At 40.6% G+C, this 46167-nt stretch carries 35 protein-coding genes and 1 pseudogene; 11 read left to right on the top strand and 25 right to left on the bottom strand.

Features of this window, described 5'->3' with window-relative positions; translation table 11 throughout:
• Nucleotides 1-218 precede the first annotated feature (218 nt).
• Both V7137_RS00555 and ybaK read right to left on the bottom strand, forming a co-directional pair.
• On the bottom strand, nucleotides 219-1322 hold the full coding sequence (locus tag V7137_RS00555; protein WP_335455602.1) for a PRK06851 family protein: 1104 nt from the start codon (nucleotides 1320-1322) through the stop codon (nucleotides 219-221).
• A 152-nt stretch (nucleotides 1323-1474) separates the two neighbouring features.
• Nucleotides 1475-1951, bottom strand: coding sequence for a Cys-tRNA(Pro) deacylase (gene ybaK, locus V7137_RS00550; RefSeq protein WP_335455599.1), 477 nt, complete (start codon nucleotides 1949-1951; stop codon nucleotides 1475-1477).
• Between the two features lie 254 nt (nucleotides 1952-2205).
• On the opposite strand from ybaK, the gene V7137_RS00545 reads away from it, so the two are divergent.
• Nucleotides 2206-4014 carry a TIGR04190 family B12-binding domain/radical SAM domain protein gene (locus V7137_RS00545; protein ID WP_335455596.1) on the top strand — a complete coding sequence of 603 codons (1809 nt, stop codon included), beginning with the start codon at nucleotides 2206-2208 and terminating at the stop codon, nucleotides 4012-4014.
• 44 nt (nucleotides 4015-4058) lie between these two features.
• Here the strand turns inward: V7137_RS00545 and V7137_RS00540 are convergent, their stop codons facing one another.
• From V7137_RS00540 to V7137_RS00490, 11 genes are all read right to left on the bottom strand, one after another.
• Nucleotides 4059-4766, bottom strand: a complete 708-nt coding sequence (locus tag V7137_RS00540) for an ABC transporter ATP-binding protein (protein WP_218346952.1) — start codon at nucleotides 4764-4766, stop codon at nucleotides 4059-4061.
• On the bottom strand, nucleotides 4766-5545 hold the full coding sequence (locus V7137_RS00535; RefSeq protein WP_335455593.1) for an ABC transporter ATP-binding protein: 780 nt from the start codon (nucleotides 5543-5545) through the stop codon (nucleotides 4766-4768). Before V7137_RS00535 ends, V7137_RS00540 begins: the two co-directional genes overlap by 1 nt.
• The gene (locus V7137_RS00530; RefSeq protein ID WP_335455590.1) at nucleotides 5520-6494 is read right to left on the bottom strand and encodes a branched-chain amino acid ABC transporter permease; all 975 of its coding nucleotides are present in this window, start codon (nucleotides 6492-6494) and stop codon (nucleotides 5520-5522) included. Before V7137_RS00530 ends, V7137_RS00535 begins: the two co-directional genes overlap by 26 nt.
• A 15-nt stretch (nucleotides 6495-6509) precedes the next feature.
• Nucleotides 6510-7388 carry a branched-chain amino acid ABC transporter permease gene (locus V7137_RS00525; protein WP_335455588.1) on the bottom strand — a complete coding sequence of 293 codons (879 nt, stop codon included), beginning with the start codon at nucleotides 7386-7388 and terminating at the stop codon, nucleotides 6510-6512.
• Nucleotides 7389-7756: 368 nt separating this feature from the next.
• The gene (locus tag V7137_RS00520) at nucleotides 7757-8929 is read right to left on the bottom strand and encodes an ABC transporter substrate-binding protein (RefSeq protein WP_218346948.1); all 1173 of its coding nucleotides are present in this window, start codon (nucleotides 8927-8929) and stop codon (nucleotides 7757-7759) included.
• Between the two features lie 313 nt (nucleotides 8930-9242).
• Entirely contained in the window at nucleotides 9243-10448 is a 1206-nt protein-coding gene (locus V7137_RS00515; RefSeq protein WP_335455585.1) for an MFS transporter, read from the bottom strand.
• A 333-nt stretch (nucleotides 10449-10781) separates the two neighbouring features.
• Entirely contained in the window at nucleotides 10782-12644 is a 1863-nt protein-coding gene (locus V7137_RS00510) for an ABC transporter ATP-binding protein (RefSeq protein WP_335696393.1), read from the bottom strand.
• Nucleotides 12644-14374, bottom strand: a complete 1731-nt coding sequence (locus tag V7137_RS00505; RefSeq protein WP_335455582.1) for an ABC transporter ATP-binding protein — start codon at nucleotides 14372-14374, stop codon at nucleotides 12644-12646. The genes V7137_RS00510 and V7137_RS00505 overlap by 1 nt, the downstream gene beginning before the upstream one ends.
• Nucleotides 14375-14519: 145 nt before the next feature.
• The gene (locus V7137_RS00500) at nucleotides 14520-14870 is read right to left on the bottom strand and encodes an ASCH domain-containing protein (protein ID WP_335455579.1); all 351 of its coding nucleotides are present in this window, start codon (nucleotides 14868-14870) and stop codon (nucleotides 14520-14522) included.
• A 75-nt stretch (nucleotides 14871-14945) separates the two neighbouring features.
• The gene (locus V7137_RS00495; protein ID WP_335455576.1) at nucleotides 14946-16661 is read right to left on the bottom strand and encodes a GMC family oxidoreductase; all 1716 of its coding nucleotides are present in this window, start codon (nucleotides 16659-16661) and stop codon (nucleotides 14946-14948) included.
• A 101-nt stretch (nucleotides 16662-16762) separates the two neighbouring features.
• Nucleotides 16763-17503, bottom strand: a complete 741-nt coding sequence (locus V7137_RS00490; protein WP_335455574.1) for a gluconate 2-dehydrogenase subunit 3 family protein — start codon at nucleotides 17501-17503, stop codon at nucleotides 16763-16765.
• 135 nt (nucleotides 17504-17638) lie between these two features.
• Here V7137_RS00490 and V7137_RS00485 point away from each other — a divergent pair, with 135 nt between their 5' ends.
• Nucleotides 17639-18349: a hypothetical protein gene (locus V7137_RS00485; protein ID WP_335455572.1), complete on the top strand. Its 711-nt coding sequence runs from the start codon at nucleotides 17639-17641 to the stop codon at nucleotides 18347-18349.
• A gap of 52 nt (nucleotides 18350-18401) precedes the next feature.
• Here the strand turns inward: V7137_RS00485 and V7137_RS00480 are convergent, their stop codons facing one another.
• The 6 genes from V7137_RS00480 to V7137_RS00455 form a co-directional block, all read right to left on the bottom strand.
• Nucleotides 18402-22979: a S8 family serine peptidase gene (locus V7137_RS00480; protein ID WP_335455569.1), complete on the bottom strand. Its 4578-nt coding sequence runs from the start codon at nucleotides 22977-22979 to the stop codon at nucleotides 18402-18404.
• A gap of 246 nt (nucleotides 22980-23225) precedes the next feature.
• Entirely contained in the window at nucleotides 23226-26792 is a 3567-nt protein-coding gene (locus tag V7137_RS00475; protein WP_335455566.1) for an immune inhibitor A domain-containing protein, read from the bottom strand.
• A 236-nt stretch (nucleotides 26793-27028) separates the two neighbouring features.
• Complete coding sequence (locus V7137_RS00470) at nucleotides 27029-27829, bottom strand: ABC transporter permease subunit (RefSeq protein ID WP_335455564.1); 801 nt, start codon at nucleotides 27827-27829, stop codon at nucleotides 27029-27031.
• A 22-nt stretch (nucleotides 27830-27851) separates the two neighbouring features.
• The gene (locus V7137_RS00465; protein WP_335455561.1) at nucleotides 27852-28649 is read right to left on the bottom strand and encodes an ABC transporter permease subunit; all 798 of its coding nucleotides are present in this window, start codon (nucleotides 28647-28649) and stop codon (nucleotides 27852-27854) included.
• A gap of 6 nt (nucleotides 28650-28655) precedes the next feature.
• Nucleotides 28656-29540, bottom strand: a complete 885-nt coding sequence (locus V7137_RS00460) for an ABC transporter ATP-binding protein (RefSeq protein ID WP_335455558.1) — start codon at nucleotides 29538-29540, stop codon at nucleotides 28656-28658.
• A gap of 54 nt (nucleotides 29541-29594) precedes the next feature.
• On the bottom strand, nucleotides 29595-30218 hold the full coding sequence (locus V7137_RS00455; RefSeq protein ID WP_335455555.1) for a TetR/AcrR family transcriptional regulator: 624 nt from the start codon (nucleotides 30216-30218) through the stop codon (nucleotides 29595-29597).
• 278 nt (nucleotides 30219-30496) lie between these two features.
• Here V7137_RS00455 and V7137_RS00450 point away from each other — a divergent pair, with 278 nt between their 5' ends.
• Together V7137_RS00450 and pepT are read left to right on the top strand one after the other, a co-directional pair.
• On the top strand, nucleotides 30497-31444 hold the full coding sequence (locus tag V7137_RS00450; protein ID WP_335455553.1) for a nuclease-related domain-containing protein: 948 nt from the start codon (nucleotides 30497-30499) through the stop codon (nucleotides 31442-31444).
• Nucleotides 31445-31751: 307 nt separating this feature from the next.
• Entirely contained in the window at nucleotides 31752-32984 is a 1233-nt protein-coding gene (gene pepT, locus V7137_RS00445) for a peptidase T (RefSeq protein WP_335696392.1), read from the top strand.
• Between the two features lie 42 nt (nucleotides 32985-33026).
• On the opposite strand, the gene V7137_RS00440 is transcribed toward pepT, so the two are convergent.
• Nucleotides 33027-33977: a phosphotransferase gene (locus V7137_RS00440; RefSeq protein ID WP_335455550.1), complete on the bottom strand. Its 951-nt coding sequence runs from the start codon at nucleotides 33975-33977 to the stop codon at nucleotides 33027-33029.
• 150 nt (nucleotides 33978-34127) lie between these two features.
• Between V7137_RS00440 and V7137_RS00435 the strand changes: the two genes are divergently transcribed.
• Nucleotides 34128-34253, top strand: coding sequence for a DUF4023 family protein (locus V7137_RS00435; RefSeq protein ID WP_335455547.1), 126 nt, complete (start codon nucleotides 34128-34130; stop codon nucleotides 34251-34253).
• A gap of 61 nt (nucleotides 34254-34314) precedes the next feature.
• On the opposite strand, the gene V7137_RS00430 is transcribed toward V7137_RS00435, so the two are convergent.
• From V7137_RS00430 to V7137_RS00420, 3 genes are all read right to left on the bottom strand, one after another.
• A complete protein-coding gene (locus tag V7137_RS00430) occupies nucleotides 34315-34914 on the bottom strand; it encodes a hypothetical protein (RefSeq protein WP_335455545.1) in 600 nt (199 codons plus the stop codon).
• An 11-nt stretch (nucleotides 34915-34925) separates the two neighbouring features.
• The gene (locus V7137_RS00425; RefSeq protein WP_335455542.1) at nucleotides 34926-36104 is read right to left on the bottom strand and encodes a ParM/StbA family protein; all 1179 of its coding nucleotides are present in this window, start codon (nucleotides 36102-36104) and stop codon (nucleotides 34926-34928) included.
• A gap of 1139 nt (nucleotides 36105-37243) precedes the next feature.
• The gene (locus V7137_RS00420) at nucleotides 37244-38416 is read right to left on the bottom strand and encodes a L,D-transpeptidase family protein (RefSeq protein ID WP_335455539.1); all 1173 of its coding nucleotides are present in this window, start codon (nucleotides 38414-38416) and stop codon (nucleotides 37244-37246) included.
• A gap of 257 nt (nucleotides 38417-38673) precedes the next feature.
• On the opposite strand from V7137_RS00420, the gene rluF reads away from it, so the two are divergent.
• Together rluF and V7137_RS00410 are read left to right on the top strand one after the other, a co-directional pair.
• Nucleotides 38674-39381 carry a 23S rRNA pseudouridine(2604) synthase RluF gene (gene rluF, locus V7137_RS00415; RefSeq protein ID WP_420490068.1) on the top strand — a complete coding sequence of 236 codons (708 nt, stop codon included), beginning with the start codon at nucleotides 38674-38676 and terminating at the stop codon, nucleotides 39379-39381.
• Between the two features lie 40 nt (nucleotides 39382-39421).
• On the top strand, nucleotides 39422-39961 hold the full coding sequence (locus V7137_RS00410; protein ID WP_335455534.1) for a helix-turn-helix domain-containing protein: 540 nt from the start codon (nucleotides 39422-39424) through the stop codon (nucleotides 39959-39961).
• Between the two features lie 128 nt (nucleotides 39962-40089).
• Here the strand turns inward: V7137_RS00410 and V7137_RS00405 are convergent, their stop codons facing one another.
• On the bottom strand, nucleotides 40090-41637 hold the full coding sequence (locus V7137_RS00405) for a flavin monoamine oxidase family protein (RefSeq protein ID WP_335455532.1): 1548 nt from the start codon (nucleotides 41635-41637) through the stop codon (nucleotides 40090-40092).
• Nucleotides 41638-42166: 529 nt separating this feature from the next.
• Here V7137_RS00405 and V7137_RS00400 point away from each other — a divergent pair.
• Nucleotides 42167-43084, top strand: coding sequence for an aldo/keto reductase (locus V7137_RS00400; RefSeq protein ID WP_335455529.1), 918 nt, complete (start codon nucleotides 42167-42169; stop codon nucleotides 43082-43084).
• Nucleotides 43085-43183: 99 nt separating this feature from the next.
• Here V7137_RS00400 and V7137_RS00395 read toward each other — a convergent pair whose 3' ends face one another.
• Entirely contained in the window at nucleotides 43184-43813 is a 630-nt protein-coding gene (locus V7137_RS00395) for an AmiS/UreI family transporter (protein ID WP_335455526.1), read from the bottom strand.
• A 781-nt stretch (nucleotides 43814-44594) separates the two neighbouring features.
• Here V7137_RS00395 and V7137_RS00390 point away from each other — a divergent pair.
• From V7137_RS00390 to V7137_RS00380, 3 genes and pseudogenes are all read left to right on the top strand, one after another.
• Nucleotides 44595-44882 (top strand): annotated as a pseudogene (locus V7137_RS00390) (3D domain-containing protein); the annotation flags it as partial.
• Between the two features lie 201 nt (nucleotides 44883-45083).
• Nucleotides 45084-45683, top strand: coding sequence for an undecaprenyl-diphosphatase (locus V7137_RS00385; RefSeq protein ID WP_335696391.1), 600 nt, complete (start codon nucleotides 45084-45086; stop codon nucleotides 45681-45683).
• A 124-nt stretch (nucleotides 45684-45807) separates the two neighbouring features.
• Nucleotides 45808-46167, top strand: a 360-nt coding sequence (locus V7137_RS00380; protein ID WP_335455522.1) for a LysM peptidoglycan-binding domain-containing protein, incomplete at its 3' end; no start/stop codon positions are given.

Raw genomic sequence — 46167 nt, 5'->3', positions numbered from 1 at the left:
CCTCCTCCTTGTTGCGGCGGTTGGTGTCCTCCTCCGTACGATGGTGACTGCCGCACGTTGTTATCATAAGGAAAATTAGGCATACTACCATGACCCTGAGGGTAATTGAAATTATCCAAGGTTTTATATCCCCTTCTATTTATATTCCCTCTAATGTATGCGCCACGCCTAATTTGGTGAAAAAGCTATTAATATATTAATGATATTCGAAAGTTTAGTTATTCAACTTTACTTGCAGCCAGCTCCCTGATTTCATCCGCTATTTTGTTTTGGATTCGTTCGACAACCGAAAAGTCCATCGCAGCAATATAGATTTCCTCTAACTCATCATGGAGTGCCTTTGCCTTGGCCAAATAGGAAGTAGCCTCAATCATTTTATTTTTATAATTCGTCGCGATTTTGGTAAGGATTTCTTCAAAAATTTCATCAGTCCCAGGAGCGATGAGTAATTCATACATATCAATGATTTCATCCCCATCCCTGCTTGGGAAATACTCATGTGGTGCGGTACTATCAAAGATGGCAATGCCGAGCTCTCTAAAAATAACCATATCGAGACTGTGCGGGTCAAAGCCACAATGGTACACCTCTACATCCACCCCTCGGGCTTCAGCGGCCGCCGCCAATTTTTTCAGCATCGTTGACTTTCCAGAGCCTGGGCGCCCTTTAATGAAGTAACGCTTCGGAATCTCTTCTGTTAAATTCGGGACAAAATCTACTGCTCCTTTAGGCGTTGCAGCCCCTAAAAAGCGATGGCGGATATCAGATTTTTTACTGAGTTTCATTTTCCCAAAGAAGGTATCTACTAATTTGTTCGTTAATTGATCGGCTTTCTTAAAATCCATACTGTTAATATAGATCTTTTCCCAATCATCATGGATGTCCAGTGCTTCTTTATACGTATCATAGGCCTTATGAAAGGACTGGCTGATTTGATTGGTTAACTTTAGAATTGTATTTTTATGAATGGTTAAAGCACGGGCATTCCAGGCTTCACCCAGGTTAATATACTCGTCAACCGCACCTGGTGCTTTTGGTTCAATCACATGCGGGGCGGTACCATCGACAATTCCCACTTTTAATTCGGGGATCAACACGCCATCGATCGAATTGTTATCTGAGGAACAATGTAAGAATTCAATATCATAACCCTTTTCAAGCCACTCATTGCCGATTTTTTTCATTAGAGAGGATTTACCTGTCCCCGGTCCGCCTTTTAAAATAAATAACCGGTCGAGACCTTGAAGATTGGAATCATATAAATTATGAAAACCTCTAGCTGTATTACCACCAGCAAAGTAGTTTTTAATTTTTCCTGCCACCCATCAACACTCCCCTTTATCTATCAGCGCTAGCGTCTAGTGGACTTTACCTAACAGGCGCTTCCGCTTTTTCGTGACAATTGCAAAGTAATATTAATTTCACCCTATCTTATGCGATTGTCACCCATAGGTGAGTGCCTAGGAAAAAAATCTTACTTAATGAGCGGGACAATGTCAGCTTTTGTGACCTCTGTCAACTGAACAGGGTCTAACACCATTTGGACGCCAATTTTCCCGCCGCTGACAATGATCGTCTCCAGCTGTTTCGCATGTTCATCAATAAACGTCTTATATTCCTTTTTCATGCCAATCGGCGAACAGCCGCCGCGGATATATCCAGTCCATTTCTGAATATCTTTTACCGGAAGCATTTCAATGTTCTTTTCACCAGCTGCTTTCGCTGCCCTTTTCAAATCCAATTCATCCGCAACAGGAATGACAAAGACATAGACATTCTTGCTCGCGCCCTGTGCAACCAGTGTTTTATAAACTTCCTTAGGGTCCTTGCCTATTTTCTCGGCAACAGAAACACCGTCGATTTTCCCATCTTTATTATCGTAGGTTAGCATGTCATAGCGAACCTGTTTCGCATCCAGAATTCGCATTGCATTGGTTTTACTTTGTGCCACGTAACGTTCCCTCCCTGACTTCATGACTTTTATCTAGTATCAGCATACTAAATGAGCGGAAATTACACAAAATCACCGATAATCTGTCACCCGTTTGTCACTCTATTAAACCATTATTATAGTACACTAAATTTAATCATATTTAATTACTGATATTTCCAAAAAAGATAATATCTTCATTATCACTATTTAAAAATAGTTATGTGAAGTATTTCACATTTTATATCCAAACTAATCTACTTGAGGTGGAATCAATGAAATATGATTTAGTCCTTTTACACGCACCAAGTGTTTATGACTTTCGCAAAAACTCTCTGCTGGCCGGCCCCATCAGTGATGTAGTTCCGTCATCACCAGTATTTGAGATGTACCCGATTGGAATAACCAGTATCGCAGAGTATCTGGAAAGGTACGGTTTGCGCGTTAAAATCATCAATATTGCCAATCGGATGCTGATGAGCGAAAAATTTGATGCCGAAGCAAAACTAAGGAACATCCAAACCAAGGCGTTCGGAATTGACTTACACTGGCTGCCGCATGCACATGGCAGTATCGAGTTAGCGAAAGTCGTTAAAAAACTTCATCCTCATACCCCAGTCATCTTTGGCGGACTGTCATCAACCTATTATCATAAAGAACTGATTGAATATCCCTGTATTGATTTTGTGATGCGCGGTGATTCCACTGAAAAATTGACGCTATTGTTGATGAATAAAATTGAACAAGGAAATACCCACTATGCTGACATCCCCAATTTAACGTGGAAGAAGGGAGGCGACATCGGCTGCAATCCGCTTACCTATGTTCCAAAGGATTTGGATGATTTAGATGTCCCAGGATATCGCTATGCGATACGGTCCGTATTCAAATATCGGAATTTCCTTGACCCGCTTCCATACAGCGGGTGGCTTCAATATCCTAATACCGCCTTACTGACAGCACGGGGCTGCTCACAAAACTGCCTCATCTGCGGCGGTTCGAAGTTTGCATATGATCAAAACTGTAACCGCAGCTCCCTTGCTTTACGGTCGCCAGAAAAGCTCGTCGAGGATATTAAATTTATCTCGCGCTTTAGCCGGGCACCGATTTTCATCCTTCATGACCTGCGTCAGGGCGGACTTGACTATGTAACAGAATTTTTTAGCCGGCTGAAGGAACTGAATCTCAAAAATGAAGTGGTATTTGAATTATTCCAATATGCAGACGAAGCGTTCTTTAAACAGATCAATGCTAGTGTTCCAAAATATAGTATTGAAATTACGCTTGAAACCCATGATGAAAAAATCAGACGGTATAACGGGAAATTTAGTTGTACTAACACAAAGGTAATCGATACGCTAAACTTTGCATTAAAGCATGGCTGTAAAAAAATTGATTTATTCTTCATGGTGGGAATTCCGGGTCAGACGTATGAGAGTGCCATAGCAAACATTGATTTCTGCGAACAGATCCATCAGGCCTGTCAGCAAGACAAACGGATTTTCTACTTTGTTGCACCGCTTGCACCGTTCCTTGATCCTGCGAGTCCAGCCTTTGAACAACCCGAGCTGCACGGTTATAAAAAGTTATGCCATACCCTTGAGGACCACCGCACGGCGATCACTCAGCCTTCTTGGAAGCATATGCTTAGCTATGAAACAAACGATATGACGCGTGATGATATTGTAAATTCAACCTATGAATCTGCTAAACTCTTAAATGAATTTAAATTAAAATATGGGCTGATTAATGAAGAAGGCTATAAGGAAATTAATGGAAAGATTGAAAAATCGATTGATTATATTGATAAAATTGATTATGTTCTCTCATTGCCAAAAGAGCAGCAGGGAGCAGAATTAGCGAAGATTCGCGAGGAAATTGAGATGTTAAATAAATATAGTATTTGTGGAAAAAACGAGTTAAAGTGGGAGGTTCAAAAGAATTATGCCAACTTTTTCTCCCTTACACTGGTCGGACTCGAACAGCTGATTGAGGATTATGCGCACAAAATTAGACATCTATTACAGCCGCAGCGCCGTCAGCAATTCCGGCTTGATCCTGAAAAGAGGAAAATCGAGATATAATAGGAAAGGAGTTGAGGGGCACCCTCAACTCCTTTCGATGCGAACTAGTGCCCGCCAAGATATGCATTTCTGATTTGGTCGCTTGAGTTAAGCTCGGCTGCTGTACCAGAGGCGACAATTTTTCCTGTCTCTATAACATAGGCACGGTCGGCAATGGAGAGCGCCATATTAGCGTTTTGCTCAACTAATAGAATCGTTGTGCCAGTTTTATTGATTTCCTCAATTATTTTGAAAATGGTTTTTACTAACAGGGGAGCAAGACCCATAGATGGCTCATCTAACAGTAATAGACGCGGCCTAGCCATTAATGCTCGTCCCATCGCAACCATTTGCTGCTCTCCACCTGAAAGTGTCCCGGATTGCTGTTTACGGCGTTCCAGTAAGCGTGGGAAAAGCTGATAAACCTTTTCAAAATCTTCTTGAATTCCTTTTTTATCTTTCCTTAAGTAGGCACCTAATTCAAGATTTTCTTCCACGGACATGTTGGAGAACACGCGGCGACCTTCTGGTACCTGTGAAATTCCCCGTTTCACAATTAATTGCGGGACTTTCCCAGCTACATGTTCGCCTTCAAACAAAACTTCACCATTTTTCGGTTTTAGCAGTCCGGAAATGGTTTGTAAAAGCGTACTTTTCCCTGCACCATTGGCACCAATCAGTGTTACAATTTCTCCTTGATTGATTTCGAGGGAAACCCCCTTCAATGCATGGATATTACCATAATAAACATTTATATCATTCACTTTTAGCATTAGGAGACCTCCTCTCCAAGATAGGCTTCGATGACTTTTGGATTATTTCTGATTTGTTCTGGTGTCCCATCCGCAATTAATTGGCCATGGTCAAGCACATAGATGCGCTCACACACACCCATAACAAGACCCATGTCATGTTCAATTAAGAGGATTGTTAATGAAAATTTCTCGCGGATTAACGCAATTAAATTCATCAGTTCTTCTGTTTCCTGAGGATTCATTCCGGCAGCCGGTTCATCGAGCAGCAATAATTTTGGACCGGCAGCCAATGCCCGGGCAATTTCAAGGCGACGCTGCTGCCCATACGGCAAGTTTTTAGCCTTTTCATGCATCACATTTTCCAACTTGAAGATTTTCAAGAAGTCAATTGCCTTTTCTTCCATTTCCTTTTCACCAGAGAAGTGGGTTGGAAAGCGGAGGATCGAACTTAACATCGAATGCTTAGCCAGCGAATGATAAGCTACCTTTACATTATCAAGAACGGACAGTTCACTAAACAAACGAATGTTTTGGAAGGTCCGGCTGATTCCTTTTTTGGTGATTTTATAAGGTGCTAAGCCATTAAGTTTTTCACCTGTTAACGAGATGGTTCCCTCTGTCGGAACATAGACGCCTGTCAGCAGGTTGAAAAATGTAGTTTTACCTGCACCATTGGGGCCAATTAAACCGACAAGTTCACCCTGTTTTAATTCCAGGTTTACATCTGAAACAGCCTTTAAACCGCCAAAACGGATTCCGGCATTTTCTACTTTAAGCAACTGTCTTTTTGTTGTCATGCTGTACTCCTCCTTTAGCCGCTTTCCCAACTTTAAAGAATGAGGTAATTTCTTTTGTGCCGAGCAGGCCTTGCGGACGGAAAAGCATCATCACGATAAGGACAAGGCTGTAAATAACCATTCGAACCTCTGGATAGCTAGATAGGTAGGTTGAAATGATTGTTAACAGAATCGCAGCAATCACTGCCCCTGACATACTTCCTAACCCGCCTAGAACAACAAAGATTAAAATATCAAATGATTTCAAAAAGCCAAAGTTTGTTGGTTGGATAATGTAAAAGTTATGCGCATATAATGCACCGGCAATTCCGGCAAAAAAAGCACCGATCGCAAAGGCTGTTACCTTATAGTAGGTTGTATTGATCCCCATTGCATCGGCAGCAATTTCATTTTCTCTAATCGAAATACAAGCTCGACCATGAGTCGAATTCGTAAAGTTTGCAATGACTATTATCGTTAAAATGACACAACCGATCAGCCATGGCCACGTGGTAAAGTGGGAGACGGTCATTCCGCTTGCTCCGCCGACATAATCAATATTTAAGAAGACAATTCTCACAATCTCCCCGAATCCTAGCGTAGCAATCGCGAGATAATCACCTTTTAGGCGAAGGGAGGGAATCCCAATAATTAGCCCAGCTACTGCTGCGGCTAATCCGCCAACAAGTAGGGCAACTGGAAAGGGCAAACTAAGTTTCATGGTCATAATTGCTGAGGCATAAGCGCCAACAGCCAGAAATCCAGCATGTCCAATCGAAAACTGGCCCGTGATTCCAATTATTAAGTGAAGACTTACAGCTAGAATAATATTAATTCCGATAAAAAATAGCGTATTAACATAAAACTGATTTAGTGAACCACCAGTAATTAAAAATTGCATGACGACCGAAAATATAACGGCTAAAACGATCGAGGTCCAGAAAAATTTTGCTTGTTTTAAAATAGTCATTGCTAAAAGACCTCCTTACACCTTTTCCCTGATATTTTTACCAAATAAACCAGCTGGACGGAAGATTAAAATTAAGATAAGAACCACGAATGCTACACCGTCTCGCCATAGAGAGTACCCTGCAGCACTAACGAGTGACTCAATGACACCCAACACCAAACCACCAGTCATCGCGCCAGGAATAATTCCAATTCCGCCTAAAACAGCTGCAACGAATGCTTTAAGCCCGGGAATAATTCCCATCAATGGCTCAATTTTTGTATAGTAGACACCAAAGATCACGCCTGCTGCTCCAGCAAGGGCAGAGCCAATTGCAAACGTTGCTGAAATGGTGTTATTTACATTGATTCCCATTAATCTTGCGGCATCCATGTCATGTGATACGGCCCGCATCGCTTTACCAATTTTTGTTTTATGAACGATAAATTGCAGTAAGATCATTAAAATTACAGAGGTTCCTAAAATAAGGATGGACTGACCACTAATTTTCACCCCAAAAATTTCTAGCGTTTTTAGTGGAACGATCCCGTCTGGATAAGCTTCCGGCTGGGCGCCACGAATATAAATGGTTCCATACTCGATAAACAAGGAAACCCCAATCGCTGTAATAAGGGCTGCAATTCTGGTTGCATTTCTCAGAGGTTTATAGGCAATCCTCTCAATTAATACACCAAAGATGGCACACGCAACCATCGAAATAAGTAAGGCTGGGAAAAATCCTATATCTAGAATAGTAATCGAATAAAAACCGATAAATGCACCAACCATGAAGACATCCCCATGGGCAAAGTTAATGAGTTTTACAATACCGTATACCATTGTGTAGCCTAGGGCGATTAATGCGTAAATACTGCCCAAGGAAATTCCATTGACAAGCTGCTGTACTAATTCCATACGTCTTACACTCCTTTGGACCGACTTCAACGTTCCTTTTGAAATATGAATAAACAATGTTGGCATGTTGGGAAACGTGCTTTTCTCGAATAAACTGGGAATAGGGAGACATCAGCTCCCTATCCCTTGGCAAACTATCAAATTTGTCTAGCAGATCTTCTGCTTTTTATGCGGGCGGTTCCTAGATGATTAAGGTTTTCTATTGTCTTAGCTGCAGCGACAAGGCGCTTCCGCTTTTCTAACGGGCTAGCTACAGCGCCTAGGGGCTCGGGGTCATAAGCCAATCCGTCAAGAAGGCTAAAAATCAGCCTTCTCGCCGGCTCGTCTTATGCCAGTCGCCCCTGGACAAGGCGCTTCCGCTTTTAATGTTACGGATTAATCTTTGTCTTAAATTGTTGTTCACCGTTTTTGTACTCAAGGATAACAGCGGCTTTGATTGGATCATGATTTTTATCAAGTTTCACTTTTCCAGAAACAAGTTCTAATCCATCTGTTTCTGCAAGTGCCTTTTGAATTTTCTTAGGATCGCTGCTTCCTGCACGCTTAATCGCATCTGCAAGGAAGTACACTGTGTCATAACCTAGAGCTGTAAAGGCATCCGGAGATTTACCATCGTATTTTGCTTTGAAGGCTGCAACAAAGTCTTGAACCTTCTTATCACTATCACCTGATGAATAGTGGTTTGTAATAAATGTGTTATTAAGTGTCGCAGCTCCTGCGATTTCTACTAGTTTAGGAGAGTCCCAACCGTCACCACCCATGATTGGTACATTTAAGCCAAGCTCACGAGCTTGTTTGATAATTAAACCTACTTCTTCATAGAAACCTGGAACGAAAATATATTCTGGGTTTGCTGCTTTAATATTGGTTAAAGTTGCACGGAAATCTGTATCTTTTGCCACATATGCTTCTTCTTTAACAATTTTTCCGCCATTTGCCTCAAAATTCTTTTTAAAAGAAGCCGCAAGACCTTTAGAGTAGTCACTTGAGCTATCGATCAGAACAGCTGCACTCTTAACTTTTAAGTCATTGGTAGCGAAGTTAGCTGCAACTGTACCTTGGAATGGGTCAATAAAACATGTACGGAAGACAAAGTCATTTAACTTTCCATCTTTATTTGTTATCGTAGCGTTTGTTGCAGTTGGTGTAATTAATGGAATTTTATTATCTTGAGCAATCTGTACTTGTGCCAGTGTATTTGTACTTGTGGCAGAACCGATCATTGCAACAACCTTATCTTGTGTAGCAAGTTTAAGTGCGCCGTTTGTGGCCTCTGCTGCATCAGATTTATTGTCTACTGTGACTAGTTTTAATTTTTTACCATCAATACCTTCTTTGTTGATTTCCTCAATCGCTAACTCAATACCTTCTTTTGCTGATTGACCATAAGAAGCTACACCGCCAGATAGTTCGAGGTTTGCACCAATTTTTATCGTGCCGTCTTTTTCCCCATCACCACTAGCACTAGAATTACATCCTGCCAACACCCCTGCTGCTACCATAAAAGACATAAAAACTCCAGCTAATCTTTTCTTCCTCATGTTAAACCCCCTATTTTTTTAAAAAATTTCCCAACTTTCTTTGTCTAACTGTTTAAAAAAAGATAATATTCTGAAAACATCATACAAAATAATTGGGGGTTCGTCTAGTACTATTGTATATTATTTTAAAATAATTTGCAATATATTAAAAATACAGTTTAATTGCCTTGAAGTCTTTATTCAACTAAAGTCCAAAAGGATTTACGTTTATTTCATAACAATAGTTGGTTTTTAAATATTTTGGTTAAATATGTTTCCCAGTTTACAAAAGAAAAAAGAGACTCCAAATTAAGGAATCTCTTTATTAAATTTATTATACTAATTCTTTTCGTTTCGTTTCTTTTCCTAAGAATAAGACGGTAAAAGCGCCGACGAGCACAGCTATACAGAAAATAGTAAATATAGTTGAGATGGATACGTTCTTTGTAACAAGCGATCCTACCAATAATGGTCCAAGGACACCGCCGATGCGTCCAAATGAAGCGGCCATCCCGGTACCTGTTCCACGGATAATCGTTGGGTACTGTTCTGGTGAGTATGCATAGAGGCCGCCCCAAGCTCCGAGATTAAAGAATGATAATAGAATTCCTGCAGTCAGCAATTGAGCAGTGGAATCTGCGGTTCCAAAGAAATAGGCACTGACAGCTGTTCCCAGTAAATAAACGACGAGGACAAATTTCCGCCCGAACTTTTCGATGAACCAAGCAGCCGTGAAATAGCCTGGTAATTGTGCCACGGTCATAATTAACACATATTCAAAGCTTTTGACTAAGCTGAAGCCTTTCATGCCCATTACGCTTGGCAGCCAAAGGAACATGCCATAATAGGAGAAAACGACGCAAAACCAGACAATCCAGAGCATGGCGGTTTGTCGGCGGTACTCCTTCGACCATAATCGGGCAAAACTTTGAAAAGCAGAGATTCTTTCTGTCTTTTTTAATGCAGTAAAGCGTGGCGAGTCAGGTAAACCAATTCGTAAATATAATGCATACAGTGCAGGGATGGCACTAATGATCAAGGCTATCTGCCAGCCGTATTTTGGGATGACAAAGTAGGAAATAAGGGCGGATACCAACCATCCGCCTGCCCAAAAGCTTTCGAGCAGTACAACCACCCGGCCACGTTTTTCAGCTGGGACACTTTCTGATACAAGGGTTGAGGCGACAGGAAGTTCACCGCCCAGCCCCGCACCGATGAAGAATCTGAACACTAAAAAGGCTCCTAGTGTGGTGGTAAGCGCGGATAGACCGCTGCCGATCGAAAATAATAATAAGGTAATGATAAATACATTTTTACGGCCAATTTTGTCGGCCATTAAACCAAAAGTAAGTGCCCCGACGGCCATCCCAATCGAATTGATACTCCCAATCCAGCCCATCTGACCAGGAGTCAGATCCCATTCTACTTTTAAGGCTGCAATGATGAATGAAAGCATGCCGACATCCATGGCATCGAACATCCAGCCCATCCCGGCTATGCCCAGCAACCTCCGGCCTGAAATTTCCCTTTTGTTATTCATGTGGATCCCCCTAAGCTTGTAACTATTTTTTTATATTATTCCCTAAATTTCACTCGTTTAGGTACACGAATAATTCTATTAACCATTAGTATTCTATCAGGTGTCTTTACACTTGTCATTATTAAATGCCATTTTTTGATAGAGAGGGATAGGATTTAGGAGGGAGAGAGGGTTACATTTACCCTAAACCTCAGAAACCCGTCCCCTCGGTCAATGAAACAGCGTTACATTTACCTTGAGCCTCCAAAAAACTACCCTTCGGTTTATGAACGTCCTCCTCCATTAACCACAGGGCATAAAAAAAGAGACTGAATCTCCAGTCCCCATACACTATCAATCCAAAGCCGTTTCGACGTTTTTGAATTGATTAAAAAACATATTATAATATTTGCCTTTCTGGGCCATTAATGTCTCGTGGTTTCCACTCTCGATGATTTCGCCATGGTCGATGACCATGATGGTATCGGCGTCGCGAATCGTGTTGAGGCGGTGGGCGATGATAAAGCTGGTCCGGTCCTCCATTAAGGTTAGCAAGGCTTCTTGAATATGAAGCTCGGTTCGGGTGTCGATGCTGCTTGTGGCTTCATCTAAGATAAGCAAAGCAGGTTTCGCTAGGATGACCCTTGCTATCGCTAAGAGCTGCCGTTGTCCTTGACTTAGGTTGCCGCCATTTTCTGTTAAGACCGTTTCATATTGGTTGGGCAGCCGTTTGATAAACGTGTCGGCATTGGCCATTTTGGCCGCACGTTCGACCTCATCATCGGTTGCAGCGGCATTCCCATACTTGATGTTTTCCTTGATCGTCCCTGAGAATAAATACGTATCCTGGAGGACAAATCCGAAGCATCTTCGTAGACTGTCCCGTGTGTATTCACGGATATCATGGCCATCGAGGAGAATACTGCCGCTCGTCACGTCATAAAATCGCGTCAGCAGGTTAACAATTGTTGTTTTTCCTGCGCCGGTTGGTCCGACAAGGGCGGTACTGCTGCCAATCTTGGCTTCGAAACTGACATTTTTTAGAATTGGAACATCTGGGCGATACCCAAAACTAACCTTTTCAAAAACGACATGGCCTTTGGGATTTTCCAAGGAAATAGCGTTCTGTGAGTCGACTGGCTCCTCTTGTTCATCGATGATCTCAAAGACGCGCTCCGCCCCGGCCACGCCTGACTGAAGGATGTTGAAAATATTGGCTAAATCGTTAAGTGGCCGAACAAATTGCCTTGAGTAGGTAATGAAGCTGGCAATCGCTCCAACCGTGATGATACTTTTCACCGCAAGAATCCCGCCAACCACGGCGACAACCGCAAAGCCCAGATTATTGATCACGTTCATGATTGGCATCAAAAACCCCGACCAAATTTGTGCCTTTAAGCCGACCTCGCGCAGGTTCGTATTGACCGCCTCAAACTCTTCAATGACCTTTTCCTCATGATTAAATGCTTTTACAATCTCAATTCCAGAAATCGTTTCCTCGATATGTCCATTCAATTTTCCCAACTGAACTTGTTGGTTTTTAAAAAAGACACTCGTCCGCTTCGCAATGGTCCTAGTTAATAAAAAGACCAGTGGTACCGTTATTAAACTTGCCAGTGTTAATAAAGGGCTTAATACTAACATCAAAATTAACGACCCGATAATAATGACCACCCCGGACATTAATTGCGTCGTCGATTGTGAAATGGTATTACTAACGTTATCGACATCGTTTGAAAGCCTGCTCATTAATTCACCGTGTGAGCGTGAATCAAAAAACGACACCGGCAGCTTTTGTAATTTTTTAAACAGGGAATCGCGTAGGCTTTTGACAATTCGCTGCGATACGCCTGCCATCAGCCAGCCTTGCATAAAGGTAAGCAGGCTGTCCATCACATAGGCAGCCATCAAAATAACAATCATCACCTCAAGAAAGCCAAAATCGACTTTGCCGCTATTGTCTCGCATCGCATCAATCGCTTTTCCAATCAGGAAGGGGGCGAGGAGCATCAATGCTGCGTCGACGACAATAAAGATAAATATAATCGCAAGCATTTTTCGTTCTTTGCCGAAGTATTCCCACAGTCTTTGTAGTGTACCTTTAAAGTTCTTAGGCTTCACAACAGGCCCGCGGCGCTGGGCAGCACCAAAGCCTCCAGGTCGCATTGGCGGCGGGGTAGGGGGCGTGCTTTGTGTCTGTACGTTTTCCTTTGACATTAATGCTGGACCTCCTTGCCGATTTGAGATTGGTAGATTTCCTGGTAGACACGACAATCCTTCATTAGTTCCTGATGGGTTCCCATCCCAACAAGTTCACCGTGGTCAAGGACGACGATTTTATCGGCATCGATAATCGAGGTGACGCGCTGGGCGATTAATAAACAGGTAAGTCCCTTTGCATATTTCTTCAGGCCCTCCTTGATTTTTGCCTCCGTTGCGACGTCGACCGCACTAGTACTATCATCTAATATTAGAATTTCTGGTTGTTTCACTAATGCCCGGGCAATGGCAAGCCTCTGCTTTTGCCCCCCAGAAAAATTAACTCCGCCCTGACCGATTCGCGTGTGGTAGCCTTCCGGTGACCGCTCGATAAATTCATGCGCACCCGCAATGGTCGCAGCAGTCACTACTTCCGCATCGGTTGCCTCTTCCTTTCCCCAGCGGATATTTTCGGAGACACTACCCGTGAACAAAATATTCTTCTGAGGAACCATCGCAATTTTTTCACGCAGGATCTTTGGATCAACCAACTTACTATCCACACCGTCGACCTTAATCGTACCGCTCACGGTATCATAGAAGCGGGGAATCAGTCCGACAAGCGTGCTCTTTCCTGACCCAGTAGAACCAATGATCCCAACCGTTTCTCCAGGCAAGATTGTGAGATTAATATTTTTTAAAATCGGTTCGCCCGCTGCTTGTTCATAGGAAAACGAGACATTTTCAAAATCGATTCGGCCCTGTTCCTTGAAGGATTCGTTCCGTCCTTGTGGCCATGTAAGGGTATCCTCTTGTAAAAATACTTCATCGATCCTTCCCGCTGAGGCCTTTGCTCTGACAAACATATTAAAGACCATCGAGATCATCATCAGTGAAAATAAGATTTGCGTCATATAGTTGATAAAGGCAATGATATGGCCAACCTGGATGCCGCCGCTATGCACACCTTTCCCGCCAATCCAAAGGACGGCGACAATCCCAAGATTCACCGTCAACATAATCGCAGGGCTAAAGGTGGCCATGAGGCGGGTCGCTCCGATGGATTGCTGCTTATAATCGTCGTTCACCGCTGCAAACTTGCCCACTTCCACATCAAAACGATTAAACGCCTTAACCACCCTGACTCCGGATAAGTACTCACGCATCACACTGTTCACACGATCCAAAGCTTTTTGGACACGAGAAAAGCGGGGAAAGCCTAAGCGCAAATTAATGATAATTAACAGTGCCACAATCGGGACCACCACCGCTAATACAACCGACAGCTGCAGGTTTAACCGCGTCGCCATGATTAACCCGCCAATTGCGAGTAACGGGGCTTTGACGAAAATCCTCATTAACCCATTTACAAACACCTGAACTTGGGTAACATCATTCGTCAGTCTCGTCACTAACGAGGCGCGGTCGAATTTATCGATGTTTTTAAACGAGAGCGTTTGGATTTTTTTAAACAAGTCAGACCTTAACTCCGTCCCAAAGTTTTGCGACACAATACTCGCAACCACACTTCTAGTGGACGCCGCGACTGCTCCACAGGCGGTAATCAGCAGCATCAGCCCGCCCATCTTCAACACATAATGGATATCCTTATTGGCCACACCTTCATCAATAATCTTCGCCATAATGGTGGGTTGCAGCAAATCACTTAGGGCCTCAAAGGTTAGAAAAAGAACCGCGATGCTAAAAGATTTCCAATATTTCTTTATGTATTTTGATAAAAATTTCATCCACTCACCCCAGCCTGTCGGAAATCCTTGTTTAGGAATATTATAATTTTTTTCAAATGATTAACCAAATATTTGACTTGCATTTTGCTTGGTTTGGCCATAAAAAAAGCGGCCCATTGATAAATGGACCACTTTCATCATGAACCTATTTTTGCACTGGGCTGAACTCATGGACCCAGACCCGCATTTGCGGCAGCCAAGGCATCCCAGGATGATAGCTTAGAATCGACTGTTTATACTCCTCTACAGTAGCAAAGCCCTCGCGGCGCGCATCATCATCTGTTAATTCACCTAAGGACTGGGAATATACACGATCCACGACAAAGTCTTGGCCTTCCAGTGTCATGATTTCACCAGGGTCAGCATAACGGCCATTACGGCGTGTCGCCGTTTTTTCACCCGCAAGAACCTTCTTCACATCCGCTTCCATGGTTACTAAGCGTTCGATCGAACACGTTTTTGGCGGCAGGGTATTGTTTTCATTTATCATTGTCATCTATTTCTCCTCCAATTTCCAATTCATTTATCTATATTAACACTATCAATATGATTTAATCCATTTCAAATTAAATTAAACGACTTGGCCGCCCTTATCATGGTATTTTAGGATGCCTTCTGCGGCACGATAGGCTAAAGCCCCAACTGTATCGGTTGGATTATAACCAGAGTTGTGCGGAAATGCACTTGCCCCCACGACAAACAAGTTATCGTAATCCCACATTTGCATATAGTTATTGACTGCTGAGGTTGCAGCGTCCGACCCCATGATAACACCGCCTGTATTGTGAGTGGATTGGTAGGTAGTGATATCATACGGCCCTAATTCTTTCATCGTATCGATATGATCCGCACCCATTTCTTTTAAGACCGCTTCACATTTCGAAGCAAGGAACTTTGCCAGATTACGATCTTGCTCTTCAAAGTCAAACGTAATCCGGATTAATGGGTCTCCATAGGCATCTTTATAGGTCGGGTCGAGGTCTAGAAAGTGGTGTTGAAATGGCATTGAAGAACCTTGCGCCCCTACAGATAAAAAGCGATTCGCATATTTAACAGACTTTTCCTTGAATTCCTTGCCCCAGGTTGGTTTGCCTCCAGGAACAGGGTTATTCTGAATTGGCCGCAAGCCTGTTTGACTGAGCGAAACCATGCCGCCATGGATAAAATTCACCTTTGAGTGGTCAAAATTATCACCATTATAGTCATCCAAGACCATTCCAAGCGAACCAGCACCTGCAAAGGTATTAAATTCTTTATTTTCAAAAAAGCCCACCGCATTGCCCTTGATAACTTGATAGGCATAATTTTTCCCAACCACACCTCTACCAGTTTGCGGATCATAAGCTCTGCCGACGTCCGACATTAATAATAGCCGGATATTATTAAACACATAGCTCGTTAGGACGACAATATCGGCCGGTTGCTCAATTTCTTCACCGGTCGTCACATCGGTGTACAAAACGCCCGTTGCTTTATTGCCCTTTTTTATAATTCTTCTTACATTGGAATGGGTTCTAATTTCAAAATTGCCTGTTTTGTTGGCAACAGGAATAACGGTGACTACAGGGTCTGCCTTTGCTCCATATTCACACCCAAAGCGTTCGCAATATCCGCAATATTGACAGGCTGACCGCGAGATTCCATCCGGATTTGTGTAGGATTCTGAAAGGTTCGCAGATGGCATCATATACGGGTGCAATTTCAACTTTTTCGCCGCATCTTCAAACATCTTCAATGGCGGTGACTTTTTCATCGGCGGAGTAGGGTACTTGCTGGAGCGTTTCCCAGCTAGTGGATTCTCCTCTCCAGAAATGCCGGTCAGTTTTTCAAATTTATCATAATAAGGTTCCAGTTCATCATAGGTAATTCCCCAATCCTGGAGCGTCATTCCGGCCGGAATTTTATTTTTTCCATACCTTTCCACCGTTTTGCTATAGATTTCAAAATCGTAGGGTAAAAAACGGAAGGTCTGTCCATTCCAGTGAATACCCGAACCGCCTAAACCATCTCCGAGCAAAAACGAGCCATATTGCCGCATTGGCAAGGCACGGATTTTTTCATTTCCTCGGAAAGTAATCGTTTCTTTAGACAAATCTTGCATCATTCCATAACGTAATGCATAGCGAAGTTCATCATGGACCATAAAGTAATCTTCCGTTTTGCGTTCCTTGCCCCGTTCCAAACCAACCACTTTCAGTCCCTTTTTAACCAGTTCAGAGGCAATGATTCCACCTGCCCAACCCACACCAACAATCACTACATCCACTTTCGGTAATTTTCTTGCCATCGTTTCCACCTGCTTCTTCGTAGTTAGAAATGAATCTTGCTTTTAGCTTTTCTTAGTGTCTAGTTCCAGCGCCCCAGCGGCTAGTGTCCTTCGCACTTTTCTTAGTGATTCAAATGATTTTTTAAACTTTGTGGATTTATTTTCTTAAAGTCTTTATCAATAATATCTGTGTAAGCCATTTGACTGCCTGGATAATTCCGCATTTTCCAGCCGTCCATATTTTTGTTTCCTCCATATAATGGATCACTGTAAGCTCCTTCTAACGTAGCGCTTCTCAACAAAAGGAAAAATCCACTCGGAGAAATGGTCGTTAAATTCACCTTATCTTGTTCAAAATCACTCAGAATGGCATCCTGTTCTTCTTCTTTTAATTCTGTGAATTTTTTCTTATAGACGGTCATACTGTGATTTTGAAGTTCCCTTAGACCAATATCAAAAATATCTCTCCGCCTTAACCGACCTTGATAGCCCTGAACCTTTTCTCCTTTGTAAAAGGGTGCCTGCATGTATTCCCGCGCATTAAAGCCCCAATCTCCAGCTAACTGATGGTCAATATAAAATGCTACGCCAAGCGCTTTTGCACCCGGTCCTGACTCATCCTCTGGGAAAATTCGTTCTGTTGCTGCATCGGTCAGCTGAAATTGTTCAGGTGTAAAATACATCAACGCCTGATTGAAATTTTCTGCCTTTGTCGGTGTTACTTTTTCTTCTTTATCACGATTTCGAGGGATGAGACTGCCTAAGACACCACCAACAGCGAGCCCGCCAACAGTGAAACCCGTATTACGTAAAAACTTTCTTCTTGATAAGGATTCAGGATTCTCTTTGTTCTCTTCAGCCATTTTCGAACCTCCATGATTTTTCGACATTATTCTCCAATAGTTATTTTTCTAGTTTTAATATGTTCCCAATATAATCCATTCATACTTAGAAATAGCAAAGGAGAAAATAATTTTAAAAAATAAGGAGGCATTTCTATGTTGAAACGAAAATGGAAAATCTGGGGTATACCATTCTTTGGTGCTGTATTGATGTTAAGCGCCTGTGCCGGTCAAAACGGAATGAAAGAGAGGGAAGTGGGGGCTGCAGAAAATACCAACTTTCATGATCAATCGATTAACAACAAAGGGAATGGACATGTCCATAACAAGGATAGTGTCAATGTCATTCCAAGTGTGGACAGAGCAAAGAAAAAGACGACCAACCGAAATGGACAAACAACCGAAGGGGTAGGTACGAATGTTTATAGTCTGATTGGCAGTTCCAGCCTTCATGACGGCGGCATTTCCTCTCATTTGGAATCACGTTTATCAGGAGAAGGGATCCCAGGAATAAAGGTATTTGTGCTTGATGACACCGTCATTTTAGCACGCGCCAAACAGGAAACTACCTCAACTCGTTACGATGAGCTTCAAAATAAGGTGTTGAAAAGCACTTCAGGTCTTTCAGGAAAGGGAAATCTTGACGGAGTGGACGCCCAAAAGGTGAATACGGACGATAATTTGGACCGGGCGAAAGAACTGATGGATAAAGCTTTTAACGGCCATGTTCAAATTTTGACAATTACAAATCCAAAGGCATTGCCGCTTATTGATGGCATAAAAGCCAATATCAAGTTGGCAAATCCATCTTACGGCAAGCTTTCAAGCGATATTATTACCTTAGTGAAAATGGCAAATGAAAAGTAAAAATAAAGAACGCTCGGATTCATAAAAATCCGAGCGTTCCTTTTTGTTCGTATTACTTGCTTAATCCCTTCGATACAACACTTGAATAGGAACTATAAACCTTTGAACCGCTTACTGTACGGTAAGCTCTTACCTTATAGTAGTACGTTTTGCCCTTGGTTAATTTCGTATTTGTATAGTTTCCAGAAGTAGTTGTAGTTACCTTCGTGTAGCTTCCAGATTTTGAAGTGGCACGATACACTTCATAGCCGCTTGCTCCACTTACTTTACTCCATGAAACTTTAATAGAGGTGCTGCTTGCCTTATCAGCCTTCACACTTGTAGGTGTTTTAAGGCCTGGCTTCGCACTAACAATACTTGAATTAGGGCTTACAAGTTTTTTACCTTCTACTGTTGTATAAGCTACCACTTTATAATAGTAAGTTTTACCAGTAGTCAGGCCGCTATTTGCATAGCTTGCTGTGCTTCCGCTAACAGTGGCTACTTTGCTGTAAGCACCTGATTTAGAAGTTGCACGGTATACTTCATAACCGCTTGCACCTGTTACTTTTGCCCAGCTAACTGTTAATTTATTGTAGTCAGAAGAAGCAACTTTAACAGATGTCGGTGTAGAAGGGTTTTTAACAAAACGCGCATACACATTTGTGTCTGCTACAATTGGTGCATTAAAGTCAAATTTTGTTTTGAAGCTGGCATCTTTATACCATCCGAAGAAAGTATAACCTGATTTTGTTAGAGCTGCTGGAGCTGCCACCTTGGAATCCTCGACAACATCTGTTTGTTTCACAATTGTGCTGCCGTTGAAGAACTTCACTTTGTATTTGGATTCACCGCGGAAGATATTCACTTCTTTGGTGGTCTTGTTGCCTGCGATATCGACAAGCTCAAGTGTAAAGGTATTGTTACCAGGCTCAAGATCAAGTTTAGTAGAGACTTCTTTGCTAAAGCTTATCATCTCAAAATGATCGGTATTGGTATCTTTAAAGAATTCTTCACTGCCATCAACAAAGTAACGAATCTTGTCAAAGTTATCAGAAATGGTTGCTTTAAGATCAACCGAGCTTACATCTGATTTCACTTTGGATGGAACGTCAACAGTGATTTGTGGAGCCGTTGTATCCACAATTAGATCACGTACTAGATAAGAAATCACATTACCGGCAACATCTGAACCGGAAATCCGAATTTCGTGGACGCCATCTCCTGGTACTGTTACTTTTGTGCTGAATTCATAACGTGCTTTTTCAGCATTAAATGTTAATGTGACAGGGTTTCCGTCCACTGTTAATTCACGGATTTTTGACTCATCTGTTAAATAGCCTTCAACAGGCAGCTCGTGAGAATGGTAGATTTTTGTTGCTCCGATTGAAGTAACATGAATAAATGGAATCGTCTTGTCATTAGCACCTTCTAATACTACCTTACTAGAGTTACCAGCAAAGTCATGTGCAACGACTTCTACTGTCGAATCTACTGCTGGCGCTTCCTTGAAGGTATATTCTGTTTTGTCGCCTGCTAATGGTTTATCTTTTTCACCGTATACAGATTTACCATTCACAGAAATATCATAATAAGCAACGCCTGAACCCGTTCCATCCGTTGATACAAGAGTTAATTTATCGCCGCTTACGCTTGCTGTAACTGCAGGTGCAGCTGTATCAACAAGAACAGGGAATGTTACTTTTTGTGCATCTTTACCAGCATAATCAATCGTTGCATCTACTTCATAGAAATATTGACCATCTGCTACGACCTTGTTCTTTACTTTTCCGTCCCAGGCATTGGCAGGATTTAAGTAATATTGAGCACCTCTGCCGCCATCGTTGAAGTTTTTAGAAACAAGTGTATCAGATTTAATTTTACGAAGGACATTTCCATCTTTATCAACAATCTTGTACTCTACTGTTTTAGCATTGCGCAAGAAGGAAAGAATTGGAATTGCGTTATCGCTTTGACCATCACCATTTGGCGAAATCGCAATATGAGCAGCCTGAGCTGTTTCGTCCGCTGGATTTACACCTAAGTAGTCAAAGTTCTGGTTACCCTCTTCGTCAGTACCGGCAGCTGTAAGCATTCCTGTCCATCCATAGAAGGAATCAGCAAAGTTGTCATCATAAATCATTGAGTCTAAAATTGGTGACTTATTCCAATCACCATTGAAGCCTACATATGGTACTGAAACCGTTGGATTCACATCCTTAACATCTGTTAACGTAACGTACCCTTCAACGAAGTAACCATTTTTAAATAGGACATCCAATGGAACGTTATAAGCCCAATCAACGGTATCTGTTAAGTCAACGGTAACATCTAATGTCACGCTGTCTTTAGCAGGAATGGTCAGCTCATCTTGGCTGAATGAAATTGGGAATTCACCCTTCCATGGAGCCGCAGCTGCTACTGTACCGTCTTTATAGATACCTTGAGACTCAAGTTGATCTATTAGGAAGCCATTATCATCTTCAAGGACCAAATCAGTAAGCACACTTCCGTCCACTTTATAAGTTACTGCTTGATCAGAGAAGTTTTGTGCTTTTAGGGTAAATGTTGCTTTATTACCTTTGATTTCTTTTAAAGCCACTTTTGCTTCGTTTGTTGCAGCGTTTGTAACCACGATTGGTGTACTTAATGCTGCATGTAACTGCATGACACCAGCACCTTGGCGACGCGGTGAGTATGGATTATGAGTATAGGCGGCATTATATGTGCCCTTATCATCAATTACTTTACTTGTATTCATTAAAATATTTTTCGCCATACCGACTTTTGCGGCACCTGTAAGATCAGCAAAATCTTCTTTCACACGTTCAAGAACAAGTGCAGATCCACCCGATACGTGCGGTGCTGCCATCGATGTACCACTCATGACACCATATGAATTGTTATTTAATGTGGAATAAATATTTCCACCTGGTGCAGTGATTTCTGGTTTGAAATCTAAATTAGATGTAACACCCCAAGAAGTGAACGTAGACATTTGTCCTGCGGATGGATTTGGTGTTGTTTTCTTATCGCCTTGGAATTCAATCGAAACTTTTTTACCCGCATCTAATGCTGCTTTCATTGCGTCACCATCAGACTTCAAGGCAAATAACTGTGGAATCTTAATTTCTGGCGATGTAGCCATGCTAAGTAATCCACTAGTGTTGTTATACACGATAATACCTGCAGCGCCTGCAGCTTGTGCATTCATCGTTTTGTCAACAAATGTAAGGGTTCCACGTTTTACTAACGCGTATTTCCCTGTGAAATCTTTTCCTTCAAAATCAGAAGGCTGTCCGATTCCAGCATCAAGAATATCAAATTTCTTTTGTTCTAATTTATTTGGGTCTACACTGCTTGAAGAAAGATATGGAGCCTTCCCAACTTCCGCACCATCAAATGAATAAGTAGCAGCATATAAATCAAGATAATTATTTTCAAGAGAAGCAACCTGTAATGAACTGTTTGAACTACCAGGCGTACCTACTACACCGTAATCAGGGTTTTCTGCATACGGATTCGCATAGCCATCCCCAAGTTGGTTGGAGTTACCAGCTGAGATTGACATTAACACACCATTATCAACAGCTCTTTGAACGGCTTCTTGCTCTGGAGCGTCAGGCAGAACAAAGCCAGCCGTTGAACCTAAGCTCATGTTAATGACATCTGCGCCTAATTTAATCGCATCGTCAATTGCTTTGATTTCGATGTCGCCCCATGTAGAAGGCATTTCTGGGTCATTACCAAATATTTTCAGAGCAAGTAATTGGGCTTCTGGTGCAACCCCTTTAATACCGCCATTGTTTTCGTCCCCGTTTGCTGCAACCGTACCAGCAACGTGCATTCCGTGCATGGAAGCGTCAGGACCTAGATCAAGAATTTGTGCATTTTCATCATAATAGTTATAACCGTAAGGAACCTTCTCAGTGTAGAACTTACCAGGCAGTCCTTTTTCGGCTACCGCTGTGTCCACATCCGCTTTTGTAAGTGCAGCTTTGGTACCATCTGTTAAAATAAAGTCTTTGTGGCTTGGATCAATGCCGGTATCGATAATACCAACAACCATTCCTTCACCTTTTTTACCAAAAGCTTCCCATGCTTTTTGAGCCTCAATGATGTCCTTACTATATTTCATGTTTGGCTCAATTTCAGGACGTTGATATTCCGTTGCAATCGAAACTTTTGCTACCCCATCAACTGTTTTAATGGCAGCAATTTGTCCATATTCAACAATACCGCTGAATCCATTAACAGTAGTGGTAAAGTTTTGTTTGAATTGCATTTTAATGGCTTTTTTAGCAAACTGGCTTTTTACAGTCTGCTGTGCATCTAATAATTTATTTTGTAGTTGTGCTTTTACTGATTTTGATAGTTCACTATATTTTTTCCCTTGCTTTGTTGCATATGTAATCGCAGGGTCACCATCAACTTCAACAATTACACGAACTTTATCTGATTTTTTATAATTTTTCTCTGTCTCTTTTACTTTTACTGATTTTGGAAGTTTTTTTGAGGTACTAGCTTTCGCTGTTGCTGTTGTCTTATTAGCTTTGCTAGTCTTTGGCAGTGAAGGAGCTGCTGCCGATGCAAAGCTAGAAAAGACCATTAAAAAGACCAAAAGTAACGGTAATATTCTTCTGATTTTCAACCACTTTTCCCCCTTTTTTTATTTCTAGCATTTTATCACTCTACTAAAATAAAGTGCTAAACAAAACAATAATCCCCCCTATTTGTCCTATTCTCGTGCACAATTAAGTTTATTCAGAATTAATTGAATAGTCAATAAACAAAAACACCGAAATATCGGCCTTTTTCGCAGTTTGTCGAATCCTAATTTTAGAAAACAGACAAAAAAATACCCCTGAAAGTTATTCAGGGGTACCTTCATGATTATTTATTTCTTCACAACTTTTACTGTAGCAGCGGAGCTAGTGTTACCTGCTTTGTCTTTTGCAGTTACTGTTAAAACAGTGCCTGTTTTAAGAGCATTTTTCAGCTTAACACTGTATTCGCCTTTAGAATTCGCTACAGCCGTTCCGACTGTTTTTGAACCAACTTTCACTGTTACAGTTGCACCTGCTTCTACTTTTCCAGTAACTTTCAAATCATTGCTGTCAACTTTCTTAACAGATGGTTTGCCAGGCTTTGTTTTGTCTTTTACTGTTGTAGTTGCTGATTTGCTAACATTTCCAGCTTTGTCAGTTGCCGTTACGCTCACAACTGTTTTTGCACTAAGTGCTTTCTTTAATGTAACGCTGAATTTACCATATTTATCAGCATAAGCAGTGCCTACAGTAGTAGAGCCAACTTTCACTGTTACTTTTGATCCAACTTCAGCTTTACCCGTTACTTTTTTATCATAATCTTTTACTTCATAAACCGTTGGAGTGGCAGGTGCTAAATTATCCAATGCGAAGGATTTTGAAGTCCATTTTAAAGCATTGCCAACTGCATCTACACCACGGACATGTAAGTACCATAGACCATTTTTACCTGAAAGTTTTAATGTGCTGCCATTTGTGAACTTGCTCCAGCCAGTAGCAGGGGCAGTTGCACTTTGTGACCATACATATTCTAATGAGCTAGCTTCAGCATCCTTCACAGTTACCTTAGCAGCAACTGCTTTAGCAGGTGTTGTGCTGCCATTAGGAGCAACAGAAGCTGTTGGTGCATCATTGTCCACTCCAAATGAAGTTTGACCAGAAACAGCATTGCCATCTTCATCCGTAGCCGTTACTTTCACAACATAATTACCAGTTGCACTGGTTGGTAATGTTAATGTACGCTCGAACGATTTGTCAGTACCAGTTAATGTTTCAGACTCAGTTAATACAACTTTTCCATTCTTATCAACTAGTTCATATTTAAGAGCTACGCTCTCACCAGAACCGTCATGATGAACCTTACCTGAAACAGTTAATTCTTTATGTCCAGCTTGGTTTGAATAAGAAGCTTTGCTTAATGGATTTACATCTACGGAGTGAACGCTTCCTGTGTGAATTTCAATTGCTCCAACTGACATATCATCAGCTTGACCCACTACGTGAATCTTTAAGCCATATTTCGGTACATTGCGTCCTGAATAGATTTGACCAGGATTGCTATAATCTCTTGAATCGTCAAATGCAGTTACTGCTGGTTGTGCACCTAAAGACATAAATCCGTAACCGTAATCTAAGAACAACTTATCTGTTTTGTTTAAAGAGAAAGCCGCATCTTGAATTTGGTATCTTGTCGCAACTGGACCAGTAACATCTCTACCATCATTAAAGTTACTGTCTTTCCAGATTGCAGTCTCTTGGTGGGCATCAACAACCCCTAAGAATCCATCGCCCGGATGATCGCCTACCCAGTTATCAGTATATTTATTATCAACATACCAAAGAACAAGACCTGGATCATAAGTTAATTGAGATTTTCCGCGAGTAGTAGTTGCAAGTCCTTTATCAGACCCAGCATGAGAGCGCCACTCAGCTAAATAGTATTGAGTTGATAATTTAATACCATTATTTTTCTCAAAACCATCGAATACAAATGGTGAAGTTTCACCCTCAGCATCGTCTGTTAAAACATCAGCGCCATCGGCAGTTACCTTAACATCGTCAACATAGAGACCAGGAAGAGAAACCCCAGCATCTGATACATAATGGAATTTTAGAGACACTTTTTTACCTGCAAATGCAGAAAGGTCAAATGTAGCATCTTTCCAGCCATTAGAGTCGCCTGTAATTCCATTGCCTGCATTAGCTTGATATGGATTATCATTTGTTGTGATATTCCCTGGAATAGAAACGTATTTTTCTGCGCCTTCTTCTTTTACTTCAACATAAGCATAGTCATAAGCATCTTCAATCTTATACCAAGTCTTAAATGTTAATTCTGCAGCTGTTTTACCTGTTAAATCAACATCAACACTCATAGAATTGTTTAATTCATCGGCACTGCCGCTAAAGTATTCATACTGACCGCTAGCAGGTGTGTTAATGGTTGTTGATTTTTGTGGCAAGTTAATCTTCACCGCATCAGCGTTTGTACCTTTCTCACTTGCTTGGTCCAATTTAACCGTTTCTCCACTTGCTAGGTCTTCAAGATTATATTCAACATTTTTGAACCAGTTTGATCCAGGCATTGTGGATTGCAAATATTCTTTATCGTATGGGCTAAACCCAGTTGGTTCTGTTCCGTTGATTTTACCAGCCCAGCTGCCAGCTGACATGATTGTCCAATATTCAGTTGGAGCACCAACAGAGTTATGTGTGTACATTGTATCGTATTCATCAGGCAGACCTAAGTCATGACCAAATTCGTGCGCAAATACACCTGCTGCACCATCCTCAGGTTCAATTGTATATCCATATGCAATCATCTGACCGCCCCATCTGTTTGGAACAGCTGATGTTGAGTTAGGAATCCCTTGTAAGTCAGTGAGTGCGGAGCTGTGAGACCAAATAGCATCGCCGCCAAGTTGTCCGCCGCCAGCTTCTTCACCAATACCAGAGTGTACAACCATTAAGTGGTCAATAATTCCATCCGGCTCAAAGTAGTTGCCATCGCCATCTAAGTCGAATTCATCTTGAATATCATAATCTTGTAGATTAATATCTGGATCTTGCGCCGCTTGAGCTAAAGCTTCTTTAACTAATGATCGTGGATGCGCATCATTTCCATCTGGTGCTGGGACGTTACCGCCATAATATGCTGCAGGCTGGCTGGCTGTATACCATTTAGAAACTTGTCCATCGATAGTATAACTGCCGCCTGACTGCTCTTCATAATATTGTTTCACAGATACTAGGTTCTCACCCTTTGGACCTTCATATCCATCATCACCAAAAATCATATCTTTGTAATGCTGTTGAGTATAATCTTCATATTGAAGAACGGCTCCGTCACCATCTTTAATCGTACTATGAGGTGCATCTGGATAATCAACTAATAAAACAAGTACCTTATCTTTTCTTTCTGGACCAGCCCATGTTTCCTTTTGAATAGGATCTACCTTAGAGGAAGTAACAGACTTAGATACATTTGTTTTTGAAGCTTTGTTCGCTTTTGGAACTCCAGCATCTTTTATTTTTAATTTTGCCTTTTCTTGCAATTGAGTACGAATTTGCTTTACTTCTTGTTGGTTTGTCCCGGCAACGTTGGCTTTAGCCGCACGTTTTGCAAAGTAAGTATTCATTTGTTGTTGCTGCTCTTGAGGAGAGGCATCCTTTTTAACAATACCTTGATCTATTAATAGTTTAAGAACTTTGTCTTCATTTACGAGACCAATATCAAAAGGACCACCTGTATGTTTCCCAAGGAAAGGCAGTGTTGATCCCTCTGGAGTTTGTACAGCATTTGAGTATGGAATTTTTGAACCATTAGTAGTCTTCGCAAATGCAGCTGGTGCAAAGGAACTAACTACAAGTCCAGTCGATAATAGTGATGTCCCAAGGACATTCTTCCAATTTACCATTGTTTTTTCCCCCTAATTTTTTTGTTTATGTAGATAGTCAGCGTTCTTCCGTCAATCCCTCCTCAGAGATTAATACTTTCTAACAATTAATCTACTATTTTGTAAAAATTTGTAGATTAATTGCTGCAGGAATTTATTTTATCATTTAAATATTCAAAATAAAATAATATTTTCTAAAAATTTTACGTTTTTTTTCGACACACGAAAAAAGACCGAAATAATTCGGTCTTTTCCCACTATGCACTCAAATCTCTCTTTTTATAAAAGGTGAACGTAACCACTAACAATAGGGCGGTTACTATTATTGATATAACAATATATAACGGTTCAAGCCCTCTGCCAAGCATCACATTTTTCGCTTCAAAGTATTTAAAAGGGGTTAAATATTTCATGCCTTCCATCTTCTCGTTCAAATCAATTGCAATCGATAACATATAGGTTACCAACAGGATGCCGGTTGCCAGCGATGGAGCTGTTTTCGGTTTCTTTTTCACGGCGGCTAGCGCACTGCCAATGACCAAGAACAAGACTTGTAAAATAAACATCCCCACCTGAGTGAGGACAATCTCACCATTAACTGCTTCCCCAGTGCTGTTGTATTTCTCAATGAGAGTTACTGATGATATCAATGTGACGAGATTAAAAATGACGATATTCATGAATGCCGCCACTAGTTTTGAAGTAATAATGGCTGTTCTAGAAACGGGTTTGGTGAATAAAAATTCCGCTGTTTTGTCCCGCTCTTCTTTGGCAATTATGGAAGCTCCGAGCATCGCTGCGTGGATCGTCGCCATTAATAACAAATATATATACAGTAATGAATAATAACCGCTAATCTTTGACAAATCGACCACACCAAAACCCATTACTGCTTTTAACGATTTGGGCAAATCAGCAATCAGATCATTGATGGATTGGCCCGATGAGGAATAGGCAGCATATTTCGCCATTCCTGACGCTACCATGAGGAAGACACCGATACTCCAAAAAATCAGCGATTTTCGATACGATTTCATTTCTTTTAAAAATATGTTCACGACTTAACCCTCCTTTTCGCGTCTACACAGAATGGATATCCTTTTTTATATACACGAAATAACTTGCTGTGATGGCCAGAATAATAATAACGGCACTAACAATCAGAAAGGATGCTTCATAGCCCGAATGTTTTATGATATAGGCGGTGTCAAAATATTTAAAAGGCGAAATATAGCGTTTCGCTTCTTCACCGGTCGAGCTGCTAAACATCCCTAAAAAGTAAAACGCAAATACGGTAGTAAGTGACACCGATAGGACGGACTTAATCTTAGGGACTATCACCGAAATCATGACTCCGATCGCAAGGAAAATCAGCTGAATAAAGAACATTGTGAGTGAAAGCAGCACTAATATTTTCACGCTGAATTCATCCGTCTTGACTTGAAAGGTCAAAATTAACGTTACAATCAGGTAAATGATACTGGTCATCACGATTGAGATAAACGCCGCCAGCAGTTTCGAAGTCATGATCGTTGTCCTGGTAATTGGTTTTGTTAACAGAAAATCAGCTGTTTTCTCACGAACTTCCTTGCTGACAATGCTTGTGCCAAGATTCATCCCCTGAATGGCACCGCACAAAGTAATGAACGATAACGGAAAGCAATAGAAGCCGAGAATCGTAAAGAAGTTGCCAAGGTTAAAGCCGATTGCATTTCTGATCGCCTCTGGATATCCTTCCATGATCTTTTTAAAACTATCTGCATCCTTTGCAAAGGCAGGATAAAACGACATAAAGAGCGCAATAATCAGTACTAACGATACTGTCCAAATGATCGTTGATTTCCGATAAGCCCTTAACTCATGAAAAAATATATTCATAGCTTCTTATGCCTCCTTTTCGTAGTAATGCATAAAGATCTCCTCAAGGTCTGGCTCTTCTATCCAGAGGTTCACAAGCTCGATGCCGGCGATTTTTTTCGTGATTTCATTAATATTTCCTCTAAACAAAAAGCTTGCCTGAGTACCCTTAACCTCTAAATTATTGACACCGCTAATGTTAAAATAGGTCGGATCCAGTGGTTCTTTCGTTTCCATTTTGAACTTCTTATAGTTGTTTTCTTGTAAGGTACTAATCTTTTCAACGGTAACAATCTTACCTTCTTTAATAATGGCAACCCTGTTGCATAACCGCTGTACCTCGCTGAGGATGTGCGATGAAAAGAGAATCGTTGCTCCTTTTTTATTCTCTTCTTCTAAAAGCTCAAAGAATTTCTGCTGCATGAGCGGATCAAGGCCGCTGGTCGGTTCGTCCAGGATAATCAACTTCGGTTCATGGAGCAGCCCTTGAACAATTCCAACCTTCTTTTTGTTCCCCAATGAGAGGTCATCAATTTTTTTATTGAGATCTAAGTCCATGATCGCTGCCAATTCTTTGATTCTCTTACTGCAATCTTTTTTATAAAAACTAGCTGAATATTTTAATAGGTCCTTAACCTTCATATTGTCATAATAAAAAACTTCAGAAGGCAAATAACCGATTTCCTTTTTAATTTCAGACGCAAATTGAACGGAATCTTTGCCAAAGATTGCAGCGCTGCCGCTTGTTGGGTAAATCAGCGACAACAAGGTCCGGATTGTAGTTGATTTACCCGCACCATTGGGCCCAATAAAACCAAAAATTTCGCCTTCTTCCACATGAAAGCTAATGTCTGTAATCCCTCTTGACTTCCCATATGTCTTGGTCAGATTGTTAATTTCAATTACATTCATCGCGACAGCCTCCTAATGTTTTGCTAATGATCAAATCGTATCCCATACCAGTTTTCATTTATAGAAACATCTTGTTAAAACTTGAAAATACTCTTCTGCTTCGGCTTGAATCTTTTGGTAGTCAATCTCATGGGTTGGCGACAATCTTGCCCGTTCCATCGCTTCATCGCTCATCTTTTCAAACGTCCAGTTGATAATTTTTATGATTTTAGTGAGATCAACATCCTCCCTAAATTTTGAAAAATCAATCCCCTCATAGACTTTTTCCATATTGATATGTGTCAGTTCCGCTTTCTTTTTATCAAATTCGATCTTGATTTCCGTCGATTCATCCAAAAAAGCCTCTTGGATAAACTTAAAGATATCTGGATACGTCGCCAGCATTTCCGTTTTAATAATGACGGCCTGGCGCATACGCATAAAGAAGTCTGTCTCTTGAAAGTTAATTTTTTTGTAAAACTCGTCGATTACAAGTTCGTAGCAATAGTCAAAAATAAAGAAGAACAACTGCTTTTTGTTCTGAAAATAATGAAACAGCAGCCCCTTTGATATCCCTGCTTCTTTAACAATTTCATTGGTCGAAGCCCGGTCATATCCTTTCTCAGCAAATTCCTTTATAGCAGCATTTATGATTCGATCTTGTTTTTCCTTTTCTAAGTTGAAGAATTTTGAAAACATTGCCGCGGCCCTCCTTATCAGCTATTGACCACATCAGTCAACCACATTGTACTCCCGTTGACTCATCTGGTCAATAGTGGTCAAGCTATATTTTTTACAAAAATATGTAATAGTCAGTTGATGTATAATATGGCCTTTGGGGATGTGCTATGATGCAGGGTGAGGGTAGGAATTTGGGGGTGATTGGCGAAAACTAGAGAGATTATTTATGGAGGTGGTGGACAATTTTGATGAAGGACAGCAATGAAACATTTTTTTGGAGGTGGTTTACGATTTTAATGAAAAATAGAGATGTATCGTTGACGTTGGAGGGATTAATTGCCGCCCAACTGCGGGTAGCCGTTTGCCATCCACTCCAGCCAGTTTTGGCCGCGAAACAAAGGTCCGTCGAGGCGGGGATTGGTGGAGAGGAGCGGGTGGCAGAGGTCTTCCGGAAGCACCCATTTTCGGCTGATCACCATATTTTCCACGATTTATCTCCCGCTTGGCGTGAACAATTTCAAATGGATTCATTTGTACTGACTCCTTGGTTTGGTACGGTGTTAGAAGTGAAGAATATTGGCGGGGTTCTGGAATTCAAGGATAATCCACCTCAGTTGATCCGCACAAGAGAAGATGGACACCAGGATGGGTATGAGAGTCCGGTTGTCCAATTGGAGCGTAATCGCGAACTAATTAATGATTGGCTATGGAGTCGAAATATTGATATCCCGATATTCGGTGCAATTGTATTGGCGTACCCTAAGCAAATTGTGGCAATTCCCCCTAAGGACACGAAAATCTTATTCCCTAGATTGATTCCCTCTTTTTTGAAAAGCATCCCACAACATGGAAATAAGTTGGACCACGAAACCTTTAATTGGATATCTGCTGAGCTTTTGAAAAGTCATCAACCCTTTATTCCCAAACCAATATGTGAATCATACGGTATTCCTTTCGGAGATTTTCGGACTGGTGGAAGGTGTGAGGCGTGCGGCGGGTTCGGCATGATTAAGCTCCCCCGGACGTGGTGTTGTCCACAATGCGGTGCGGTCGATCACCTTGTCCATCAAAGGACTATACGCGAGTGGTTTTTGATATTTAAACGGCAGATCACAAATCGGGAGTGCCGGGAGTTTTTGGGAGTTGATGATATCCATACAGCCACTCGACTATTACAAAGTATGAATATGGATTTCGATGGAACATATAAGAACCGGACGTATCATTTGTTTAAACGTGATTAAGATATTGTACTCTAGTTTAGGAGGGGCGAGAGTATTGTTGGCATATCCGAGAGTGCCCTCCGTTTATCCGAGAGTATTGCTTACGTATCCGAGAGTATTTTTGCTTGCCGAGAGAATTCTCCGGTTATCCAAGAGTTTTGCCCATTTATCCGAGAGTAACTGACATTATCCAAGAGTATTCCACACTTATCCGAGAGTATCGCCCGCCAGGTCATCACACAACACCCAATTATGAAAAACGTGTAACCGTTCTCTCATAGTGATATGATATTCATGAATTCAACTCAAAAAGGGGAGTGTAGTGGAATTGAAAAATGAACTGATTGAAAGGTTTACTTCCTATGTTAAAGTGGATACCCAGTCCAATGAAAACAGCGAGACTTGTCCATCCACTGAGGGGCAATGGACCTTAGCCCGGATGCTTGTTCAAGAATTAGAATCGATCGGGATGCAGGAAGTCACGATTGACGAAAATGGCTACGTGATGGCGACCTTGCCAGCGAATACTGATAAAGAAGTCCCAACTATCGGCTTCCTTGCCCATGTGGATACAGCTACTGACTTTACTGGGAAAAATGTGAATCCGCAAATCGTGGAAAATTATGATGGCAATGAAATTGTTTTAAACGAGGCCCTTAAAGTAGTGATGTCACCGAAAGATTTTTCAAGCCTTCCTGATTATAAAGGCCATACGTTAATCACAACCGATGGCACGACACTGCTGGGTGCTGACAACAAAGCCGGCATCACGGAAATCATGACTGCAATGGCTTACTTGCTTAACCATCCGGAAATTAAACACGGTAAGGTCCGCGTTGCGTTCACTCCAGATGAAGAAATCGGCAGAGGACCACATAAGTTTGACGTTGCGGCCTTTAATGCCACGCATGCCTATACTGTGGATGGCGGTCCACTCGGGGAATTAGAGTACGAAAGTTTCAACGCGGCTGCTGCGAAGGTCACGATTAAAGGGAACAACATTCACCCTGGCTCTGCCAAAAACAAAATGGTCAACTCGATGAAAATTGGGATGGAATTACATAGCAAGCTGCCTGCACAGGAAGCACCTGAACATACTGAAGGATACGAAGGCTTCTTCCATCTGCTTGCATTCAACGGAGATGTTGAACTGACTAAGCTCCACTATATTATCAGAGATCATGACATGGACACCTTCAAGGCGCGCAAAGCGTTGATCGAAGCCATCGTCAATGAACTCAAGTCCAAATACGGCAGTGACACCATCCAACTGGAATTGAACGATCAATATTACAATATGGGTGAAAAAATTAAGCCCGTGATGGAAATCGTTGACATCGCCCATGAAGCCATGGTAAGCTTAGATATTACGCCAATTGTTAAACCAATCCGCGGCGGCACCGATGGTTCACAGCTTTCCTATATGGGTCTGCCGACACCAAATATTTTTACCGGCGGGGAAAATTTCCACGGCAAATTTGAGTTTATTTCTGTAGATAATATGATTAAAGCCACCAACACCGTCATTGAAATCATCAAATTAACCGAACAAAAGGCTTAACTAAAAAAGCTCGCTTTGACTAATCAAAGTGAGCTTCTTTTTTCATAAGGGCTGTTTTCGAAGAGCTGCTGCGCACTGTTGAAGACTTGCTGCCGTTTCGGCGAGTTGTGTATTCAGCTGAAAGGTAGACCACTTTCCGCCGTTTTCCACTAAATCTTTTTGAATAAGTAAGATCATCCAAATCGAGAACACGGACGCGACTAAATAATACTCCTTAAAAAAACGAGCCCGGTCCTCTTCAAACGAAACCTGATTAAGATACGTTTCCAAAATTCTCTCCCGCATTGAACTCGTCATTTTTTTGGGAAAAAGGGGGTGGGACATATCAATCAAGTGATAAAGATCCCAGTACGGCGAATTCAAATGAGTGTGCTCCCAATCCAAAATCTTCAACTCATTGCCAGCCATCGCAAAATTTCCGGTATGTAAATCGCCATGAGATAACACTTTTCTTTCTGAAAACGGCCACAGACTAAGTTCTGAGAAAATACGATCAATCAATTCGCGTTCCATGTTTAACGAAGACAATATTCGATATACACCTTCTTGCTTTATGGAAACTTCTGATATTACGTTCTCTATTTTTGGTTTCAGTCCTGTCAGGGGCACATTTCCCAGGTTCTCTACCGGTAGAGAATGCCACCAAGCCACCCACTTAATGACCCTCATCACTATTTCCTCATTAAAGTCATGAGAGAGTGGACCAAGGTCCTCGAAAATCATCCAATTACGTTCGGTACAGTCATGAATGGAATAAGAAATCATTTTTGGAAAAATGACTGGAAAATGGGGGAGAATATGTTCATACACCCAGACTTCTTTACCCAATTGACCATTATTTGTAAGAGGTTTAAAAATATAGCTAGTGTCAGGATTCAAATAAAATCTTTCAACAAATCTTCCATTCATCCCTTTATAGAGAATTTCTCTTTTCAGGATGACAGAATCATTCAATGCACCATTGGCCAGAACAATATTGTTAGGCAGTTGCATCGGTTCACCACCTATTCCATATTCATAGTTTCATAGTACTTCTTATCTATACTTATGTTCAATTGAGAAGTTTAACTCCCATTACCGGAATATTTTAAGAGCGTGAGGTCAAACTAACATTGGTTCGATTTTTCAAGGAGGTTAGGTGGAATGGATAACAGAAACACACACGTATTTGTAGAACAGCTGCATGAAAAGCAAGAAAAGGACAAGAAAAATAAAGAACGTCAAGCTAATAGTCAAAAAAGCCAAAGGTTACCGAATAATCAGCATTAACACACTACGAAAAGGGCCAAACCTCTTAGCCGCAACTGGCGGCACCTGAGGTCAGGCCCTTTTACTTATTCATATTTGCAAGAAAACCGCCAAGTAAGTCGTCAATATCTTCTTCGATTTCTTCTTCCTCCATGACCGGTTGCTTTTCTTTAGCACTTTCCCAATCAAACTCACTGAGGTCGTCTTCCATCTCATTTATGTCGAGAGGGGAGGGCGAATCTTCCTTAGCCGCAGCCATTTGCTGATAACTGTCAACTTTAAGAAGTTCCTCGGGAAATACTTCTTCCTGAAGGTACAAAGCTTCGTCGATATCGATTGAATGACTATTTAAAGAAGCAAGTAGTGAAGTCGAACGAACTGGGTCAGAAATCAGTTGATAAAGAATACTTCCCAGCAAAGCTTCTGAATGCTCATGCTTTAACCAGTTTCTCTGGGCTTTCGTTAACTTTTGGGGGAGGGGGATCGTAATGGTCTCCTTTTCCCTCGAAACAGAACTACTCACACCTTGCATGACAAACTCGGCAATTTTACTGGAAAAATTCCTTCTTTCTGTATCTTTCAACTTTTGTAAATGCTTTAAGATATGGTCAGGTGTATCAGAGGGGATACGAAAAGATATGGCCTGGCCCCGCTGAACCTCATTTGAGGCTGGTTTTTTCATATATAATCACCTTATTTAGCTTTTACAGGTTCAACTTTAGGCGCCGTTTGTCTCTCAGCCTTTCGAACAAAGTCGATGATGAGTTTATAATAAGCATTGGCCATCATCCAAATACTTTCTTTCTCATCTTCAAAGAAATCAATATTATAACCGTCTAAATTGTTATTTAACGTCTTAAGATATTCCTTTAAGACATTGGCTCCGCCACCCACAAAGTAGCAAATTTCTGTTTGCGAGTTTCTCTGCCAAACATTACGTAATAAACGATATTGCTTTTTAGCTAAATCAAGCATGATTCGGTCGGTAATATCATGAACACTTGTCCGGCTTCCTTTAACCATAATATGATTACGATCACTTTTCTTAGTGATAATCTCAACCACATCACGACGGCTATCGAGTTCAACTCCATGCTTTGTTCTAATCTCTTCACGGATGGCTTCTAATGATTCAGAAACCCCTAGATTAAACCCTTGTGCTTTATCATCATCAACATTACGATTTTTGATGACAGCAATATCCGTTGATAATCCGCCGATATCTTGGATTAAGATGCGCTTATCAATGAGATCCTTATTGATGATTTTTCCGCTGTTATCCAAAACTAGATTAATAAATGCGGCGAATCCTTCAGGATATACTTTTACTTCATCAAATTTAATATTAACTTTCAACCCTTGGTACTTTGGAGTGACAAGGAATTCCACTTGATGAACGGAACCAACTAATTTAGAACGATAGCCAGCATCTTTTCCTTCTTTTACTTCACGAAGGGGAAGACCTGTTCCCAATGTATAATTGGCATCAATTATATTTTTAGTGCGTGGAAAAGCATTTGAGTTATTTTCCTTTACTGCATCTAAAGCTAATGTTGCAAAAAGCATAATTAACGTTTGATCTTCCTCTGACTTGCTGCTGCCAGGGTCTAGCTCAGTGGCATTAATACTTTTAGTAGCTAAATTACCAATACGATAAATTCCGTTGTTTTCTTTTAAAGCAGGGGAGTGGACTTTGATGTGAATTCCATCTAATGGATTTTTATTATCAAGTTCTTCAATCCCAATAACAGGTCGGTCTTCTGTATCCCTAGCAATAATGTTAGGAATATTTAATTCATATTCTAATTCTCCAAAAATGGCTTTAATGGAGTCATTCCCAACATCAATAGCTGCAACTCTAGATTTAGTCATAAATATCATTCCTTTTCATTTAATAGATTTATTTTTAAAAGTAGTATGTAATTCTAGCTCCTTCTTTAAGGGTATAGAAGATTAATAGATTCTTCAATGATTTCCAAACAAAAAAAATATAACTGTAAAGATGTAAACAATATGTAAACTTCAGTTCATTGTAATCACTTTTTGTAAACAACAATGACAAATCTGTATACATGCCGATATCATAAGATGTATACAGATTTGTTTACATGTAAACATTTTAGTAAACACGATGTATACGATTTTGTAAACAAGTATACACAAAACGTAAACATGTATGCAAAAATGTAAACTTGCGACTAATCCTGCCTATTCTATCCCGCTGACTTTGATCATAACTATTCTTAGCAAAAAAGCACGCCAACTAAGGTGCTCATTAACTAATCATTTATTAATAGTAAGGAAGAAGGATATACTCCCAATCCTCCACTCATTGAATTTGATACATCTGTCCTCATGGGGCGTTCATAAGGACAGATGTTATGTCCTTTATCGAGCTTATTATGGACTCATCTATGGTTCTTGCGGTGGGTTATGTCCTTCATCTTTTACAACCCTTCTTTTTCTACATAAAAGTAATACCATTTCTCCATGTAATTTAATCAGCTCGTCACATCTTCACTTTCCTATTAAGTTTGTATTTTCCCTCTAACCAAATTGGAACTATTTGAATCAGCAGCCTCGTTTTTGTCGAAATAACCCCACTGACGGTGTTGTTGCTAGAGTTTGAGTATTTTTCATGACCCCCTTATCAATGTAAAGGTCCTTCAGAGCAAGTTTTCATAACACCAGAAGTATCGAGTTCATACCATTCTATATCGTTCGTCTAGCATGCCTGTTTTCATGACACCGCTGTTATCAAGTTATTTGTAAACAACAACAACAAATATGTATACATGCAAACATATTTGTAAACACCAAGTATACAAATTGCAAACAAGTACACAAAAATGTAAACGTGTATGCATGAATGTAAACAAGCCCATTTTACTCCTTGATGTGCTACAACAAATTCCATTCCCCCCTTCCTTTGCACAAAAAAAACACACCTATGAAGGTGCGCTTAGACTATACCTGATCTTAGGAACGGAGCTGAATCGATTCCCCTACCCTTAGCTGGCAACCATATCTTCACTAACATAAAGGTAATACCATTTCTCCTTGTAATTTAACCAGCCTGTCACGACCGACTCATGACTGCTTAGTTTGTATTTATCCGCTAATAAATTTGCCGGGTCTGACTTTGTGTCTTCACCTTTGTCGAGATAATCCCACTGACTATTGTTGACGAGCTCCTGGGTATTTTTCATGGCACCACGGTCATTAAGGAAATACCATCTGCCTTCAGAGTTGATCCAACCGGTTTTCATCACGCCCAAATCATCAAAATAGTACCATTCTCCCCTATCAGCAAGCCAGCCTGTTTTCATTACACCGCTGTTATCAAGATAATAACGTTTTGCATCGACCGCTAACCATCCGGTTTTCAGCACCCCTTTATTGTCCAGATAGTATTTCTTGCCACTGTCAGCAATCCACCCCGTCTTCATCGCACCGCTATTATCAAAGTAGTATTTCTTGCCGCCTTTATCGAGCCACCCTGTTCTCATTACCCCTTTTTTATCGAGATAATATTTCTGACCATTCGCGGTAAGCCATCCGGTCTGCATGACGCCAGCATCATCAAAGAAATATCGCTTTCCATTAATTGATTGCCAACCTGTTTTTACTTCACCATCAACATAATAATACGTGTTACCGCTTAGTTCGACCCAGCCGCTGCCATATCCGTTCGCTTTGGCAATTGAATTAAAGCTGCTATCCGTATGGGTGATGATAACTAATGTATACTTTTTAACGTGGCTATATAGCCAGCGTACTTCTGAATTGTGCATCCTGATACATCCTGAACTTGCATAGGTTCCAATCGAATTTTCATTCGCATTCCCATGAATCGCATAGGTTGTTCCATAGGTTCCTCTTGCTTCTAGTCCCATCCACCGGCTACCTAATGGATTCCGTGGATCTCCGCCCGGGATCTTCAATTTATAATAGGGCCGATTAACGATTTTACTAACAATCCTAAACGTTCCTTCTGGTGTTAGCGATCTTGTCCTCCCCGTGGCCACGCTAAATTTTTTAACTAGTTTCCCGCTGTCATAAAAGGCAAGGGTATTGGTCTTCTTGTTAATAATAATTAACTGGGAACCGCCGCTTGCATCAGCTTGGCTCGTAAATAAGAATAGACTGAATAGCAAAACGAAAATGATTGATAGTTTTCTCATAATAATCCCCTCAATTAGTAGTTATTACTAAAAGTAACACATAAAATCAGAATATTTTGTCAAAAATTAGGTTAGAAAGTAAGCATTTCTTCCCTGTTTTTAAAGATATTTACTTTGAAAAACTCTATCATTTCGACAAATATCTAACCTTGTTCCAAATTGAGATTCTCCTATCAGGTGTCAGGCACCGAAGGACTTGAAAAAAGGGGAGCAGTTGGGTATGGTAAAAATACAATTCTCCATTTAGGGTGTGTATCATGCGTATTAATAAATTTATAAGTGAGTCTGGACAGTCATCTAGAAGAGGCGCAGATAAATTAGTTAGTGAAGGAAAAGTTACGATTAATGGGAAAGTGGCAGTAATGGGCAGCCAGGTGGAGCCCGGAGATGATGTAAGGATAAACGGCAGCCAGGTTAGAGTGGCCCAAAATTATGTCTATATCGCTTTAAATAAACCTGTCGGGATTACGAGCACCACAGAACGCCATATAAAAGGAAATATCATCGATTTAGTTAACCATCCCTTACGCATCTTTCATATTGGACGATTAGATAAGGATTCAGACGGTCTCATCCTTTTAACGAATGATGGCGATATTGTGAATGAAATCTTGCGTGCCGAAAACAAGCACGAAAAGGAATATATCGTTACAGTCGACAAACCGATTACCCCTGAATTTTTAAAGAAGATGGCAGCCGGTGTGGAGATTCTTGGTACAAAGACGCTTCCCTGTAAAGTAACGCAGCTATCTAAATTCGACTTCCAAATCATCTTAACACAAGGTTTAAATCGCCAAATCCGCCGGATGTGCTCAGCGCTTGGCTATGGGGTGGTCCGCTTGCAGCGGACTAGAATCATGAACATTCACTTAGGCAACCTGCCGCTTGGACAATGGCGTGACCTATCAAAGAAAGAGCGTAATCAATTATTTGCTGACTTAAACTATCAGCCTAAAGAATGGTAAGGAAAATATTTTTTATTCGGAAACATTAGAGGTGGCTAATTTGGATATAGGATCAAAAATTCGTGCAATACGAAACCGAAAAAAAATCACCATTGCCCAAATGTGTGAGGGGACTGGGTTATCAAAAGGGTTTATCAGCAATGTCGAAAACAATAACACCTCTCCCTCGATTAGCACGTTGCAAACCATCGCAACCTTTCTAGGGGTTCCGCTACCCTATTTGTTATTAGAAAAAAAGGAGCACATGCGGGTCGTTAGAAAAAATGAACGGACTTATTCGACTTTTAACAACTTGAAAATAGAACACTTAACCTCCAAAGGGGGATTAAGAATGATGCTTGTCGAATTTCCTGTGGGTGCTTCAATGGGTGAATTAAATGCCCATGAAGGTGAAGAGTGCCATTTAGTGTTGGAGGGTAAAGTCCTTGCCGAACAAGGCGAAGAATCAATGATTATTGAAGAAGGGGATTCGTTCAGCTGGAACGCGAGTGTACCACATTTTGTTAAAAATATCGGTGAGGGTAGAGCCGTGGTCCTCATTTCAATTTATTCCAACAGTGAACTAAGAGACATTTTCTAATTTCCGCCTAACTAATAGGCTTCACCTCTCAGGAGCACCTTGCAAGCATGAACAAAATAGTAAACAATCAAAAAGGCCGTCAAACAGGATCCGTATGGTCCCCTTAATGTCAGCCTTTTCATTTGTTCCTAATTTATGATCATATCATTGATTACTTCCTGGGCAGCCCTCTCGCCAGTCTCGACAGCTCCATTTAAATAACCTTGATACTTAATAGAAGTGTGTTCACCAGCAAAAAATATTTTGCCTTCCCGCTCTCCTAAAATGCCAGCAAATTTCGTATATTGACCTACCTTCCAATACGAATAGGCCCCTTTTGTCCATTGGTTACTAAGCCAGTGGTCTACGGTAGCTAAACCATTCCAATTGTTCATGCTCCCTGGCAATACAGGCTCTAGTTTGTCCAAAAATTCCTTAGTCGTCTCTTCTAATTTATGGTCTGTAAAAGCAAACTGGTTGGCTGCTGTTTCACCACCAGTAAAATTAACAAGAATTCCTGAATGTCCGGGTTGTGCTCGTGTTGATTCGAAGGTCTGCTGATAGCCTGTATCTGCAAATGATTCACCATTATTGCCAAGCTCATTCCAGAACCGGTTAACAAATTGAGCATGCATTTTTGTGTTAACACCCATTCCGAGTTCTTCAATCGCTGTTTGTTTTAACAGACAAAATCCTGCATTCTCGTAATCTATTGTTCTTAAAATACTAAAAGGGAGAGCTAGAATCACTTTGTCAGCTAAAACTTCCCATTCCACTTCTTTTTTTCGAAAAACGAGCCTTATCTGTTTTTGAGCCATTTGTTCAATCTTTATCAACTGGAAATTTAATTTTATTTGTCCCTGAAGTTTATTCGCTAATAAAGTTGGGAGTTGGTCATTGCCACCCTTTATATGAAAGCATTCATCTGAATCGCCGTACATTCGAAAGGGCTCATTTTGAGCATATGCCAACAAATAAAGCAAGTTTAATGCACTTTGCTCGTAAGCATCAGCACCAAATTCTACGGTGTAGGCAAGTGCTAACAATTTGCCAAATCGAGAATGGATGCCATCTGGTACGGTTTCATTGATATAATCGACGATAGACATTTGATCGAGCTCCCATCCTCGCTCAGTAAAACGATTATAAAGAGTGGTTTCACCTACCTCTTCGAGATCCTTTTGTAATTTAGGGAGGATTTTCATAAAATCATTGGTTACCTCATCAAAGGTATAAGGCTGTTGACCAAAAAAATAAAATGGTTTGGTCTCGACGGGCTCTGCCATGATTAAATTATCTAATTCTAAACCCAGCTCTTTTGCCAGATTCTGAATCTCCTTATGGCAAGTATCAATTAATTCCCCGCCCCGCTCGACCATTTGATTTTCTTTGAAGTAACCTCTCCTCGTCCAACAACGTCCTCCGACCCGCTCCGACGCTTCGTAAATGGTGGATAAGATTCCTGCCTGCCTAAGCCGATAAGCACACGTAAGCCCCGCTAAACCTGCTCCTACAATGACGATTCTTGGAGCAGGTTGCCCACTCACGATTAAAGACATTTGTGGTGTGTAATCCACATTTTGCATATGATGAAGATCTAGTGTAATAACTTGTCCGGTATTTAATTGTTTCTCCATTTTAGTACCTGCCGACATATATGATTTCAGCAGGATACTTGCTAATGGTGTTCGTGCCAAGAAAAACCAACTCCTTTAAGCAAAAATAAAACCATGCTACTTTACTGATTAACCATCTCAGGATAGTAATTATCAATAAAATATGCATGGTGTATAAATTTGCTTGGGACAAGAATCCGGTTCCTTGATTTATTTTTTATACCTCTACAAATTTACTTTCCATTTCAGTAAAAAAGGCCTCGGAAAGTTGAACAAAATCCGCCTCATGTAATTTAATTTCATCGCTGACGTTATACCTTAAAATTGACTTTTCAGTCTATATTATCCCTTTAAACTTTAGCCAACTTACTAGATTTGACTTATATCTGATTATTTTTTACACTTTCTTCACAAACAAATTAAACTACTATCAACTTGTTTGCCTAATATTTTACAAAATTCTGATTGTATGTGAAAATAGGTAGGATTATTAAAGTAAGTACATGTGCTTGTGCTAAGGATCAGTAGGTTGGATGGAATCGGATCAATTTTATAGCTGCCATCCTTTCATGAAATCATCCCATTTCAAAACTTGGAGGACACTAAATCAATGAGAACCATTAAACTTGGAAGCAGTTCATTAGATGTGCCAGTTGTAGCAGTGGGCTGTATGCGTATTAATTCACTTGAAAAGACAGAGGCGGAGCGCTTTGTTCAATCGGCATTAGAAGAAGGGGCAAACTTCTTTGACCATGCTGACATTTATGGCAGCGGCACCTGTGAGGAAATTTTTGCGGATGCCATCCATATGAATTCGAGCGTCCGTGAAAAAATCATTCTGCAATCAAAATGCGGAATTCGTAAGGGAATGTTTGATTTTTCAAAAGAACATATTTTAGAATCGGTCGACGGAATTTTGAAGCGTTTGAAAACCGAATATCTCGATGTGCTGCTTTTGCACCGCCCTGATGCGCTTGTCGAGCCTGAAGAGGTTGCAGAAGCCTTTGATATCCTTGAGAGTTCAGGAAAAGTGCGCCATTTTGGTGTTTCTAACCAAAATCCCATGCAGATCCAGTTGTTAAAGAAATTTGTGAAGCAGCCGCTTGTCGCTAACCAACTGCAGTTAAGTATCACCAACGCCACGATGATCTCAAATGGCATGAATGTTAACATGGAGAATGATTCAGCCATAAACCGGGATGGCAGCATCCTTGATTATTGCCGTTTGAACGATATTACCATCCAACCATGGTCACCATTCCAATACGGGTTCTTTGAAGGAGTATTCCTTGGCAGCGACAAGTTCCCAGAGCTGAATCAGCAGATTGATGAACTTGCCGCTAAATATGCAGTGAGCAATACGACCATTGCGGTTGCCTGGCTTTTACGTCATCCAGCCCATATGCAGCCAGTGATTGGAACCATGAATATCGACAGATTAAAGGACTGCTGTCAGGCGAGTGACGTTCATTTGACACGTGAGGAATGGTATCGCATTTATCGCGCTGCCGGGAATATTCTTCCGTAAATGTTATTTTGAACTACTCTCCAAAAAAGAAGGCATAACAAATTATGTATTCACAAAAAAAAGAGTATGGAATCGTTATGATTCCATACTCTTTTTGCACTATATCACCTGTATTTCTTGACCGCTGTTTTCTTTTTTAAAGGAAAATTTCATTTTGAAAAGACTTACAACAAAATAGACAATCGCGAGACTCAAAACGAAGGTCCAGACTTGCGTAATCTTTGGCGTATTTGAGACCCCTAAAAAATAAAGTAAGGCTGGAATGGTTAGGGTTACCCAGGACTGTACGAATGCAACTAGACCAATGTAAGTATCAATTTTCTTTTTAAGGCTATTTGATAAAAAGAATAGAAACCAAAGGTAGGCCCACATTCCCCATGTTAATGCATTGACGATATCATGGAAATGAATAATGGAGGTAATCGTATAAACGACTGCAATAATCGCGACCCATAAGCTAAACCAACCAAGACCGCTGCCATCAAGCCCTTTCAATAAGGTGACACCAACATATAGATACGTCAAGCCAAATAAAAATATCGCTGCGACATTATAAAGATCCCAATTATTTTGACCTGCTGCAACCATTAAGTATGATGGGATGATGATTTGAAGGATTCCGATGAATAAATTAAAGATACCAACACTTTTTGCTTCAGCCTTTCCTAATAGCATAAGGCTGTTAAGAAATAATACCGCTCCCGATAAAAATAAACCAATATAACTCATATAGATAGTTGTGAAAAGTCCTTTCTCACAACATCCCCCTCCTTCAATAAGAAAAAACCGTTTTTTAACTCCATAAATATAGCATAGCCCATGAACAAATGTTAAGTGACGTCTGAACAAAATTTTATATTAATTATTACCATTTTATCTATTCCAGGCCCTATGGCTAATAAAAGGTTAACTCTTAAAACTTTTTATTGGTAAATATTCTCAATTATTTTCTTAACCACATGGTTTAGTTGATTTTTTGTAACATTATTGTAATAAATAAAAAGGGAGCTCAGCAGTTGACACGATTAGACTTTTTACCTAGACAAGCATGAGCAAAGTCACTTTTTCTGATTATTAAATTAACTCAGAAATACTATCGCAATATACTTGCCATAGATGTAAAAGATTTAACATATCCCTGTTATTTGTCTCAGAAAAATCCATGTTACGATATGGAACAATGAGCAGTCACACAACAGGGAGGGTAAAAAGAATGCTTAATAAACTTAAAACATTCATAGCAGTTGCTATACTCTCAGTAACTGTTAGTGCGAATGTACAAGCTGCTACTATTACTGAAAAACAAGACAATACCCGTTGGGATCAATATAATCAAACTTTAGAAAATATCCAAAAGGAATCGAATACGCTTAAAACAAACAATCCTGTGAATCCAGCGGCTCCTGCAGTTACTGAACCATTTCCGGTGTCTGCAAAGCCCGTTATTGCAGAAGCAAAAAAGAAAAGTGTACCCGTGATGAAATTAGCAAGCAGTACAAGTACAAGCGTCAAGGAAATTACCGTGAAAGCCACCGCCTATACAGCTTCCTGTGAAGGGTGTTCAGGTATTACTAAAACGGGGATTAATATTAAAGATAATCCCAATAAAAAGGTCATCGCCGTTGACCCATCTGTGATTCCGCTTGGAAGTAAGGTTTATATAGAAGGTTTTGGTGAAGCGATTGCTGCCGATACAGGCGGAGCGATTAAAGGAAATCGAATTGATATCTTTATTCCATCTAAACAGGATGCTATCGATTTTGGTGTAAAAAAATTAAAGGTTACCATCTTAAACTAAGATGGAGAAGCATGTATCACTATATTCAGACTAAACACTGCAACCCCCTTTATTTATTAAGTGGATGCAGTGTTTTTTGTTGCGCTTTCATTGGCTGGTATAACTTACAAAAGTGTAAGGAGGATGTAAGAAAAACAAATTTTCCACTTTTGACCAATTTATTATAATTTTCTTCAGAAAAGGATAAGGGGGAAAATGATGATGTGGATATCAGAACTTAATATTGAATTGTTTAGAGTCATTAATGATAGTGGTAAGGATTTCACTTATTTAAACCCAGCAATGATTTTCATTGCTGAATATATGGTGCTGTTTTTAGCCTTACGTATCCTGATCTTTTGGTTTACAAAAAGTAAAACCAATAGAATGATGATTATTTGCGGATTGATTACCTTTTTAGCGGCGGAAATCATGGGAGAAATGGCCGGACTCATCCATTCGAATAATCAGCCATTCTCTGAACTGATTCACGTGAATAAACTCATCGGGCATGAAGTGGATAATTCTTTTCCAAGTAATCACACCATTTTGTTCTTCTCATTTTGTATGGTTTTCTTTCTTTTTAAAAGAAAATCAGGTGTTTTATGGATTTTATTAGCATGCCTTGTTGGTCTGTCTCGGATTTGGGTTGGTGTACATTATCCAGGAGATGTGATTGTGGGAGCCGCTATTAGTATTCTTTCAGCCCTAATCGTTTACCGAGTCGTACCTACGTTACGTTTTATAGGTAATTTGTTAGCTATTTTCGAAAAAATGGAACGACAGATCCTGCCCCAAAAACGTAAGTCAAAAGAATTGTAGAAATATTATTGCAATATAAATGCCACGGATGTAAACGATTTATCATCTCCCTGTTCTTTGTTTCAGAAAATTCTATGTTACTATTTAGAAAACTTAGCAACCAAAGAACATGGAGGGTAAAAGAATGCTTAAAAGAATTATATCAATTATAGCAGTTGCTGTACTCTCAGTAACTGTAAGTGCTAATGTACAAGCTGCAACTATTACTGTACAAAAAGGAGATACCCTTTGGGATCTATCACGTGCAAATAATACTTCATTAGAAAATATTCAAAAGTTGAATCATCTTACTACGGACCTTATTCACCCGGGTGATGTTTTAACCATTGCGCCGGAAAAACATTATACAGTAAAAAAAGGTGACACACTATGGGACATTTCCATGGATTATCGTGTAACTGTTCCGCAACTTAAAGAATGGAACCAATTAACTACCGATCTCATCCATCCTGGATTAAATCTATTAATCTATGAAGGTTTAAAT

The sequence above is a fragment of the Neobacillus drentensis genome, from assembly GCF_036962765.1.
Classification (GTDB): Bacteria; Bacillota; Bacilli; order Bacillales; family Cytobacillaceae; genus Neobacillus; species Neobacillus drentensis_C.
Note: the sequence above shows the minus strand (reverse complement) of the source record. Positions and strands in the feature narration are given on the sequence as shown.

Coding starts and splice junctions, on each gene's coding strand:
- V7137_RS00540 (WP_218346952.1), bottom strand. CDS start 4,766: ATGCTAAAAGTGAATGATATAAATGTTTATTATGGTAATATCCATGCA.
- V7137_RS00420 (WP_335455539.1), bottom strand. CDS start 38,416: ATGAGAAAACTATCAATCATTTTCGTTTTGCTATTCAGTCTATTCTTA.
- V7137_RS00385 (WP_335696391.1), top strand. CDS start 45,084: ATGTGGATATCAGAACTTAATATTGAATTGTTTAGAGTCATTAATGAT.
- V7137_RS00450 (WP_335455553.1), top strand. CDS start 30,497: ATGAAAAATAGAGATGTATCGTTGACGTTGGAGGGATTAATTGCCGCC.
- V7137_RS00485 (WP_335455572.1), top strand. CDS start 17,639: ATGTTGAAACGAAAATGGAAAATCTGGGGTATACCATTCTTTGGTGCT.
- rluF (WP_420490068.1), top strand. CDS start 38,674: ATGCGTATTAATAAATTTATAAGTGAGTCTGGACAGTCATCTAGAAGA.
- V7137_RS00520 (WP_218346948.1), bottom strand. CDS start 8,929: ATGAGGAAGAAAAGATTAGCTGGAGTTTTTATGTCTTTTATGGTAGCA.
- V7137_RS00490 (WP_335455574.1), bottom strand. CDS start 17,503: ATGGCTGAAGAGAACAAAGAGAATCCTGAATCCTTATCAAGAAGAAAG.
- V7137_RS00525 (WP_335455588.1), bottom strand. CDS start 7,388: ATGGAATTAGTACAGCAGCTTGTCAATGGAATTTCCTTGGGCAGTATT.
- V7137_RS00500 (WP_335455579.1), bottom strand. CDS start 14,870: ATGACAATGATAAATGAAAACAATACCCTGCCGCCAAAAACGTGTTCG.
- V7137_RS00400 (WP_335455529.1), top strand. CDS start 42,167: ATGAGAACCATTAAACTTGGAAGCAGTTCATTAGATGTGCCAGTTGTA.
- V7137_RS00435 (WP_335455547.1), top strand. CDS start 34,128: ATGGATAACAGAAACACACACGTATTTGTAGAACAGCTGCATGAAAAG.
- V7137_RS00460 (WP_335455558.1), bottom strand. CDS start 29,540: ATGAATGTAATTGAAATTAACAATCTGACCAAGACATATGGGAAGTCA.
- V7137_RS00510 (WP_335696393.1), bottom strand. CDS start 12,644: ATGTCAAAGGAAAACGTACAGACACAAAGCACGCCCCCTACCCCGCCG.
- V7137_RS00495 (WP_335455576.1), bottom strand. CDS start 16,661: ATGGCAAGAAAATTACCGAAAGTGGATGTAGTGATTGTTGGTGTGGGT.
- V7137_RS00505 (WP_335455582.1), bottom strand. CDS start 14,374: ATGAAATTTTTATCAAAATACATAAAGAAATATTGGAAATCTTTTAGC.
- V7137_RS00535 (WP_335455593.1), bottom strand. CDS start 5,545: ATGACAACAAAAAGACAGTTGCTTAAAGTAGAAAATGCCGGAATCCGT.
- V7137_RS00440 (WP_335455550.1), bottom strand. CDS start 33,977: ATGCAACTGCCTAACAATATTGTTCTGGCCAATGGTGCATTGAATGAT.
- V7137_RS00530 (WP_335455590.1), bottom strand. CDS start 6,494: ATGACTATTTTAAAACAAGCAAAATTTTTCTGGACCTCGATCGTTTTA.
- V7137_RS00465 (WP_335455561.1), bottom strand. CDS start 28,649: ATGAATATATTTTTTCATGAGTTAAGGGCTTATCGGAAATCAACGATC.
- V7137_RS00475 (WP_335455566.1), bottom strand. CDS start 26,792: ATGGTAAATTGGAAGAATGTCCTTGGGACATCACTATTATCGACTGGA.
- V7137_RS00515 (WP_335455585.1), bottom strand. CDS start 10,448: ATGAATAACAAAAGGGAAATTTCAGGCCGGAGGTTGCTGGGCATAGCC.
- V7137_RS00430 (WP_335455545.1), bottom strand. CDS start 34,914: ATGAAAAAACCAGCCTCAAATGAGGTTCAGCGGGGCCAGGCCATATCT.
- V7137_RS00455 (WP_335455555.1), bottom strand. CDS start 30,218: ATGTTTTCAAAATTCTTCAACTTAGAAAAGGAAAAACAAGATCGAATC.
- V7137_RS00425 (WP_335455542.1), bottom strand. CDS start 36,104: ATGACTAAATCTAGAGTTGCAGCTATTGATGTTGGGAATGACTCCATT.
- V7137_RS00545 (WP_335455596.1), top strand. CDS start 2,206: ATGAAATATGATTTAGTCCTTTTACACGCACCAAGTGTTTATGACTTT.
- V7137_RS00395 (WP_335455526.1), bottom strand. CDS start 43,813: ATGAGTTATATTGGTTTATTTTTATCGGGAGCGGTATTATTTCTTAAC.